This window comes from Microbacterium sp. KHB019 (genome assembly GCF_037285405.1).
Classification (GTDB): domain Bacteria; phylum Actinomycetota; class Actinomycetes; order Actinomycetales; family Microbacteriaceae; genus Microbacterium.
The window spans coordinates 165,449-219,212 of the sequence record NZ_JBBDHF010000003.1; the positions used below are offsets into that span (position 1 = coordinate 165,449).

The window sequence follows — 53,764 nt, forward strand, 5'->3', positions numbered from 1 at the left end:
GCAGGACGCTCTGAATGCTGTATTCATTCCGGTGAATGAGCCCGATGCGAAGGCATGAGCCCGATGCGAAGGCATGAGCCCAGCGTCAACACCTTTCCCCACTGTCCCTAGCGGCGTAACTACACGTCAATGCCAAATGCCCGGAGCAACGGCACCCGCGGGATCATCCGGCGCGGCCCGAGTTGCACCGTAGGGATGGTTCCGCTCTCGATGCCGAGCTTGATCGTGCGGTAGTCGACGCCGACGAGCTTGGCGGCATCCTTCATCGTCAGGGCGAGTGACGTGTCTGTCTTGTTCATGTCCTTCTCCTCTCGTGAGCAATGCATGTCACCACTTGCCCACACAGTACTCCTGTCGTGAGCAATCCGCGACACGTATTGCTCATCGCACCGGAATCGTGAAAGGCTCACGGCATGAGTGACGTGGCAGTCGAGGTGACCGACAGGGAGCGAATCGATGTCGGCGACGGCGTGAGCATCCCGAAAGCGTGGGACGTCGTCGCCACCGGAGAGCCGAACGTCGCCGGAGCCATCCGCCTGCAGGTGGTGTTCGACGAGCAGCTGCGCCGCACCGTCGCGGCATCGGTCCGCCTCGATCGCGCGGAGGAGGGCGCGGAGGTGACAGCGGCCGCGCTCCGCGACGTACGAGTCCAGTACCTCGTCGCGGTCTCCTCCATGCGCGTGGTCGAGGTGACCCGAGCACAGGGCAAGCCCGAACCTCTCCGCGACTACTTGGCCGAGGTGAGGTCGCGCACCGATCGAACCTACGAGGAGACGGTGCGCGAAGCGGTGACGCTGTATCGGATCGCGGCGACGGTGAATCTGGCGCCCCTCAAGCTCGTGTCGGAGCAGCTCGGGGTGAGCGTCAGCACCGCCACGCGCATGATGGCCCGCGCCCGTGAAGCCGGCCTCGCCGTCGACCTGATCACCCGCGAGACGCATAACAGGATCCGGGCCGTCGACGAAAAACGGACGCGCCCTCACCAGGCTCCGGGATCACCTTCCGGCCCGTCGATCGACCTGTGACAGCAACGCGACGCGTCGAACACCAAATGTGCGAGTTGCCCACCAATGGCAAGCAGACAGCGACAAACTGCTCAAAAAACGAGTCTCGGCAATTCGGTGATCTCGACCTCGAGCGCATCCCATTTCGGCATACATCTGAGCGCCCCTCCAAGACAGGGATTCGGGGCCGCGGCGTGGCCGCATTTTGGCCGCATCCTGTTTCCAACTAGCGGTTTTCGGACGTCGTTTGATGTCGCCACGACTCCCACAATCCGCGTAGTTACGCGGAATTTGTCGTTGTATACCGGTATGCGAATTGCTCGATTCGCATTCGAGTCCCTCCAGGGGCACCACCTTCACATACTGCCGACTCGGATCGGCTTGTGGACAGGATCCTGGGAGACACTCTTATCCGTCGCTTACGCAGCAGAAACGATTCTGACTGAACGCGCGGACACGCCGGGCCGTGGTCGGCTCGGCCACGGCCTTTCCGTGACCGCGCAGCGCGCGCGCGAGCTGTTGGTAGAGCACGCGGGTGTGATGTCAAGGATGTCGGGCGGGCGGCGGTTGCGAGTGCCCTATGCTGCCGCTGCCAGGGGCGGGAAGTGCGGAATCTGGATCGGGCGGCGCGAACGGCTTCTGGAGTGGAAGCGGTTCACGTCCTCGAGAACCTCGGCCGCATCCGTGTAAGAAACCCGCAACGGGAGATCGCGCACCCAGACCACACCGACCAGACACTCTTCCATCTGGTGAACACAGGCAACTGTCCTACGCGCATCGTTCGGCCCGTAACGGTGGTCAAGGATCAACCACTCCGAGTCCGTGACCTTCTTCAACTCGAACCGAGGATCAGGCATCAGCGACATCTCAACACTCCAATCAGACGGAACCAGGTGCGCTTGAAAGGAACGGAGACCCCACTTCGCTGAGTAGAGCGTCGAGCGTGACGAGCACTCATCTCGGCGACAGGGAGAACTCACCCATCAGGCGTCGAGGTCATTATAGGAAACCGCCGACCACGCTTCAACATGTCAACGCCGCAGCCGAACACATGGGAGCGGATTGAACATCCACGGGTGACTATGGTCGTCAGCCCTTGACGTCGCGCGGGTCTTTTCCGTAGCTGTTCCGCTCAGAGACCTGGCCGTCCTTGTCTTTGATGATGTGCTCCACCTCACGGCTGGCCGCAATCTGCCGGCCCTCTTCGGCTGCTCCGGCCTGTGTCCGGTAGGTCTCACCGGTGTTCCCGGCCTCGCCCGTCACGTGGTTGTGCCACGTACCGTTCTCGTGGAAGGTTTCGACGTCTCCCTTGGGCATGATGGCTCCGCTCTCTGCTGTTCGGTCGAACATAGAACGAGTGCGCGCGCCGCGGTCAGGGGCTTGCCTGTCCGACGCGGGATGCGCTATCTGTCGCATTGCAACGGGATCGACGGGCACAGCCAGATTGTCGAACGTCCGCCGGCTCATCCTCCGGATGTTTCCATGACGGCTCGACAGCCTTATCCCGGACTGCGAGGGTGGAGGTATGCGACAACGCGAGGTGAACCCGACAATGACTTGGATTGGCCTGACTTTCGGGGGCTCCTACGCCATCCTCTGTACTGTGCTGATCCTGACTGGCGTGGTGGGCGGCACCCTCTGGTTCACCGTTGTGGCGATGGTGTTGCTCGCCGTCTCGAGCTTCATCCAGATCATCAGACGCCGTCGGCAGCCATAGCTTCCGCCGAGTCGATCCTGGGGCGACTGGATGCCTTCCCGGCGCATGTACCTTCTCCTGCAGCATCCCGCAAGGCCCTCAGTGTCCGCCAATGCGCCCTTCTACCCTCTTCGTATGGACGGGGAAAGCAGGCGCACAACGACTTACGTCGAGATCGATGGCAGAGAGTACACGCTCGGGCGAGATCTCGACCTGGTCGACGTCATGTCAAAGATCCAAGCAGCCGCGCAGTCGAGGCCGACGTTCGTCGACCTCGCCGACAGCGCGCACCTCGTCTCCGTCCTCGTCTCGCCTCAGTCGAGGGTCGTGATCACCGTCCGGCCGGAGTCGTCCACGCCCGAGCATCTGCACCCGAGCGACGCGATGAGCGATTGGGATCTGTAACGGCGCGCGCCCGACGCTACTCGGCGTCATCCGTCCCTTCGCCCTCGTCACCCAGCTCGGGTTCGACCTGCGGCCGTCCGATGATGCCGATGCCGACCGCCTCATGGCTGGGTTCGGGCTCCTCGCGAGCAGGGGCCTTGGGCTCCTCACCGGGGTCCTTCTCCGCGCTCGGCTCCTGCATCTCCTCGGCGTCCGGCATCTGCTCCGGATCGGGGCGCTTCGGCTCAGCCGGGGTATTGCTTTCGGGATCGGTCGTCGAATCGCTCATGATGCGCTTCCTTTCGTCGTGGGTCAGGGGTTGAGGACGACCTTGATGCAGCCGTCCTCCTTGCGCTGGAAAGTCGAATAGAGGCCGGGAGCATCCTCGAGCGGCGCGTGATGCGTCGCGAGATCCATCACGCCGATCGGGTCCGCCGGGTCTTCGACCAACGGAAGCAGATCATCGATCCAATGCTTCACATTGCACTGGCCCATGCGCAGGCTCAGCTGCTTGTCGAACATCGTCTTCATCGGAAGGATGTCGGCGTCGCCGGCGTACACGCCGCTGAGCGAGACCGTTCCCCCGCGACGAACGAGGTCGATCGCGGCATACAGTGCGGTGAGTCTGTCGACTCCTGCCTTGTCGAGCGCCGCTCGCGCCACGGCATCCGGGAGCAACCCGATCGCCTGCTGGGCGAACTTCACGCCGGGAGCGCCGTGCGCTTCGAGCCCGACGGCGTCGACGACGGAGTCCGCGCCGCGGCCATCGGTCAGATCACGCAATTCTTCGACGACCGTGTCCGTCAGGTCATAGGTGAGGATGCCGTGACGCTCAGCCATCGCGCGTCGCTCCGGGACCGGATCCACCGCGAGTACGCGGAAGCCGCGATGCGTGCCGATGCGCGACACGAGCTGACCAACCGGGCCGAGACCGAGCACCGCGAGCGTCCCGCCCTCGGGAACGTGCGCATACTCGACCCCCTGCCACGCCGTCGGCAGGATGTCGCTGAGATACAGATACCGGTCGTCGGGGAGTTCGCTCCCCACGAGGACGTGGTTGTAGTCGGCCAACGGCACCCGAAGGTACTCTGCCTGTCCGCCCGGGATCTGACCGTAGAGCTTCGTGTACCCGAAGAGAGCGGCGCCGCTGCCGTACTCGCGCACCTGAGTCGTCTCGCACTGGGATTGCAGGCCTCGGCGGCACATGAAGCAGTGTCCACAGGCGATGTTGAACGGAATCACGACGCGATCGCCGACCTTGATCTGCGTCACATCGGCGCCGACCTCGATGACCTCTCCCATCGGCTCATGCCCGAGCACGTCACCGCGATCGAGGAAAGGACCGAGCAATTCGTACAGGTGCAAGTCGGACCCGCAGATCGCCGATGAAGTGACGCGGATGATCGCGTCGGTCGGCTCTTGAATCTGTGGATCGTCGACTTCGGTGACCTGGACGTCGCGTTTACCCTGCCAGCTGAGTGCCTTCATGCTTACACCTTCGCCGAGACCACGCGTGCACCGAACAGGGTTGACAATCAGGGTTCGCCACCACAGCGCGGGATGTCAAGGGGAGTGCTCTGTGCCGAGCAGAGGCGCAGAGTCGAGGCAACAGAGTCAGGAGCCCGTCATGACATCAGAGCACGCCGCCGAGCCCGGATCCCCGGCGAAGATCGACGGACGATCATGGCGGCTGGCGGTGCGGCGAGCTCTTCGAGCTTTCGGCGCCGACGAATGCCCCGACGTCGCTGCGAGCCTCACGTTCTACTCCGTGCTCGCCCTGGTGCCGGCTGTGATGGTCTCGTTCTCGATCGTCAGCCTGCTCGGACGCGGTGAGGAGACCGCCCGCATCGTTGTCGACGTCGTCCGTGCCCTGGCACCGGATGCCTCGGCTGCTGCGGTGCGCGACGCGATCGGCCAGATCGCCGAAGCGCGTCTTTCCGGCCTCCTGCTCCTCTTCGCGCTCGCGTTGACGCTCTGGGCCGTCGCTCGGTACGTCGCCGCTCTCGGGCGAGGCATGAACCGCATCTACGGCGTCGCAGAGGGCCGCCCGGTGTGGCGGCTGAAAGCAGGGCAGCTCCTGATCGCCCTCGTCGTCATCATCTGCACCGCGCTGATGGCGGTCATACTGTCCATCACCGACGGCGTCGCAGAGACGCTCGGGCAGGCATTCGGGCTCGGCGATGTGGCCTTGCTCGTCTGGCGCGTCCTGCGCTGGCCGCTCCTGGCCGCGATAGCCGTCTTCGTACTGGCGTTCCTGTACTACTTCGCTCCGAACGTCGAACCGGCGAGGTTCCGCTGGATGAGTCTCGGCGCTGCGGCAGCCCTCGTCGTGCTGCTCCTCGCCTCGTTCGGGTTCTGGCTGTACGTCTCCACGCTCGCCGACTACGACCGGCTCTACGGAGCTTTCGCGGGGGTGATCATCTTCGCGCTCTGGCTGTGGATCGCGAACATGGCGATCCTCGTCGGCGCGGAGTTCGATGCGGAGGTGGAGAGAGTCCGCCAACTGCAGGCGGGCATTCCGGCCGAGACGCAGGTCCAGGTGCCGCTGCGGGATGCCCGGCGGATCGCGAAGAGCGTGCGCGGTGACCGCCGTGAGGAGGCACGGGCCCGCCGGATCCGCGGCTGACCCTCGGCTCATCCGCGGCATGATTGTCAAGCCCGATGCGGGGAGAGAACGTCCGCAATAGGGTCGCGGGATGACGAACGATTCGAAGGTTCCCTCACGCTTGCGGCGCGCCATCACCGGGCCGCTGCTGTTCGCCTTCATCCTCGGCGACGTCCTCGGTGCGGGGATCTACGCGTTGATGGGTGTGCTCTCGGCCGAGGTCGGCGGGATGCTGTGGGCGCCGCTCCTGCTTGCTCTGCTGCTGGCGCTCCTGACAGCGGGCTCCTATGCGGAGCTGGTGACCAAGTACCCGCGCGCCGGCGGGGCCGCGGTCTTCGCCGAACGCGCGTTCCGCAGTCGCATCCTGTCGTTCCTGGTCGGTTTCAGCATGATGGCCGCCGGTGTCGTCAGCGCCGCGGGGCTCGCCATCGCATTCGCGGGGGAGTACCTGCAGACCTTCTTCGCCTTGCCGGTGATCCCCGTCGCGATGGTCTTCCTCGCCATCGTCGCCGCGCTCAATGCCCGCGGCATCCGCGAGTCGATGGGGGCGAACCTCGTCATGACGGCGATCGAGGTGAGCGGTCTCGTGATCGTGATCGTCGTCGTCGGCGTCTTCGTTGCCGGCGGCGGCGGAGATGTCACGAGGGTGACCCAGGCGCCCGAAGCCACGCCGGTCGGGTTCGCGGTGCTCGGGGGAGCGATCATCGCGTACTACTCCTTCGTGGGGTTCGAGACGTCCGCGAATGTCATCGAGGAGGTGAAGAGCCCGTCGAAGACCTACCCGCGTGCGTTGTTCGGAGCTCTCATCACGGCAGGAGTCGTCTACGTGCTCGTCGGACTGGCGAGTTCGGCGGCTCTTCCGCCGGAGCAGCTCGAGGGCTCCAGCGGGCCGCTGCTCGCCGTCGTCGAGGCGACCGGAGTCGGCATCCCCTCCTGGCTGTTCAGTCTGATCGCGCTCATAGCCGTCGCGAACGGTGCGCTGCTCACCATGATCATGGCCAGTCGCCTCGCCTACGGCATGGCCGAACAGGGGCTGCTCCCTGGTGCCCTCGCGCGGGTGCTGCCGAAACGCAAGACGCCGTGGGTCGCCATCCTCGCCACCACCCTGGTCGCGATCCTGCTGACACTCGTCGGGGATCTCGCCACGCTCGCAGAGACCGTCGTGCTCCTCCTGCTGTTCGTCTTCATCAGCGCGAACGTGTCGGTGCTCGTCCTGCGCCGGGACAGAGTGGAGCACGAGCACTTCCGCGTCTGGACGTTCGTGCCGGTGCTGGGCATCGCCTCATGCATCCTGCTGCTGACCCAGCAGCGTCCGCAGGTGTGGCTGTTCGGCGCGATCCTACTCGTCGTCGGCGTCGTGCTCTACCTGCTGGCGCAGTGGGGCCGGGGCCGGGAGAAGGGCGTCACCGCGCAGCATCCGCTTCGTCAGGCAGACGATCGGACGGGACGATGACGACGTCCTGAACCTTCCAGTCAAGAGCGGTGATCCGTTCGGATGCTTCATCGATGTGACGCAGCGACACCCGGCGCTTCCGAGGCACGACGAACGCCTCGACGTGGAACACCTGACCCTGGTCGCGCATGCGCACCGCCGCGTCGGCTATCCACGGCAATGATCGCAGGGTGTCGACGATGTGCGCGGCGAGCGGATGCGGCTCCTTGTCGTCGTAGGTCGTGGCGCGCTGATCCATGAGGCCGACGACGGCGGACTTGGTGTTTCGGAACCCGTCGTGGATGATCCCGAGCGAGATGAACACGGCCGCCACGCCGTCGAGCCACCACACGCCGACACCGATCCCGAGCACACCGACGACGGATGCCGCGTTCGTCTGCCAGTCGGCCTTGGCCATGTCGGCATCGGTGAACAGCAGCTTGTTGTGCAGCACGGGGGCCAGCTTCGCCTTCGCCGGACCGTAGATGAACACCGGCCCCACGACGACGAGCACCATGACGCCGACCATCAGCCAGCCGAGCCAGATCGTCTGGCCGAACAGCTGCACGGTGCCGATCGTCGCGTGCTCCGCGGCGATCAGTCCCGTCACGGCTTCGAAAGCGAGGTTGAGACCGACCGTGAGAAGCGCGACGCCGGCGACGAGGTGGCCGATCCCCATCGAACGGTGCATGCCGTAGGGGTGCTTCTTGTCGGGCCTGCGGCGGACGAATATGAGAGCGACGAGGAAGGCGACCTGCGGGATCAGCGAGAGCATGTCCTCGATCCAGGCCGTGCGCATGGCCTGTGAGTTGCCCACGACGAAGGCCACCAGCGTGATCGTGCAGGTGGTGTACGCGATCGTGAACCATTCCCAGAACACCGCCTTCTTCAGCGCGACCTGCTGCTCGGGTGGCAGATCGGTGCGGCCGAACTGGTGACTCGGGTTCATGATCCGACCTCCTGATCGAGGAAGGCTTCGAGCTTCGAGAGGAACGCGTTCTTACCGAGCGGCACGAGGAAGACCAGAGTGCGGCCGTCCGACCCTTCGATGTTCTTGTACCCACGGGTGATTCCGGCTCGATCGGCCCACGGGGTCTGATCGGTGAACCCGCCGATCGCGAGGTCGATCCTCCCGGACTCGAGATCGCCGACGAGAGTCTCCTCGGCGCCCGCACTCCATTCGATGCGCGTGTCTATCGACGCGGCGAAGCCCTCCACCAGATCGACGAGCGGCCCGCTGGGCTCGTCGCCGGTGACGACCACCAGGCCGGGGTCGGGAGTGACGCCCACGTGCATGGTCGCACCCGTCACGGATTCCAGCGTGCCGTCCGGGTCAGTCGGAACGGTCACCCCGCACGCCGCGACGGACAGGGTGATGAGGGAGAGAGCGGCGGCGGCAGACGCGCGTCTGACACGACGGCGCAAGAGGCTGCCTCGTCGCGGTGTGATGACGGTCATGAGGGCAGTCTCGTCTTGGGCACAGGGCGCGGCAAGACGCTTGACCGTGACGGACGACGCCGGTATGGCGGCCGAGGCATGAAACCTCGGATACTGTCCGAGTGAGGCCTGAATCAGAACGGAGAAGGAACGGGATGCTGTCCACACTGCGCTTCGAATCGAAGGACGTTTCGCGCGTTGAGGAGACCTGGAAGCAGTTTGTCCCGTCCGCGGCACTTCAGAACGTGGACCCCACGCGTTTCGCCTTCGACTGGTTCTCGGCAGAGACTCCGGATATGACGCTGGTGCAGTACGAGCTCGCCGCCGAAGTGCGTTCGGTTGTCGAGCCGGACGATCAGATCCTGGTCTGTCGCGTCGAAGCGCTGCGCGTCGGCCTCGGCTCGGGACACGCCGACGTCGACGCACACCTGCCCTGGATGACAGACGGCCGTCAGGTCTGGGCCCGATGGGATGCAGCAGCGAAGGTCAGTGCACTCATCTTCGACCGAACTGCAGCGCAGGATCTTGCTCGTCGAATGAGCGGGAACGACGCGTATCGTCTGCGCGTGAGGGAACTCGGACCGGTCGGACGTGATGCAGCCGCCCAATGGGAGCGCTCGTACGCCTATCTGACCGCATCGCTCGGGCAGGCATCACCCGATGACGACCTGATCCTCGCGGGGCTTCGCCGACACGCGCTGTGGGCGACGCTCACCGCCTTCGATACCGGCTTCGGGGAGGCGCTCGAAGGGGCGGCGCAACTGCGCCAAGCGCCCACGACGGTGCGTCGTGCACTCGATTTCATCGACCAGAACGCCCACCGGGACATCACGGTCGATGACATCGCCGTCGCCGTCCACATGTCCACGCGAGGACTCCAGTACGCGTTTCGTCGCGCCCTCGACACGACCCCGGCCGAGCAGCTTCGCAGAGCGCGCCTGGACGGCGCGCACCGAGAGCTGCTGCGCGGCCGCGCATCGACCGTCGGTCAGATCGCGCGACGCTGGGGGTTCGCGCATCCCTCCCGATTCGCGACCGCATACCGAGACGTCTACGGTGTCGCACCTTCGCAGGCCCTGCGCCGTGGGCGCGGTGACTGACGGCGCACTGAATGTGCGCGGAATGCACCTGCCTCGAGTCCGAGCCGGGGCGCGCGGCGTCGGACGGTTAGATTCAGAGCAGGCGCATGGCCTTCGGGTCAGCAGTTCTGCAGCGCCGTGAGGCATCAGGAGAGCAGAGACGTCATGGGGAGCCTTTACTACGGCGATTCGGCCGAGCCCATCAACATCGAGGATCGTGCGCTGGCGCATCTCAAGATCGTGATCGCGACGAAGCTGCGGCGCAACGAGAGCTTCACGCTCTCATGGCCGCACCCGGAGACCGAAGCGAATGGCCGCAGCACGATCTGGCTTCACCCGTCGATTCCTCTGCGGTTCGTCTTCGACGCGCCGGAGGCGCCCGCGATCAGCCGTCAATGGGTCGAGGATCTCGCGAACTCGGCCAGCTCCAGCGGCGGCATCACCCTGATCGACGAGCACGTGGAGAGCGTGGTCACTGAGAGCTAGGGTCGCCGGGTCCCACACCGGGGGTGTCGTTCATCTCGGATGTGTCCGGGATCTGCGACTCGTCATCCGGATCGATCCGCACCCTGTCGGCGGAACCGGAGTCGGCGCCTGCACGGCCGGCGGGAACCTGCTCGGTCTCGTCGTCCGGCCGGTCTTTCTTCGTCTCGTCGTCGGCGCCTTCGGCGGGGGCCTTCTCGACGTCCGGTGGGCGCATCCCCTGATCTCCGATGCCGCTCATAGTGCACCTTCTTCGGGTTCTGCGCCGGCGGCCAGGCGATCTGCCTCCGCGCTGTCGACCTGATCGTCGTCGATGTCGGGGTCGATCGTGCGCTCGCCGTCGTCATCGACGGTGGCCGGATCGACGCCTGGTTCCGGGACGCCCTCGGCCGCCACGCGGTCGTCGTCGGGGAATGGCAACGGAGGAATGGGGGGATTGGACATGACTTCACCTTTCGTCGATGCTCCGGATGCTACGCAGGCGCCTGTCCGACGCAGACCCGGTTGACCGGAGTCGATCGGCGGACTATAAGTGCGTTCCGCGCCACGCCCGCCTTCTAGAATGAGCGAATGAGTCCGATCGACACCCTCGCCATCGTCGGCGAGGTCGTGTCGTGGATCGGGCTGGGGATCGGCATCCCGCTCCTCGTGATCGCCGGGATGATCGCCTTGGCCGAAGGGCGCTGGGAAGGCGCCGACATCGCCGTGGTCGAGCGCGCGGACGGGACCATCCTGCGGTGGTTCGCCGGCGGCGACTTCCACGAACGGGCCCTCTCCGCCGGTGAGCACGTCGGCGACGGCTGGCACCGGGGGTTCGTCAGCGTGCGCGATCCGAGCCATGCGCGCCTCGATCCGCCCGTGCTGCGGAAGCTCTTCACCACGCTGGGGATCGTGTTCACGGCGCTCGGGGCTGTCGGATTCATCCTGTCGATGATCCCCGCGTTCATCTGAGGCCGATCGGCGTCAGCGCTCTCCGCGTCGCAGTGCGGACGGCCACCAGATCGCGCGACCGATGTCGTATGCCAGCGCCGGGACGAGCAGCGAACGGACGACGAGCGTGTCCAGCAGAACTCCGAAGGCGACGATGAACGCCAGTTGCAGGAGGAACAGGATCGGGATGACGGAGAGGGCTGCGAACGTCGCGGCCAGGACCAGCCCGGCTGATGTGATGACGCCGCCGGTCACGGACAGGCCACGGAGCACGCCCTCGCGGGTTCCGTGCTTGAGTGCCTCCTCGCGCACGCGGGTCATGAGGAAGATGTTGTAATCGATCCCCAGCGCGACGAGGAACACGAAGCCGTAGAGCGGCACTGCGGGGTCGGCGCCGGGGAAGGCGAAGATCCCGTTGAAGACAAGGGCCGACACGCCCATGGCCGTGCCGAACGACAGCACCGTGGTCAGCACCAGCAGCACAGGGGCGAGCACAGACCGCAGCAGCAGCATGAGGATGACCAGGATCACGACGAGGATCAACGGGATGATCAGATTGCGGTCGTGGATCGAGGCGTCGTTCGTATCCACCTGAGTGGCGGTCACCCCGCCTACCAGCGCATGCGAATCGGTCAGGTCGGTGCGCAATTCTCTGACTGTCGAGGCAGCCGCGTCGGAGTCGGCTGCAGCGCTCAGAGTGCCCTGCAGCAGCACGTCGCCGTCGACGATGGTCGGCTCCGGGGTCGGCGTTCCCGGAGGGCCGAACGCGGCGATGCCGTCTTCGGTCACACTCGCCGACCCGCTCGGCGAGTCCGATGCGGTGACTGCGACGGCGTCTATGCCGTCATTGGCGAGCAGCACATCAGCGGCATCCTGAAGCGACTCCTCGGCCACGACCACGTAGACGGGGCTTCCGGAACCGCCGGGGAAGTGCTCGCCGAGCGCCACCTGGCCGTCGCGGGCCTGTGAGGCGCCGAGCACGAGGTCGGACTGCGGAACCCCCGAGGCGTTCAGCTGCGTGATCCCGGCCGCGCCGGCGATGAGCACGAGCGACGTGACGATCCAGATCAGACGTGGACGACGCCCGATGGCGCCGGCGAGGCGCGCCCAGAGCCCGGTGCCGGCCATCCCGCGCTCCGCGGTGACGATGTCGGGTTCGAACTTCGGCCGCCGGGGCCAGAAGGCCGCGCGCCCGAACACGAACAGCAGGGCAGGAAGCAGGGTGAGCGCTGAGAGCATCGCGAAGACGATGCCGATGGAGGCCACAGGGCCGAGTGTGCTGTTCGACTTCAGATCGCTGAGCAGCAGGCAGAGGAGCCCGGCGATCACCGTTCCGCCGGACGCTGCGATCGGCTCGAGCGAGCCCTTCCAGGCGGATATGATCGCCGCGCCCTTGTCCTTCGTGCTGCGCAGCTCCTCCCGGAACCGGGATACGAACAACAGCGAGTAGTCCGTCGCCGCGCCGATCACGAGGATGAAGAGAATGCCTTGGGTCTGACCGCTCAGCAGCAGGATCTCCCATTTGGCCAGCCACCAGACGACCAGCAGTGCGACGCATAGCGCGAACAGGCTGGTCGAGAGGACGACGACCGGCAGGAGCAGCGACCGGTAGACCAGGATCAGGATGACGAGAACAGCCAGGAGGGCGACGGCGAGCAGCAGGCCGTCGATGCCGGAGAAGCCGGCGACCAGATCCGCGGAGAAGCCGGCCGGTCCGGTGACATACACGCTCACGCCCGTCGGCGCAGCGTCGCGCAGGTGCTGACCGAGGGCCTCCACGGTGTCGCCGAGGTCCGCATCGCTGGAGATGGGGATGAAGGCCTGCACGGCACGGCGGTCCTCGGACTGGAGGCCGGGGGAGACCTCGGCGGAGACCCCGTCGACATCCGGGGCGTTCTCGATGGCGCTGTCGATGGCGGAGAGCTGGTCGTCGTCGAGCGCGCCGTCGCCGACGAAGACGACGACGGCTGGGATGGCATCGGAGTCGTTGAACTCGCCCAGCAGGTTCTGCACCTCGGTGGCCTCAGCCGATGTCGGCAGATAGCTGGTCTGGTCGTTCGAGGAGACCTCGCTCACCTTGCCGAAGAGCGGGCCGCCCATGCCGGCCGCGACGAGCCACGCGATGATGAGAAGAGCTGGGACGAGTGCGCGCGCCCATGATCGGCGACGCACGCGGGTACGCGGAGTCGTGGATGCGGTGTTCTTCGGCATGGGACCTCATTTAGCTAGCCAGGCAAGAGGTAAGCCTAGCAGGAAACAAGTTGGAGGTAGCATCGTCACCATGTCCGAGGTTCCTCCCTTCGAATCGGGATCCGGCGTCTACGACGTGGATGTGAGCGATCCTCACGGCGAGCTGATCGATCGGAGCGCCGTGTCGGCGGCCGACGTCCGCCAGATCAGCGCGCTCATGCGCGCGCTGGGGGAGTTGCGGGAGGCCGAGCAGAAGATCTCGGAGGCGTCCTTGCGGTACATGAAACTCAACAGCACGGACATGCGGGCGCTGCATTTCCTCATCGCCTGCGAAAACAGCGGGTCTGTCGCGACGCCGGGTGCGATGGCGGCTCACCTCGGCATCTCCACGGCTTCGACGACCAAGCTGCTCGACCGCTTGGAGCGGGGAGGCCACGTCACGAGATCCCCGCACCCGTCCGACCGGCGGGCGCTCGCGATCGCGATCACAGCGGCGACGAGGCGCTCGGCGATCGAGACGGTCGGGCGTCAGCACGCCCGTCGGTTCGCAGCCGCGGCCCGACTCGCTCCGGCCGAGCGCGAGATCATCACCCGGTTCCTCGCGGATATGACGACGGAGATCGCCCTCGGCGATGAGCCGTGGGCGATCTCCGCAGAAGAATGATGCCGGTCAGTGCGCGGCGCGGTACGCCTCGATGACAGTCGCAGGGATGCGTCCGCGCTCCGAGACCTGGTGGCCGTTCTCGTTGGCCCACTCGCGGATCGCGGCGGTCTCGGGAGATGCTGCCGATCGCTTGCGAGCTGATCCTGATCGCGCGCCGGCCGCCGAGGCGCGACGGGCACCCGCGATGTACGGCTCGAGAGCCTTTCGGAATTCGTCCGCGTTCTCGGTCGTCAGGTCGATCTCGTATGCGGTGCTGTTCAGGGAGAAGTGAACGGTCTCACCTTCTCCGACCCCGAGAACGGTTCCGTCGATGTCATCAACCAGCTGGTGCACAATTCGTCGAGCCATTCACTCAGCTTACGCAGGAGGAATGCGCGGAGACAATGTTCCCGAACGCATTCTTCGGGAATTCAGCCGTCTGATATCAGGGAAGAATTCCGGCTCGTCGAGCACGTGCGACTGCGGCATGTCTTGTCGATGCGTCCAATTTCGACATCGCCGTTCCCAGATACGCCTTGACCGTTCCTTCACGAAGCCCGAGTTGTGAGGCGATCTCGGCATTCGTGCCGCCGAGCGCCACGCAGGCGAGCACATCGGTCTCGCGTGGCGAGAGCTGCACGGTCGGAATCGGGCGTGTGATCGGACCGGTCGCCGGGGTGGCGTCACCGGCGAAGGTGAGCAGCGTCTTCTCGAGTCGACTCAGCCGCGTACGCAGAGCGGAGTCGGTGACCTCGGCGGAGATGCTGCGCAGCTCGGCGAAGCTCTCCCGCAGTTCCTCTCGATCCGATGACGAGAGGATCTGCCCTTGCGGAGCGAGTGCGCGTACGCGGCGGTCGACCTCATCACGGATGCGCAACTCGGATGCGACGTCGTCGGCGACGTTCATCGCCGGAGCAGTCGTCACGCCGCCGACCGGTGCTTCCTTCCACGCGCCGGCGTAGAGGACACCACGTGAGCGGCCGCCGACGACGATCGGGACGGCGAGAAGAGTGCGCAATCCCTCCCCGAGGATGAATTCGTCGTAATCGTGGGTGATGTGCCGCGATGCGCCGTAGTCGCTGGTCATCCGCGGTCGCAGCTCTGACATCGCCCGCCCGCCGAGGCCACGGTCGGGCCGCACTCCCAGCCCCTCGATGCTCCGGGTGCGCGTACCGACGATGCTCGTCACCGACACCACGCCGTCTTCGAACAAGCCCCCGAAAGCGACGGGAAAGCGGGTGCGTCGAGCGAGCTCGCGCACGGCATGTGTCACGAGATCAGCGTCCGGATCAAGTGCGATCGTTGTGCTCCTCGGTACCGACTTTCGGGGGTGACGGCGTTGGCCCCCGTTTCGTAGCGTCGACCCTACCACTCGCGCGGGTCTCACCGCGCGAGGATCCGACATGAGGCAAGGAGGCCCCATGACTGACCGAATCCCTGATGAGTCCGGCGGTGGAATCGACTACGTCGCCGTCGAGGAATCACCCCGATTCCAAGCACTGAAGCGCACGCAGCGTTCATTCATCTTCCCTCTCGCTGCACTGTTCCTTATCTGGTATTTCGTCTATGTCCTGCTCGGCGCATACGCGACCGAATTCATGGGCCAGCGAGTGTGGGGCGATATCACCGTCGGCCTGCTGCTCGGACTCGGGCAATTCGTCACGACATTCGCCATCACGATGGCATATGTGTCGTTCGCGAATCGAAAGCTCGACCCGAAGGCTGCGGCGATCCGCGAAGACCTCGAGAATGCGCAGGCGCAGTCATGAATATCGTTCACCTGGCCGCCGCCCCGAGCGGTGAGAACAATCCGATCCTGAATATCTCGATCTTCGCGGCATTCGTCGCGGTGACGCTCTTCATCGTCATCCGTGCGAGTCGCAACAACAAGACCGCAGCCGACTACTACGCGGCCGGTCGATCCTTCACCGGTCCGCAGAACGGCTTCGCCATCGCCGGGGACTATCTCTCTGCTGCATCCTTCCTCGGTATCTGCGGAGCGATCGCCGTGAACGGTTACGACGGATTCCTCTACTCGATCGGATTCCTCGTCGCGTGGCTCGTCGCGCTGCTGCTCGTGGCCGAGCTGATGCGCAACACGGGGAAGTTCACGATGGCCGACGTGCTGTCCTTCCGGCTCAAGCAGCGCCCCGTTCGGATGGCCGCCGCGATCACCACGCTCGCGGTCTGCTTCTTCTATCTGCTGGCGCAGATGGCCGGAGCCGGCGGGCTCGTCTCGCTGCTCATGGGCATCGAGGGGCGGATCGGCCAGTCCGTCGTCATCGCCGTCGTGGGCGTTCTCATGATCATCTACGTCCTGATCGGCGGGATGAAGGGCACGACCTGGGTGCAGATCGTCAAGGCGTTCCTGCTGATCGGCGGGGCGATCGTGATGACGATCTGGGTGCTGGCGATCAACGGCTTCAACCTGAACACGCTGCTCGAGTCTGCTGTCGCAGCCTCGCCGCAGGGCGACGCGGTGCTCGCACCGGGTCTCCAGTACGGCGCGAACCCGCTGGACTTCGTGTCGCTCGGCCTCGCACTGGTGCTCGGCACGGCGGGCCTGCCGCACGTGCTGATGCGCTTCTACACGGTGCCGACGGCCAAGGAGGCCCGTCGCTCCGTGGTGTGGGCGATCTGGCTGATCGGCGGTTTCTACCTGCTGACGCTGGTGCTCGGCTACGGCGCGGGGGCGCTCGTCGGTCCAGAGGTGATCCAGGCGGCTCCCGGAGGTGTGAACTCGGCGGCGCCGCTGCTGGCGCAATACCTCGGAGGACCGCTGCTTCTCGGATTCATCTCGGCAGTCGCGTTCGCCACGATCCTCGCGGTCGTCGCCGGCCTCACGATCACGGCTGCGGCGTCGTTCGCGCACGACATCTACGCGAACGTCATCCAGAAGGGACGCAAGAATGCCGACGGCACGCCCGTCGACGCAGATCCGAACGCCGAGGTGAAGGTCGCCCGACGCACGGTGATCGTCATCGGCATCCTCGCGATCGTCGGCGGCATCGGAGCGCAGGGGCAGAACATCGCGTTCCTGGTCGCGCTCGCCTTCGCGGTCGCGGCATCCGCGAACCTGCCGACGATCCTGTACTCGCTGTTCTGGCGCCGGTTCAACACCCGCGGCGCCGTCTGGAGCATGTACGGCGGACTCGGCTCGGCGATCATCCTCATCGTGCTCTCCCCGGTGTTCTCCGGATCGGAGACGGCGATGATCCCGTCGATCGACATCGCGATCTGGCCGCTCAACAACCCAGGGATCGTGTCGATCCCGCTCGGGTTCATCCTCGGCTGGCTGGGCACCATCACCAGTCGTGCCACCGAGTCGCGGGAGCTGGCCGCCGAGATGGAGGTGCGTTCGCTGACCGGCTTCGGGGCCGAGAAGGCGGTCGATCACTGACCTCGTCTCGCTGAGCCCTGCTCACCGCGATGAGCTCGAGGCGGGAACCTCTGGCGGCCCACACGCCAGGGGCTCCCGCCTTGTCTACGCCCGCTCGAGGTCGAGCAGGTAGCGCTTGTGCTCGGGGTACGCGCCGTACTGACCAGGGCTGCCGTCCGAGCGCACCACGCGGTGGACGGGGACGATGATCGAGAACGGGGTGATCCGACACGCGGTGCCGACAGCCCGTGCCGCACCAGGGCTGCCTGCGACCACCGCCACTTCGCCGTAGCTCATCGTCTCGCCCCAGGGGATCGCGGCGATCGTCTGGAGCGCTGTCCTGTGGAACCCGTCGACGAGTCGCCAGTCGAACCGCACATGCTCGTCGAATGCGACCGGCGATCCGGCGAAGTAGTCGTCGAGAAGGTGCGCGAGCTCGTCGGCGGCGCCCGGGTCGGGAACAGGTGTGTCGTGCAACCGGGCAGAGACTGCCTCGAGCAGCCAGGGCACGGACGGATCGACCGCTTCGGACAGATCGAACCGGACGATGCCGTCGTCGGAGAACACGACGAGCGCGTCGCCGAACGGAGTGGGTGCGAAGTCGTAGCGGAATGTCATGCGCTCATCCTGAACCGTGCGTCGACCTCGCAGCGGCCGAGATCTCACGAGTGGGGGAGAAGCCGCGAAACACCCTCCGATGTGGAGGAGATGTGGGCCAATCCGGTGAAACCCGCTCAGGATACAGGGTGCGTGGGACACCGGAGCCTAGTCTGTCTATGTGTGGCGACGTGAAGACAAGGCCGCGGATGCCGCGGCAGCGGATGCCGCGATGATGATCGGCGATCAGCAGAGTGACCCGACCGCCGTCGTGGTCGCGCACATCGCCGACGCCGAACGCACTCGGCTGCGCGCCGAAGCCGCCGACCTCGGCGGACCCTCGCCGCTGATCACCTACCGGGACACGGTCGAGGGCGGCATCGACATCTCGAAGGCGCACCCGGGGAGCCTGCCGCAGTTCATCACCGGCAAGTCGACGTTGCTGTCGAATCTCTTCCGCGACGAGGTCGGACTGCGCACAGCGCGTCTGGCCGCCGAGCGCATCACCGCGAAGCACACCGAGCTGCGAATGGTCAGGGGGATCGACGCGGTCCACCTCGCCGTCGGCATCGCGAGCTGGCGCATCGGCGGCGCGGAGTTCGCGGCTCCGGTGCTGCTGCGCCCGCTGGCCATCCGCCGCCACCACACCGACTACGAGCTCAAGCTGCAGGGCGCTTTCGTGGTCAACCCCGAGCTCGTGCGCATCGCACGCGAGCACTTCGGCATCACCATCGACGCCGAGGCACTGGCGTCCCTCGCGTACGACGGCGGCATCTTCAAGCCGCAGCCCGTGATCGACCGGCTGCGCGCGGCCACCCAGTCGATCGACACGTTCGCCGTGCTGCCGCGTCTGGTCGTCTCGACGTTCGCCGACGTCGGCGCATCGCTGGCGCGCGACAGCCGCTTTCTCGACCACAGGCTGCTGAACGCGCTCGCCGGCCACGATGCCGACCGTGAACAGGTAACCGCAGCCCGCCCGCTCCCGCACATCACCGGCCCGGACGAACGCGCTCCAGCGTCCGACACCCTCCTGCTGGACGCCGACGCCGAACAGGAGTCCGTGCTCGCCCGCATCTCAGCCGGTCACTCCCTGGTCGTATCGACCCTTCCGGGAACCGGCGGCACCCAGACGGTCATCAACGCGCTCGGCGAGCTGGTTCGCGCCGGCAAGCGCGTGCTGGTCGTCTCTGCCCGCCGATCCACGTTGGACGGCGTCCGTCACCGCCTCAGCGGCATCGGCCTGGACAGCCTCACAGTCTCGCCCGCCAGCATCCGCCGCGATCTCGTGCGCGCGATCGGCCGCAACGAGAAGGCGACGACCCCGAAGGTCAGCGAGGTCGACGACGCGCTCGTTCGACTGCGCAACGTCCTGATCGACTATCGCAAGTCGCTGAGCGCGCCGATCGACGGCCTCGGCGCGACCGTCCTGGATGCGACTCGTCAGCTGACCAGACTCGCCTCGTTGCCGACGCCTCCGACGACCACCGCGCGATTGAACGCCGACACGCTGCGACGCCTCGCGGGCGATCGGAGTGCTGCCGCTGCCGCACTCGTCCAGGCGGCCAGGCTCGGCGAGTTCCGCTTCGGACCGAACGACTCGCCGTGGTACGGGGTCAACTTCCGCAGCACGCAGGACGCGCGGGCCGCGCACGAGCTCGCCGGTCGTCTTCACTCCACCAGCGTTCCCGACCTGCTCGAGCGCGGCTACGCGCTGATCTCGCAGACGCGTATGCGCCCCTTCGCGACGATCGATGAGCTGGGCGAGTACGTGCGCCTGCTCGAGGGAATCCGCGATTCGCTCGACCGCTTCAGCCCCACCGTCTTCGAGCGCCCCCTGGGCGAGCTCATCCAGGCGCACGGCTCCCGCCGCGACGCGCCGGCGATGTCCGGAGCCAACCGTCGGCGCCTGCGTCGCCTCGCCAAGGAGTACGTCCGGCCGGGCGTGCACATCGCCGAGATGCATGAGGCACTGCTGCGCATCCAGCAGCAGCGCACGCAGTGGCAGCGGTTCGTCGATGCGGGTGTGGCGCCGGAGATCCCTCTGGGCCTCGGCGAGGTCTACTCCTCGTGGCAGCGGGTGGCAGCCGAGCTTTCCGAATTGGATGCCGCACTCGGTCGCCGCGAACCCCTCGCGACGCTCCCCGTGGAGCGCCTGGTGCGCACGCTGGCGGGTCTCGCCGCGAAATCGGATGTGTTCGACAACATCGTCGAACGCGCGACGATCCGCGACGAACTGGCGACGCTGGGCCTCGAGCCCCTGCTCGCCGACCTCTCGGTGCGTCACGTCGCGGACGACCGCGTCGCCGACGAGCTCGAGTTCGCCTGGTGGCAGTCGCTGCTCGAGCGCGCTCTGCAGGAGAACCGGGCGCTGCTCGGCGCGAACACGGCAGTCGTCGATCGGCTCGAGCGCGACTTCCGTCTGGTCGACGAGGCTCATGCCGCGATGGCGGGTCCGCTGCTGGCCTGGCAGCTCGCGAACCAGTGGCGGATCGCGATCGTCGACGAGCCGACCGAGTCGCAGAACCTGCGCCGGGCACTCACCCAGGGCACGCCGACGACGGCCGAGATCGTGTCGGCCGCACCGACGCTCATGAACGTCCTGGCCCCGGCGTGGATCGCGTCGCCCTACCTCGTCCCCGAGATCCCCGACTCCGTCGAGTTCGACACGGTGCTGCTCGTGGATGCCGCTGCCATCAACCTCGCTGAGGCGGCGCCGGCGATCCGTCGCGCTCGTCAGGTCGTCGCGTTCGGCGATCCGGTCACCCAGCGGCCCACCCCGTTCGAGTCGGCAGTGGATGCCGGCGAGGAGTGGGAGGCCGAGGTGCCGTTCGATGAGACCTCGGTGTTCGAGCGTCTTGCCGAGCTGCTGCCCGTCATGACCCTGACGCGGAGCTACCGCGCGGGCGGCGAAGACCTGGCCGAGCTCATCAACGATGCGTTCTACGGGGGAGAGATCGTGTCGCTCCCGTGGGCCGGCTCATACCTCGGGCGTGGCAGTCTGACCGTCGACTACGTCGAAGGCGGAGTCGGCGCACCGGACCCGATATCCGGTGCCGTGGAGAGCCCGGATGCCGAGGTCGCGCGCGTCGTCACCCTCGTCGTCGAGCACGCCGTGCACCGTCCGTCCGAGTCGCTCATGGTGATCACCGCCAGCGCCCGACACGCCGAGCGCGTGCGTGCTGCTGTGACGACGGCGTTCGCCGGGCGCTCGGACGTCGCTGATTTCGTCGGCCGCGACACCGCAGAGCCGTTCGCCGTGCTCACCCTCGAGGAGTCGGTCGCGGAGAGCCGCGATCGCGTGATCTTCTCGCTCGGCTACGGCCTCACCAAGCACGGCCGGGTCCTCAGCGACTTCGGCGATCTGTCGACACCAGACGGCGAGCGGCTGCTGACGGTCGGCATGACGCGTGCGCGGCGATCGATGGTCATCGTGTCGTCGATCCGCCCGTCCTCGTTCGACGACGGGCGCCTCGAGCACGGAGCATCCACCCTCATGTCGATCCTCGGCGGCCTCGCCGCACGGGGCAGGGACTCCCGCTTGGAGGACCTCGCGGATCCGCTCACGCTGGCCCTCGCCCGCGAGCTGCGTCGACTGGGAGCCTCCGTCGACGTGGACTATCGCGGACTCCTGCCGCTGGTCGCTCAGCACAACGGCAAGGCCGTCGTGATCGAGTCGGATCCGGAGACGCTCGGTGAATCGCTGCGCGAGACCATTCGTCTGCGACCGCACGTACTCAGACGCCTCGGGTGGCACTATGTGCGCGTGCACGCCTTCGACCTGTACAGCGACCCCGTGACCGCCGCATCCCGGATCGCCGCCGTCCTCGGCATCGCTCCCGATGCCGTGCGGGCCGAGACGGACACGCAGCCGATCGACCTGCCGGGCGATGTCTGACCAGGATTCCCCTGTGGATGCCGCTGAGCCGCAGCGTCAGCGGATCGTCCGCGTCGCCGGCAGTCGCCGCGCCCGCCTGACGCCCGTCGCCGGCACCGACCCTGCCCCTGACGTGCCGCCGAAGTCCGAGCGGCCGGAGCGGCGGGGGGCGAAGGGCGCGAACGACGATCAGCTGTTTCGCGACGTCCCCCCGCACTACTGAGATACAAGAAAGAAAGGGCCCCCGCTGCGCGGGAGCCCTTTCGGCGTTGCAGGTTCGTACTCAGAGGCGTGGAGCGGTGCCTGCGGTGCCGGCAGCACCGCTGCGCAGAGCGTCGCGGATCTCGATTAGCAGCTCCTGCTCGGTGGGCAGGGTCTCCTCTTCGACGGCGGGGTTCCTGGCAGCCTGGCGCTCCTTGTACTTGTTCATCGGAACGACGAAGACGAAGTACACGACGAGTGCGACAGCGAGGAAGCTGATGATGGCGGTGATGAGGCTGCCGAGCGGGAAGGTGACCTGCTGGCCGTAGAGGCCGGTCAGGGTCGGGCCGAAATTGCCCGAGTCGTCCGGCTGGTAGAACAGTGCGACGAGCGGGGTGATGATGCTGTCGACGACCGCGGTGACGATGGCGGTGAACGCCGTGCCGATGACGACCGCGACCGCGAGGTCGATGACGTTGCCCTTGGTGATGAATTCCTTGAATCCCTGGAACATGGGAACCCCCGTAGGTGTGTTCTGACCTCAGGTCGAGGCCGGCGCCGCCGCGGGCGCCGGTTTGGCGCTCGTCGACGATTCCGTCTTCGATGATGCCGATGAACGGGGCTTTTCGCCACCGCCACTCCGAGAATCCGTGCGATAGAAGCCGGATCCGTTGAAGGTCACCCCGATCGATCCGTACTGCTTGCGCAGCGCTCCGCCGCACTCGGGGCAGAGCGTCAGCGCGTCGTCTGAGAAGGACTGCACAGCATCGAAGGCGTGGTCGCACGACGTGCAGGCATAGGCATAGGTGGGCATGTGTGTCTCTGTATGGCTCAGTGTCGCTGCGGCGACAGATGGAGGGTTCGCGTGGGAGTCACGACGCCCGATACCGGCTGGTCGTGCAGCTCCCGCGGAAGGGAGTCGAGTACTTCGGAATCATAAGTCACCGCATACACGGGCGGGCAGTTCTCCATGGATCCGATGGTCTTGTCGAAGTATCCCCGGCCCCAGCCGAGTCGCGTGCCCTCGGCATCCACGGCGGCGGCGGGGATGATCATGAGGTCGACGTCGTTCACGGCGATCGGACCGAGGACCTCCCCGGTCGGTTCGGGCAACCCGAACATGCCCTCGGCGATCTCATCGGAGTCGTCGGCGACGGCCCAGTCGAGCAGGCCGTCGGCGCGGGTGATCGGCAGGAGCACTCGTATGCCGCGACGCACGGCGCCGGTGATGAACTCGCGAGTGTCGGGCTCGGTCGTCGTCGACAGGAAGCATGAGATCGAGTGCGCCTCGTGCGCGGAGACCAGCGCATCGAGCTGCTCGGTGATGCCGGATGCCGCTGCCTCGCGCTGCTGATCCGAGAGCAGTTGGCGGCGCTCGCGCAGGTCGGCGCGCAGTGCGCGCTTTTCTTGTTCGACGTCGGGCGACATGCTGAGATTCTACGTGGCGGTGCTGATGCCCGCCCCCAGTAAGCTGGCCAGATGGGAAAGCAGTCGATCAAGGCAGTCATTCCGGCAGCGGGCCTCGGCACGCGCTTCCTTCCGGCGACCAAGGCGATGCCGAAGGAGATGCTGCCGGTCGTCGACAAGCCGGCCATCCAGTACGTCGTCGAAGAGGCCGCAGCTGCGGGCATCGACGACATCCTCGTCATCATCGGGCGCAACAAGAACGCGATCTCCGACCACTTCGACTCCGTGCCGGAGCTCGAGGTGCGACTCACCGAGAAGGGCGACACCGGTCGCCTCGAGCGGGTCATGAAGTCGAGCGACCTCGCAGACATCCACTTCGTCCGCCAGGGCGAGCCCAAGGGGCTCGGGCACGCGGTTCTGCGCGCCAAGACGCACGTGGGCGACAGCTCGTTCGTCGTCATGCTCGGCGACGACCTCATCGACGAGCGCGATGAGCTCATCACGACGATGATGGCCGAGCACGAGCGCACCGGTGCCACGGTCGTCGCCCTCATGGAGGTCGACCCCGAGCAGATCCACATGTACGGCGCCGCGGCCGTCGAGTCCACCGACAGGGACGACATCGTGCGGGTCACCGGGCTCGTCGAGAAGCCGGCCAAGGAGGATGCGCCCTCGAACCTCGCCGTCATCGGCCGCTACGTGCTGCCGGCGTCGGTCTTCCCGATCCTCGAGCGCACGGAGCCGGGCAAGGGCGGCGAGATCCAGCTGACCGACGCCCTGCAGGAGCTGGCCGCCGATCCGAACGGACCCGGCGTCGTCGGTGTGATCTTCCGCGGTCGCCGCTACGACACCGGCGACCGCGTCGACTACATCAAGGCGATCGTCCAGCTCGCCTCCGACCGCGACGACCTCGGCGACGACCTGCGGCCGTGGCTCAAGGAGTTCGCCGAGAGCCTCTAGGCCTTCCGGCGGGGTAGATCGATGGAATACCTGCAGGGTCATCGTCACGGTCCCGTGGAGCTGCGGCTCATCAGGACCCGCGACGCGCGCACCCTTCAGAACGAACTGCTCGCCAATCGCTCGTGGCTGCAGCGGTGGGAGGCGACGATCCCCGGCGGGACGGCGTCGTTCGACATGCGGCTGAGCATCCGGCGGCTCCTCCAGCAGTACCGCGACGGCGGCGGCTATCCGTTCGTGATGCTGCACGACGGTGAGATCGCCGGGCAGCTCAACGTCTGGGGCGTGGCCCGCGGCTCGTTGAACTCGGCGACGATCGGGTACTGGGTCAGCGAGCGATTCGCCGGGCGGGGAATCACTCCGACCGCGGTCGCGCTCGCCACTGATGCGTGCTTCACCGAGTACGGCCTGCATCGGATGGAGATCTGCATCCGACCGGAGAACGCCGCGAGCCTGCGCGTCGTGCAGAAGCTCGGTTTCCGATACGAGGGCTTCCGGCGTCGATACATCCACATCGACGGCGATTGGCGGGATCACTACGCGTTCGCGCTGACCCGTGAGGACGTGCCGGATGGAGTGCTGGCGCGCTGGCTCAGCGGCCGTGCGCCAGAGGACGCCGCCAGCATCCCACCCGCCGATCGCCTCGCCATCTGAAACCAGTCCGATCTCGCGGGCGACACGCGCCGGCGCTGAGGGGCGCGCGGGGCGCGGTCGAATACCGTTGAGGCTATGAATGGGCCGGTGCTGAGTGGGGGCGTGATCGTCCTTGTCGCAGTGCTGCTCTGGATGCTTTATCTATTGCCGTCATGGCGCGGCCGGTATCAGTACAACGCCGCCGAACGGAACGCCGTTCGCCTGAATCAGGCTCTTCGTGTTCTCGCCGAGACGAGCGAGACACCCCAAGAGGTGCGCCTGGAGCTCAACGCCCGCACCGCGCTCGCGCAGCAGAAGCTCGCCAAGCGGCTGCAGTCGGAGAAGGAAGCCGCAGAACTCGTGCAGCTTCGAGCCGAACTCGCCGCTGCCAGCGCCGATCCTGTGCTCCGCCAGGCGCGCGCACGTCGGCGGGTCCGTATCGTCGCAGCATCCGTGCTTGTGGTGGGGCTCGCACTCGCCGGACTCGGGGTCTGGCAGCAGATCGCCGTCGGGTCTGCGGTGCTGATCTGGATCGGTGGCGCTGTCGCCGTCGCCGCAGCCATCACGCTGCAGAAGATGGCGTCCGTTGCGCGCCGCGCGCTCGACCGGCCCGCAGCGACCGTCCTGGCGGACAATGCGCCGCGCGTCTCGCCGCCTCTGCACGATCAGGGGCGCGCGTCGTGGACGCCGCGTCCACTGCCGGCGCCGATGGCATCCGTCAGCGGATCGCTGGCGCAGACCGCCCAGGCCGAGATCGAAGCGAAGCGCGAGTTGGTTCGGGCTGAGCGCATGGCCGAGTTGCGCGAGCGCGCAGCGCAGATGGCTCCGGCGGAGCCGATCTCGCTGCCTGCTGCTCCCGCTCCACCCGCGGAACAGCCTGCCTCGCCGTACGCACGCATGGGCTTCGTGGACGACGACGAGATCGAGCAGCACGTCCGTCAACTGCTGCAGCGGCGCGCGGCCGGTTGAGCATCGCCTCGGCGCAACGCCCCTTTCGAGCGTGATAATCTAGCTGAGGTTCATGGGCCTATGGCGCAGTTGGTAGCGCGCCTCGTTCGCATCGAGGAGGTCAGGGGTTCGAATCCCCTTAGGTCCACAGAACGTGAAGCCCCCAGGCAGCTGCCGGGGGCTTCACTCATTCCCCCGAGAAGTCGTAGGCTCCGAGCATGAATGCGAGGGCTGTACTGGGTGCCGCGGCTGCTGTGGCCGTGCTCGTCCTCGCGTCGTGTGCTCCGCACTCGGACGTCTCACCGGACACGGATGCTGCAACACCAGGGGCGACCTCTGCAGGCGCCCCAACCGTCGTCGCCGACGGGCTCGACGTGCCGTGGTCCGTGGCGTTCTTCGACGACATCCCGCTCGTCAGCGAACGCGACACGGCACGCATCGTCGAGCTCGACGACACCGGCGCAGCGCGCGAAGTCGTCGTGGTGCCGGGGGTCCAGCCGTCCGGCGAGGGCGGCCTCCTCGGCATCGCCGTGCGCGACGACCACCTCTACGCGTACTTCACATCCGTCGACGACAACCGCATCGTGCACTTCCCGATCGAGGGGGGGTCCGGCAGCGTGAGCGTCGGGGATCCGGAGACCGTGCTCGACGGCATTCCGTCGGCCGGCAATCACAACGGCGGCCGCATCGCGTTCGGACCGGACGGGATGCTGTACGCGACAGCGGGCGACGCAGGAGACCGCCCATCCGCCCAGGACCTGGACAGCCTGGGCGGAAAGATCCTGCGCATGACCCCGGACGGCGATACCCCCGCAGACAACCCGTTCCCCGGCTCCTACGTGTACAGCTACGGGCACCGCAACCCGCAGGGCATCGCCTGGGATGCCGACGGCACGATGTACGCATCCGAGTTCGGGCAGGACACCTGGGACGAGCTCAACGTCATCGAGGCCGGCGGCGACTACGGCTGGCCCGAGGTCGAGGGGATCGCAGAGGACGAACGCTACATCGACCCCGTGCAGCAATGGCAGCCCGCCGAAGCGAGCCCGAGCGGCATCGCGGTCGCGGGCGGCTGCATCTTCATCGCGAACCTCCGAGGCGAGCGGCTGCGACAGGTGCCGCTCGACGACCTCACGGCCTCCACCGAGCTCTGGACCGGCGAGTACGGCCGGCTGCGTGACGTCGTCGTCGCGCCCGATGACGCGCTCTGGGTGCTGACCAACAACACCGACGGTCGCGGGAGTCCAGGGCTCGACGACGATCGCATCGTGCGGTTCGATCCCGCCCTCTGAGAAGATCGGAGTCGCTCAGGGAGCCAGCGACTCCGCAGGGTCAGCAGGCCGCCCGGCATCCCTGATGATGTCGGCGACGACGTCCGCGTCGAAATGGAAGACGAGCTCGTCCGGAGTCAGTCGCTCGACGAACGGCACGACGCGCACGCGATCGCCGTCGATCGTCACGACCGATCCGCCGAAGCCGTTGATCGCCGCTTCCTCCGCCGGGTCGCCGAACCCGCATGAGACGTTGGTCACGCCTGGGGCGACGGTGACGGGCACCCCCGCCACGAACTCCGTGATCGGCAAGTGGTAATGACCAGAGAGGATGACGCGAACGTCCGTGCCCGCGACGATGTCGATGAGGTCGCGTCCGTCCTGCTCATCCAGGGCGAGCGCCTGCAGCAGATCGGTCTGGGCGCCCACGGGAGGGTGGTGCACGACGACGACGGTGCCGTTCTCTGCCGGGGTGACAAGCGTCTCGCGCAGGAACTGCTTCTGCTCATCCTCGAGACCGCCGAACCCGACGCCCTGCACCGAACTGTCGAGGACGATGACGCGCCACCCCTCGTGCGTGGCGACAGATGCCACCGGGCGCTCCAGATCGATGCCCGCGAGCTCCTGCTCACCGGCATCCGGCTGTCCGCCGCCCAGAACCGCACGGAAGGCCTCGCGCCTGTCGTGATTGCCCATCGCGAAGACGAGGCGCGCTCCGCGCGCCTGCGCCCACGGCGTGAGCTGCTCGCGGACGTGCCGGTACGACTCCTCGGTGCCGTCCTCGCTCACATCGCCCGAGACGACCACGAGGTCGAACAGCAGATGCCCGACCTGCGCGAGTGCACGGCGAAGGTGCTCCGCCGTGTCGACGACTCCGTAATGGCGCCCGCCGTCTCCGGAGAAATGCGTGTCGCTGAGATGCAGGATTCGCAGACCGCTCATGCACTCACTCTGCCAGAAAGCAGTGACATCTCACCCGCGACATCTCACCCGAGGATCAGGGTCGCAGCCAGCAGCACCGGGATGCACCCGACCGTCGTGATGAACACCGTGTCCCGGGAGATGGACTCGCCGATGTCGTACCGCTGCGAGTAGTTGAACACGTTCTGCGCCGTGGGAAGCGCCGCCAGCACCACCACGATCAGCACCTCATGCGCCGACAGGCCGAACAGGAACTCCGCGACGACCCAGGCGATCACCGGCATGACCAGCAGCTTCAACGTGCTCGCGAGAAGAACGTCTCGCCGATGCCCCGAGGTGCCGAGCACCCTCTGCCCGAAAAGAGAGATGCCATAGCTGATCAGAAGCACGGGTACGCAAGCGTTCGCGATCAGGGTCGCCGGCTCCATCACGATCGGCGGCAGCTGAATGCCGAGCACCGAGACGAGTGTGCCGAGCGCCGAGCCGACGATGATCGGATTCGTCGCCGTGCGGACGAACGTGCGCCACGCAGAGGTGCGTCCGCTCGTCACCGTGTCGAGGATCGTCAGTGAGATCGGCGTGAAGACCAGCAGCTGCATGAGGATCACCGGCGCCGGGTAGGCGGCGCTGCCGAGCAGGTACAGCGACAGCGGGATGCCGATGTTGTTCGAGTTCACCTGCCCAGCGGACAGCGCGCCGATGACCGTCTCACCGATCGGTCGCTTCCAGGCCAGGCGAGCGACCAGTGCGTACGCGCCGATGACCGCGATCGCAGCGATCGCCGACACCGGCAGAAGCGAGGAGAACAGCACCCGTGCATCCGCCTGCGCGAGAACCGTGAACAGCAGGAAGGGCGACAGGACGAAGAACGTCAGCCGGCCGAGGACATGCCGTGCGCCAGGGCCGAGGAGGTCGATGCGACCGAGGATGTACCCGACGGCGATCGCGAGTCCGACGACGGCGAATCCGGTCAGAGTCTCGAGCACTTCTCGAGCCTAGTGCTCGGCCGTTCCGGCGTCTCGCCGCGAGATTCCGTTTTTTCCTTCTCACCGGGTAATTTGACTTCCCTTGGGAACCGGCTATGGTCAGTGGCACACACGCCAGCCGATACGAGAGGGGAAGCGAGTCCCAATGGCAGGAAAGACGCCGACAGTGAAGACGGGCAAGAAGACAGCGCAGCTGACGCTCAAGGAGAAGCGAGCAGCCAAGCGCGCCAAGCAGGCGCCGGAATCCTTCATCAAGCCCCGCAAGGGCGCGGCAGGCTGACCCGACGAAGGCCTGGCCCCTGGGGGAGTCGCGGACTGGTGAGCTGCGGCTCCCCTCACCACTGCCACCGTCGGTCATCTCAGGCGGCGTTGAAGTTCTGCAGCCGTCTCGATGACGGTCTTCGCCGCGTCAGCCTCGGCCGGTCCCAAGCCGCTCGACCAGGTGACGGCCACGGCCGCCACCGGCCACCCGGAAGCGTCGAGCACCGCCGCGCCGACCGATCGCGTGCCGCTCGTGACCTCACCGTCCTCTGAGGCGTATCCGGCGGCGCGGATGCTGCGCAGCAGTTCGCGCAGTTCGCCGGCCCGACCGGGGCCGAGCCCCGTCCGCGTGGAGAACGCCGACGCGTGGGGGTACAGCGCCCGCACCTGTTCGCGGGGGAGCGCGGCGAGCATCGCACGCCCCGTCGCCGTCAGATGCGCAGGCAGGCGCACGCCGACGTCGGTGACGAGCGCAGGCCGACGCGGTGCTCGCTCCTCGACGATGTAGACGACATCGGAGCCGCTCAGCACACCGAGGTGCGTGCTCTCTCCGAGTCGGTCGGCAAGGGCCGCGACGAGCGGGCGGCCGAGCCTGGCCAGTGGCTGCTGGCGGGCGAAACCGCCGGCGAGCTCGGATGCCGACGTGCCCAGCGCCCACCGCCGCGCTTCACGAAGGTGCAGCACGAATCCGTGGTCGCAGAGCGTGTTGAGCAGGTGGTGGACGGTCGAACGCGGGAGGTCGAGATCGCGAGCGATGGCGGATGCCGCGACCGGGGCAGGACGCGTCGCCAGGTGACGCAGGATCCGCAGCGTCTGGTCGGCTGCCGGGACCTGCGGGGCCGTTCGCGTATTGTCTGGGATCACAGACACAGGATGCCATGCCGCACTGTCCGCCGCCATCGGTGAGGTGTGGAATCGAGTCATGTCACAACCCATTCGCATCGGCGCAGGCGTGCTCACCCCCGCACAGGTCGTCGCCGTCGCTCGAGACGGCGCCCTGATCGAGATCGCGGACGAGGCGCGCGGACGCATCGCCGAGACGCGGAGCGTCATCGACGGACTCGCCGCCGACCCGAACCCGCACTACGGCGTCTCGACAGGATTCGGCGCGCTCGCCACCACGTTCATCGCCCCTGAGCGCCGCCGTCAGCTGCAGGCCAGCCTCATCCGCTCGCACGCCGCAGGCACCGGGGCAGAGGTGGAGACCGAGGTCGTGCGTGCACTGCAGCTTCTGCGCCTGCAGACCCTCGCCTCCGGACGCACCGGCGTGCGGCCCGTGGTCGCGGAGACCTACGTCGCGATGCTCAACGCCGGCATCACCCCGATCGTCCGCGAGTACGGGTCGCTCGGATGCTCCGGCGACCTCGCACCTCTGGCGCACATCGCGCTCGCGGCGATGGGAGAGGGCGATGTCCGGGTCGGTGACGCGCTTATCCCGGCATCCGACGCCCTCGCCGACGCAGGCATCGAGCCGCTGGTCCTCGAGGAGAAGGAGGGGCTCGCGCTCATCAACGGCACCGACGGGATGCTCGGGATGCTGCTTCTCGCCCTGCACGACCTCGAGACGCTCATCACGACTGCCGACGTGGCGGCGGCCATGTCGGTCGAGAGCCAGCTCGGAACCGATGCCGTGTTCGCCGCCGACCTCATGGCTCTGCGCCCGCAGGACGGGCAGACGGTGTCCGCCTCGCACATCCGCGCGTTCCTCGCCGGTTCGCCGATGGTCGCGAGCCACCGCGGACCCGAGGACGGCCGCGTGCAGGACGCCTACTCGCTGCGCTGCGCTCCGCAGGTGCACGGGGCAGCACGCGACACCATGACGCACGCCGCGATGATCGCCTCGCGCGAGCTCGCGAGCGTCATCGACAACCCCGTCGTCACAGTTGACGGCCGCATCGAGTCGAACGGCAACTTCCACGGGGCGCCGGTCGCGGCCGTCCTCGACTTCCTGGCGATCTCGGTCGCCGACGTCGCGTCGGTGTCGGAGCGCCGCACCGATCGTGCGCTCGACCCCGCACGCAGCCACGGTCTGCCGCCGTTCCTCGCGCACGAGGTCGGCGTGGACTCAGGGCTCATGATCGCGCAGTACGCCGCCGCGGGGATCGTCTCCGAGCTCAAGCGGCTCGCCGTTCCGGCATCCGTCGACTCGATCCCGTCCTCCGCCATGCAGGAGGACCACGTGTCGATGGGGTGGGCCGCAGCGCGCAAGCTGCGTCGAGCGATCGACGGGCTCGCCCGCGTTCTCGCGATCGAGGTCATCACGGCGGCTCGCGCGCTCGACCTCAGAGCACCGCTCGAGGCAGGACCAGCCACCGGGGCCGTTCGCGACCTCGTCCGCACCGTGGCCGCCGGCCCCGGCCCCGACCGATTCCTCTCACCCGAGATGGAAGCCGTCACCGAACTCGTCCGTTCGGGCGCCGTCGCCCGCAGCGCGCTGTCATCCATCACCGCGCTGTCATCCATCGCCGCCAAGGAGAACTCATGAAAGACATCCACGCCGCACGCGGACCGGAGCGCACCGCCAAGAGCTGGGGCGCCGAGGCCGCCAAGCGCATGCTGATGAACAACCTCGACCCCGAGGTCGCCGAGCACCCGGAGGACCTCGTCGTCTACGGCGGCACCGGACGCGCCGCGCGCAGCTGGGAGGCGTACGACGCGATCGTGCGCACCCTCGACGAGCTGGAGCCCGACGAGACCCTGCTCGTGCAGTCCGGCAAGCCGGTCGGCGTCTTCCGCACGCACGAGTGGGCGCCGCGCGTGCTGATTGCGAACTCGAACCTCGTCGGCGACTGGGCGACGTGGCCGGAGTTCCGCCGCCTCGAATCACTGGGCCTGACCATGTACGGGCAGATGACGGCAGGTTCCTGGATCTACATCGGCACCCAGGGCATCCTGCAGGGCACATACGAGACGTTCGCGGCCGTCGCGCGCTCGCTCGGCTCTTCAACAAGCTCCGGCCGCGACTCACTCGCGGGGACACTCACCCTCACCGGAGGCGCTGGCGGAATGGGCGGCGCGCAGCCGCTTGCCGTGACGATGAACGGGGGAGCGGTGCTGATCGTCGACGTCGACGAGACCCGCCTCGCACGTCGCGTCGAGCACGGGTACCTCGACCGCTATACGGCCGATCTCGATCAGGCCGTCGCCGACGTCCTCGCCGCCAAGGATGCCGGCACGGCGCTGTCCGTCGGGGTCGTCGGCAACGCCGCCGATGTCTTCCCCGAGTTGCTGCGCCGCGGCATCCCGATCGACATCGTCACCGATCAGACCAGCGCGCACGATCCGCTCGCGTATCTGCCGCAGGGAGTCGCTGTCGCGGATTGGAAGGCCGAGGCCGAGCGCGACCCTTCCGGATTCACCGATCGTGCACGCGCGTCGATGGCGGAGCACGTCGCCGCGATGGTCGGATTCCAGGATGCCGGTGCCGCCGTCTTCGACTACGGCAACTCCATACGTCGTGAGGCCGAGCTCGGCGGCTTCGAGCGGGCGTTCGCGTTCCCCGGGTTCGTGCCGGCATACATCCGGCCGTTGTTCGCCGAGGGCAAGGGGCCGTTCCGCTGGGTCGCGCTCTCCGGTGACCCGGCCGACATCGCCGCGACCGACCGCGCCGTGAAGGAGCTCTTTCCCGAGGACGCGGCCCTGCACCGCTGGCTCGACCAGGCAGCCGAGAAGGTGCATTTCGAGGGGCTGCCCGCCCGCATCTGCTGGCTCGGATACAAGGAGCGCCACCTCGCCGGCCTGAAGTTCAACGAGATGGTCGCCTCGGGCGAGCTGAAGGCGCCGATCGTGATCGGCCGCGATCATCTGGATGCCGGATCCGTCGCCTCTCCGTACCGCGAGACCGAGGCCATGGCCGACGGCTCGGATGCGATCGCGGACTGGCCGCTGCTGAACGCGCTGCTGAACACGGCATCCGGAGCATCGTGGGTGTCGCTGCACCACGGCGGAGGGGTCGGGATCGGCCGCAGCATCCACGCCGGACAGGTGACTGTCGCCGACGGCACGGCGCTCGCCGCGGAGAAACTCGAGCGGGTGCTCACGAATGATCCTGGTACCGGCGTCATGCGTCATGTGGATGCCGGGTACGAGCGTGCCCGTGAGGTCGCGCGCGAGCGCGGCCTGAACGTGCCGATGCTGTGAGGATGTCACCATGCGCACGCTGATCACGAACATCGGTGAGTTGAGCACCTGCACGGTGCAGCTTGACGGCAGTGCCGGGATCATCCGCGACGCCGCGATCCTCGTCGAGCACGACCGGATCGCGTGGGTCGGCCCGGTGGACGATGCTCCCACGGAACCAGGCGGGTACGTCGAGGTGGATGCCGAGAGCCGTGCCGTCGTTCCCGGGTTCGTGGACAGTCACAGTCACATCGTGTTCGGCGGTGATCGTGCCGCGGAATTCGAAGCGCGGATGGCGGGAGAGAGGTATGCCGCCGGCGGCATCCGTTCGACCGTCGCCGCGACCAGGGGTGCGAGCGACGACGATCTGCGTGCACGGCTGCGCGGCTTCATCGCCGAGATGCATGCGCAGGGCACCACGACCGTCGAGATCAAGAGCGGGTACGGCCTGGACGTCGAGACAGAGCTGCGCCTCGTCCGGCTCGCTGCCGAGGTCACACCCGAGGTCACGTTCCTCGGCGCGCATGTGGTGCCTGCGGAGTACGTCGAAGACGCGGACGGCTATGTCGACCTCGTCACCGGCCCGATGCTGGAGGCTTGCGCCCCGCACGCCCGCTGGATCGACGTGTTCTGCGAGACCGGGGCGTTCACGGTGGAGCAGTCGCGCCGTGTGCTCGAAGCCGGCATCGCCCGTGGACTCGCGCCGCGCGTGCACGCCGGCCAGCTCGGGCCCAGCGACGGCGTGCGGATGGCGATCGAGCTCGGCGCGGCATCCGTCGACCACGGCACGTACCTGACCGACTCCGACATCGAGGCGCTCGCAGCATCCGACACCGTTCTCACGCTGCTGCCCGGCGTCGAGTTCTCCACGCGACAGCCGTACCCCGACGCGCGCCGACTCATCGACGCCGGCGTCACCGTCGCGCTCGCATGCGACACGAATCCCGGGTCGAGTTTCACCTCGTCCATGCCGTTCTGCATCGCCGTCGCCGTCCGCGACATGGGCATGACTCCGGCCGAAGCGCTGTGGGCGGCGACCGCCGGGGGAGCGGCGGCGCTGCGGCGGGACGACATCGGCATGATCGCGCCCGGTTTCCGCGCCGATCTTGTGCTGCTGGACGCGCCCAGCCACGTGCACCTGTCGTACCGGCCAGGGGTTCCGCTGGTCAGGCAGGTATGGAAGGACGGCGTCCCCGTCGCGTAGCCGGTCGCGAAGCAGGAAACAGCAGCGCGAGATCAACCCAGTGCCTGGGCGCACACCACGGCGGCTGCCGCTGACCACGCCTGAGGCCGGCACGCGGCGGGGTACGGCACCGGGATGCCACCGGGAATCCTGGAATCACCGGACTGCAGCTCCGGGACGCGGTAGTCGAAGCCTTCGGCGGAGTCGACCAATTCGCGAGCGATAACGGCGGCCTCGGCGGTGAGCCCGGCGCGCAGCATCCCGTGCACGGCGATGGCCGTGTCGTGCGCCCAGACGCTGCCGCCGTGATAACTGAGCGGCCAGTACCCGGCGGCCCCGGTGGACAGCGTGCGGATGCCATATCCACTCGACATCGTCGGCGAGATGAGCACCTCCGCGCACGCGCGCTCTTCGTCGGGATCCAGGATGCCGGTGCCGATCAGATGGCCGATGTTGCTCGAGAGCGAATCGACCGCGGCTCCATGCGCATCGAGGGCGATCGCCGGGTACCGGCCCTCCGAGGTCTCCACCCAGAACGCTGCACGGAACCTCCGGCGCAGGTCGGCCGCCCACTGTCTCAGATCGTCGCCGCCCTGCTCGTCCAGTGCATCGAGCAGCTCCGCCCCGCGCATCGCGGCCTCGTAGGCGTAGCCCTGCACCTCGCTCAGCGCGATCGGGCCCTCGGCCAGGTGCCCGTCCTGCCACTGGATCGAGTCTCCTGAGTCCTTCCAGCCCTGGTTCGCGAGGCCGTGCCCCGTCTGGTCGACGTAGTCGATGAACCCGCTGCCCGAGGCGTCGCCGTGCACGATCATCCAGTCCAGTGCTGCGCGCAGGTTGGGCAGCAGATCGCGCAGATCCGCGTCCGAGAGTCCGGCATCCCGAGCATCGGCCAGCAGGCACACCCAGAGCGGCGTCGCATCCACGGTGCCGTAGTACAGCGGCGGCAGATGCACGCCCTCGTTCGGCAGCGACAGCGCGGCGCTGCGCAGCTCGTGGGGGATCTTGCCCGGCGCCTCAGCGGTTGCGGCATCCGTCTTCGTGCCCTGAAGGCGGCCGAGCACGCGCAGGGTGGAGGCTGCGATCTCGGGGTCGAGTGCGAGCGCGAGTCGCGCCGCCCAGATCGAATCGCGACCGAACAGGGTGAAGAACCAGGGCGCTCCGGCCGCGTAGAAGGCGTCGTCCGGATGCTCCGGAGCAGACAGCCGCAGCGCCGCGAGGTCACCGGCGGCTCGGTCGAGCCAGCGTCGCACGCGGGAGTCGCTCGTCGCGACGTGGACTGCGTCGGCAACCGACGTCGGCGCACCCACCACGAGCGTCGCGTCCTCGAACGCGAGAGCCCAGTCGAGTTCGACGCGTCCACGTGGCGGCACATCGACCTGCCAGCGAAGCCGGATGCCGGCACCCGGCGCCGACTCCGCATCCTCGATCGAGATCGCAGCATCCGCGGCCTCGACGGTGAACGACGCCGTGGCTGACCGGACTCGTGTCCCGTCCCAGGTCCATTCGTCTGCGCCGGCAATCCCGGCCTTCACCTGCTGGAGCGGCGCGAAGTCCGGCGCGATGGTCACGGTCAGTCTCACCGAGAGCGAGACGTCGCGGGCGGATGACACCACGATCCGCTCGTGGAACGACCCAGCGGCGACGAGGCGCTCGCGATCCATGCGCACCTTGGGGTCGGCCTGATCGTCATCGATGCCGCGCAGCACATCGGTGAACACCGCGGTCTGCGCCGTGGGGGTCGCGCACGCGATCGATTCCAGCTCCGTGCCGTCCACACCGGTCGCGACCGACCGGACGTGGCGGACATCGCCGTGATAGATGCCGTGGATGGGCGACGCACCCATCCTCCCTGCGGCATCCGACCAGACCTGGGTCGGGGCCTGGAGGATGATGGTCGCGTCGTTCAGGAGCGGCTGGAGAGGCGTGATCGTCATCCCTTCACCGCTCCTTCGCTGGTGTTCATGATGCGCTTCTGGAAGATGAAGAACATCACCGCAACCGGGATGGTCATGATGAGCGCCGCTGCGAGCTTGAGCGGATACTGCTTGCCCTGACTCAGCTGTCCGTTCGCGAGCTGCGCGACGCCTCTGGTCAGTGTTGTGAGATCCGGCGACTGCGTCGAGATGATGAAGTGCGCCAGCTCGTTCCACGACCCCTGGAACGACAGGATGATGATCGTGATGAGCGCCGGACGCGCCATCGGCAGCACCACAGACCAGAACACCCGGAACGTTCCGGCCCCGTCTATGCGGGCCTGCTCCTCGACGGAGGCGGGAATGGACTCGAAGAAGTTCTTCATGATGAACACGCCTGCCGCGTCCACGAGGAGCGGCAGGATCATGCCGGCGTACGAGTCGTAGATGCCGAGCTGCTTGATCACGAGGAACTTCGGAATCAGCAGAACGACCGCCGGAACGCTCATGACAGCGACGAGTCCGGCGAACACGACCCCGCGGCCGCGGAATTGCAGCCTGGCGAGGGCATAGCCGGCGAGCGAGACGAAGAACACGCGTCCGAGGGTCACGACGACCGTGACGACGACCGAGTTGCGGAACCACGTCGGGTAGTCGCTGCGCAGGAACAGCTGCGCGTACGCCTCTGTCGTGAAGGTCTGCGGCACGAGGGAGAGCGGGTTGGCCGCCGCATCCGGATCGGTCTTGAAGCTCGTGGCGACCTGGATGAGGAACGGGTAGATGTACACAAGAGCGAGCACGACCAGGACGGCGTAGAGGATCGACGTCGTGAGAATCCGTTTCGTTCCGCTGCTCATGCCGGCGCGGCGCGCCGGGGCCGCCGACGGAGCAGCAGCGGTATCGGTGGCGGGATCGATCGCGGTCATGATCTGGCCTCCTCAGCGGCGGATGCCGCGGCCGCCGACTCGCGGGCGGTCGCCGCTGCGACAGCGGCCTGATACGGACGTGCACGCCGGCGCGAGACCGGACGCTCACGGAGAACCCAGCGCTGCAGCAGCGTGAGCAGGATGATGATGACGAACAGGATGAACGCGATCGCGGCACCCTGCCCCCAGTCCTGATTGATGAACGAGGCCTGGTAGGACTGGTACGCGGGCGTCAGCGTGGTCTTGCCCGGTTGTCCGCGGCTGCCGGTGTAGATCTGGTCGAACACCTGCCAGGTGCCGATCAGTCCGAGCGTCAGAACCGTGAACAGCGTCGGACGCAGCTGCGGCAGCGTCACCTGCCAGAAGCGCTGCCACCCGTTCGCGCCGTCGGTCATGGCAGCCTCCTGCACCTCGCCCGAGATGTTCTGAAGGGCCGCGAGGAACAGCAGCATGAACGTGCCGCTCGTGGTGAACACGGCCATGATGATGTACACGCACATCGCCACGCTCGGGCCGCCGATCCAGTCCCAGAGCGAGACGCCCAGCACGTCGTTGCCTGTCAGGGCGGCAGGGCCCGAGGTCGCTCCGAAGTGGAAGATCCCGGAGGGGTCGTTGAGCCAGTTCGGGCCGTTGATGCCGAGCCAGCCGAGCGCCGCGTTGATCGCACCCGTCGTCGAGAACAGGAACAGGAACAGGACGGTGATGGCGACCGAGCTGGTGACGGACGGGAAGTAGAAGGCGGTGCGGAAGAAGCCTCGGCCCTTGAGGATCTGCCGGTTCACCAGGACGGCGAGGAAGAGACTGAGCGCGGTCTGGCACGGCACGACGAGCAGCGCGTACCAGGCGTTGTTCTTCAGGCTCATGCCGAAGTCCTGCTCGTCCAGTCCTCCGCCGACCAGCAGTGTGCCGTAGTTGCGGAGCCCGACGAACGACACCGAACCGGCGAACGGTGAACCGCGCCCTCCCCAGTCGCTGACGCTCACCCACAGCGCCATGAGAACGGGAACGACGAGGAAGACTCCCAGCAGGATGAGCATCGGGGCGGTGAACAGCCACCCCGATGCGGTCTCGCCGCGGCGGAGGCCGCGGTGGGACCGCACATCGGAGGCGGCCATGATCACTTCAGAAGTGCTTCGAGGTTCTTCTGCGCCGAGTCGAGGATCGCCTGCGGGTCGGCCGTCGCGAGTGCGCCGATCTTGCTGTTGAAGTCGGTGACGACGTCAGCCGCGCCCTTGATGGTGGGCATGCTCATCGCGTAGTCGGCGCCGGCGAGGAAGGGCGCCAGAGTCGGGTTGTCGCTCTTCCACTGATCGGCTGCGGACTGGATCGACGGCATCACGCCGAACGCCTTCGAGAATGCGAGCTGCTGATCGGTCGACGTCAGGTACTCGACGAGGTCGAGCGCCGCCTCCTGATTCGGGCTGTCGGCTGCGATGCCCCAGCAGTTCGTGAACTGGAGAGTTCCCATGTCGCCATCAGGGCCGGCCGGCAGCTCTGCGACCTTGTACTTCACGTCGGGGTAGTCGTTCGTCATGGCGCCGGTGATCCAGTTGCCCTCGACGACCATGGCGGCCTTCTGCGTGCCGAACGCCTCGCCGCCCCATCCGGTGCCGAGGTCCGCGGCGAACTTCATCTCACCGTCGTTCAGCATGCCCTTGAGGTAATCGAGCGCCGCGACGTTGCCGTCGGCGGTCGCGGTGGCCTCCGTGGAGTCGGCGTTCATCAGGCCGCCTCCAGCGGCGACCATGAAGGCGCCGACGCGGGCGTACTCGCCGCCCATGCTGAGGCCGACGTGCCCGTCTGCGGTGAGCTTCTTCGCCACGGAGGTCAGCTGATCCCAATCGGTGGGGATGTCGGAGTCGGTGAGGCCAGCAGCATCCCACATGTCGGTGTTGATGATGAGCTGCAGCGTCGAAAAGTCCTTCGGAGCGCAGTAGAGCTTGTCGTCGTAGGTGAAGGAGGTCTGCAGGCTCGGGTAGAAGTCGTCCTTGTTCTTCAGCTGATCGCCGTAGGCGAGCAGCGACCCGTTCGACGCGTATCCGGCGAGAGCGTCGGTCGACAGGTAGAACACGTCGGCGGGGGAGCCGGCGGCGAATCCCTGCGACAGCTGCTGGTTGAGGTCGCTGGCGGCGGTGACGGTCGCCTTGACCCCTGAGTCCTTCGACCACGCTGCGACGGCCGCGTCGACCGCGTCGGTCTCGGCGTCACCGGATGACCCGATGAGGATGCTGAGCGGCTTGTCAGACGACGTGAGCGAGTCGGGTTCGGCTGAGCTTCCGGTGTCGTCCGAGAATCCGGAGCCGCAGGCGGTGAGCGCGAGAGCTGCGGTGCTGAGCAGGGCGAGGGTGCCGAGCACCGAACGGGTGGTGTGCCGTGACATTGCATTCTCCCTTGAAGAAAGTCCGGTGAATTTGAACGATCAAATTCGGTATGCAATACGCTAGATCCGGTGCAGGGGGCTGTCAAGGGCACCTGCGGGACGGGAGGCCCCGATGGCGAAGGCGCCGACGGTACAGGACGTCGCGGAGCGTGCCGGTGTGTCGCGGCAGACGGTCTCCAACGTCCTGAACACGCCGGACGTCGTGCGCCCGGGCACCAGGGACCGCGTCCTGTCCGCGATCGACGAGCTGGGCTATCGACGGCACGGCCCCGCGCGCAGGCTGAGGCTGCGCCGCAGCTCGACCATCGGCATCCGGCTCGACCCGTATGTCGGCGGCATCTCCGGCGTCGTGCTGGACCGATTCGTGCACGCCGTCACCGAGCGCGCGAGCGCGCGCGGCATGCGCATGCTCGTTTACTCGGCACGGTCGGCTGAGGAGGAGTACACGCGCCTGTCGGAGCTGTGGGACAGCTCGGAGATCGATGCGGCGATCCTGACCGGCACCGTGCGCGATGACCCACGGGTTCCTCTTCTGGACGAACGCGCGCTGCCGTTCGTGTCGTTCGGTCGGCCGTGGGGGAAGGACGACATCGCTGACCCCCGCCACCTGTGGGTCGACGTCGACGGGGCCGGCGGCACGCGAGCGGCGACGAAGCATGCCCTGGCCTACGGCAGCCGTGTGGCGTTCCTCGGATGGCCGTCGGGCTCAGGAACCGGGGATGATCGCGAGCGCGGCTGGCTCGAGGCGATGCGCGCGGGTGGAGTCGGGGGCACGCGTCTCACCGCCACCGAGGACGTCGCCGCGGCGCGCGGTGCGGTCGCGCAGAGTCTGGATGACGGGTTCGATGCGGACGCGATCGTCTGCGTCAGCGACACGCTCGCCGTCGGCGCGCTGCTCGCCCTGAACGCGGCAGGACGACGGATGCCGGTCATCGGCTTCGACAACACACCGACCGCTGACGCCCTCGGTTTCTCCAGCGTGGAGCAGCGGCCGGAGGACGTGGCAGACGGAGTGCTCACCTTGCTAATGGGCCGCACCGGCGATGTGGTCGTGCCGCGCCGGCCGCAGGCCGGGACCGCGCACGTGCTGATCGAGCCGGAGCTCGTCGTTCGCTGAGCGCGTCGTTCGCTGAGCGCAGCGGTCAGATCCGCCCGGCGACCCCGGCGAGCAGCTCCAGCACGCACAGGGCGGCCAGGCGCACGGTGCGGCCGTCCTCGGTGTCGGCGGTGGCATCCACTTCGGCGATGTCCGCGCTGACCACCCGAGCGTCGGAGGCAACCGCCCTGGTGAGCGCGCGCAGCTCCCAGGCTGCGAGCCCGCCTGGCACGCTCGCAGGGCACCCCGGCGCGACAGAGCGATCGCACACGTCCACATCGATGTCGAGATGGACGGGGCCGTCGCCCGCACCGGCGACCTCGACGGCTTCGGCGACCACATCGTCGATGCCGCGCCGACGCAGCTCGTCGAGCGTGATCACGCGGATGCCCCAGTCGGCCGCGCGTCGAGCGTATGCGGCCGAGTTCGCGAAGTCGGCGATCCCGATCTGCACGATCCGACGCGGATCGATGCGCTCGGTCGGCACGGTGGCGGCCGCCGGCACGTCCTCGACGAGCCGCCGCACCGGGGTGCCGTTCGAGACGCCGTCGCGCAGGTCGAAGTGGGCGTCGAAGGTGATGAGACCGGATGCCGCGGAGCCCAGCGCGACGGGATAGGTCAGCGAGTTGTCCCCGCCAAGGGCGATCACGAACGCCGGCGCGAGTTCGCGCACCCGTGCGATGGTCGCGGCCTCACCCTCGTCGCCATCCGGCTCGTCGACGTCGCCGGCATCCTGGATCGTCAGGGCATCGGCGAGATCGAGGATCGGCGGACCCATGAGCGTCGTGCCGTACCGCTGCAGCGCCTCGCGGATCGCTCCTGGCGTCGCGTGCGCCCCGGTGGGCGACAGCGAGGTCTGCCACGTCGGCACGCCGAGCAGCACGGCATCCGCCTCGCCGTCGAAGGCCGGCCAGGAACCGGCACGAGGCCACAGCGGGTCTTGCGAGAGAGCCATGTTCACACTCCGTGTTCTTCAGACGCCGGGGATCACGGCGTGCGCGATGGAGAAGATGGCAAGCCCTGCCAGCGCCCCGACGACGGTGCCGTTGAGGCGGATGTACTGCAGGTCGCGACCGACCATGAGCTCGATCTTCTCGGTCGTCTCGGCCGGATCCCAGCGCTCGACGGTGTCGGTGATGATCGACGCGATGTCGTGCCGGTAGCGGTCGACGAGGAAGACGGCGGCCTCCGACACCCAGGAATCCACGCGGCGCTGCAGCGCGGCATCCTTCGTCAGGCGTTCGCCGACCTCTTCGAGCGCCTGCACCGCCCGCAGGCGGAGGCTGCTCTGCGGATCGGCGAGCGATCGGATCAGCCCGTTCTTGGCGGTGTTCCAGGCCTCGGCCGCCAGGGCCCCGACGCGTGGACTGTCGAACAGCGACGCCTTCGCGTTCTCGAGCTTTCGGCGGGTGACCGGATCGTTCTGCAGGTTCTCGGCCAGCCGGGCGAGATACCCGTCGATCGCCAGCCGCGCCGGATGCTGCGGGTCGGCGCGCACGGCATCCACGAACTTGACCGCCTCGTGGTACACCGTGTCATCCACGAACCGGTGCGCGAGCTTCGGCACCCAGCCGGGGAGGCGTCGGGAGACGAGTCCGTGGAACGCGTCCTCGTTCGCGATGAGCCACGTGCTGATGCTGTCGGCGGCGAGATCGATGGCGCCGCGGTGCGCGTCGGATTCGACGATCTTCTCGAGCCAGGCGCCGGCCGGCGGCCCCCACTCCGGCTGGACGAGGTGCTCGCGGGCGAGGTCGGTGATGAGGTCGCGGACGTCGTCGTCGCTCAGGGCGTTCAGAACACCCGTGGCGATCGCAGAACCTTCGGCGGCCACCCGTTCGGCGTGCGCGGGCTGCTGCAGCCACTCGCCGGCGCGCAGTGCGATCGCCGTCGAAGCGAGTTTCGTGCGCACCACGTCGGCGGCCAGGAAGTTCGTCTCGACGAACTCGCCGAGCGTCCGGCCGATCTCGTCCTTGCGGTTCGGGATGATCGCCGTGTGCGGGATCGGCAGCCCGAGTGGGCGCCGGAACAGGGCGGTGACGGCGAACCAGTCCGCGAGTGCGCCGACCATGCCGCCCTCGGCGGCGGCCCGGACGTACGAGAGCCATGGATGCCGCTCCTGAAGCCAGAACGCGATGACGAACGCGATCGCCATGAAGATGAGCGCGCCCAGTGCGATCGCCTTCATCACCCGCAGGGCGCGCAGGCGTTCCTGATCGGGAGGGGAGAGCAGAGCCATCGGAGTGCGCGGCATGCTGTCATCCTCGCACGCGGGGTAGCCTCGTCTCGTGATCGAAGACATCAAGAAGCGCGCGCTGCACCGCACCAGCATCCTGGAGGGTCAGCTGCGCGGCGTCGCCCGCATGATCGAGGGCGAGGAGTACTGCATGGACATCATCACGCAGTCCCGCGCCATCCAGAAGTCCCTGGAGTCACTGAACCGCCTGCTGCTGGAGAACCACCTGCGCACGCACGTCACGCACATGTTCGAATCCGGCGGCGACGAGCGCGAGCAAGCCGTCGACGAATTGCTGAAGGCGTTCGACTTCGAGCGGAAGTAGTAGTCAGTCGAGCGGACCGAGCAGCGCGCTCGCCGCGGTCGAGTGCGCCGACTCCGGGTCCGACGGATGGAACATGCCCGCCAGCACGTCGCGGTAGAGCCGGGAGAGCTCGTTCGACGAGAAGTAGGATCCGCCGCCCGCGGTGAGGATCGCCTGATCGACGACGTGCTTGGCCATCACGACCGCGCGGTGCTTCGTGCCCGACAGCAGAGTGAACCAGCGGGCGCCGTTGTCCGCCTGCTGATCGACGTCGCGCGCGAGCGCTGCGATCTGCGGAGGCAGCGCCTCGTACGCGAGGCTCATGTCGGCGATCCGCCAGCGGATGTCGGGATCCTGGCTGTATGCCAGACCGGTCTTCTTCGATGTGCGCTTCTGCACGGTCTGCACCGCCAGCTCCAGAGCGCGGCGGGCGATGCCGGTGTAGACCGAGGCGAGCAACAGTTCGAAGACGCTGAAGATCCCGAAGACGATCGGATCGGGTGAAGGCCCCGGGTCGATGCGGCGCACGATCTGCGATGCCGGCGCGACGGCTCCGTCGAGGCGGGTGGTGCGGCTCTGGGTCGCTCGCATGCCGAGCGTGTCCCAGTCGTCGCTGGTGACGACGGCATCCGTTCGATCGACGAACGCGAACACGAGTTTCGGGGCATCCTCGCTCGTCGTGTCGAGCCCGTGCAGGCCGAGCTTCGTCCACACCGGGGCGAGCGAGGTGAATATCTTCGTTCCGGTGAAGACGTACGAGCCGTCCGGCTGCGGTGCGGCATCCGTGTCGCTTCCGAACAGCACGAGGTCGTTGCCGCCCTCGCTGATCCCGAAGGCGAACACGTCGCCACGGGCGGCGCCATCCTGCACGAACTCGAGCCCCGGCACGCCGCGGTCGCCGAACACCTTCGCGACGCCGGTCCAGACCAGGTGCATGTTGATGCACAGCGCCGTGGCAGGGGATGCCGTCGCCAGCCGCTGCTGCAGGATCGCCGCCTGCTCGAGCCCGAGCCCCGCGCCGCCGCGTTCGGTCGGAACGAGGATCTTGAGGTACCCGGCATCCCGGAGGTCGTCCAGATCCTGCTGGGGGAACGTGTTCTCGCGGTCGTGGATCGGCGCGCGCTCGCGGATGCGCTCGAGCAGCTCGTCGGGGAGGTGGACAGTGGGGTCGAAACTCATGACAGTGCCTCCAGGAGGTGGCGGATGGTGTCTTCCGGCTTGTCGCGATGCGGCGAGTGTCCGGCGCCGGTGACGACGGACATCGAGATGTTCGCGTTCGCGGCGAGCAGTTCGGCTGCGACCCCGCCGGTGAACAGGCTGTACACCTCGGGGTCCGCTCCGATGATGTGTGTTCGGATCGTCAGCCGCGCAGCATCCGCCCTGACGTCCCAGGGCTTGTTCTGCGCGCTCGTCTGCTCGACGGCCCAGCGGCTGCCCCGGGTGACCGCGTCGATCTTGAGCTCGTGGTCCTGAGGGTGCCAGTGCGGGTGCTCCGACTGCACGACCTCGATCCGGTTGTCGGAGAACGCCCGCTCCTGGCTGCGACGGACGATCGACGCATCGCGCCCGTCGACGAAGATGGCCGGGTCGATCAGGACGAGGCGCCTCGTCCAGGACGGGTCGGATGCCGCGGCGACGGTGCTGGATGCTCCGCCGAGCGAGTGTCCGATGACGGCATCCCATTGATCGGCGCCCGCCGGGCGGGTCGCAGTCAGATCGGCGGCGTAGGCGGCGACCGTGTAGTCGAGCGCGCGCGGCGCGTCGCCATGGCCGCGCAGGTCGATCGCGACCGCGTGCCATCCGGCGTTCCCCAGCGCGTCGCCCAGACGCCACATCAGCGCTCCGGACGAGCCGAGCCCATGCACGAGCAGTGCGGTCTTCTCGGACGCGGGATCGCCCCACGACAATCGGGGCAGTGTCACAACGCTCACGGGATCAGCCTAGGAGGGTGCGCGGTGCCGTGCTCGGAAAACCCGGACGATCTGGCGTGTCGACGGCGCGCCAGGCGATGACACGCCGACGCGCGTCGTGTCGCTCTCCGTTTCGACGTCGGAGCGGGCAGCGGCGCGATCAGTCGATGGGCGGCATGTCGGCCGCGATGCGCAGGACTCTGGCAGCCGCGTCGTGGCCGGCCTGAAGGCGATCGGCGAGTGGCCGATCCTCGAGGGTGGCGGCGAGGAACCCGGCAGCGAAGGCGTCGCCTGCGCCCACTGGCTCGACGACCTCGACCGTCGGCGCGGGGACGAACACCGAGTCGGAATCGCCACTGAAGGCCGTCGCCCCGACATCGCCGTCCTTGACGATGAGAAGAGCGCAGCCGGGCAGGAACGCGCGGATCTCGGATGCCGTCGCCGTGCCCCAGACGCGTTCGGCCTCATCGCGGCCGACGAACGCGATGTCGGCCGCGTTCGCGAGACGTGCAAGGGTGTCTGCGGCATCCTCCAGCGACCACAGCGGCCGCCGGTCGTTCACGTCGAAGGACACCAGCGCGCCCGCCGCGCGGGCGTCGGTGAAGAGCTGGTCGACCATCGCGCGGCAGCTCGGAGAGAGAGCGGGCGTGATGCCGGTGGTGTGCACGATCCGGATGCCTTCGAGCCGGTCTGCTCCGAGGAAGCCGGATGTCATTCGGGATGCCGCGGACCCGCGGCGGTAGTAGTAGACGGAAGAGCCATCTGCGCCCGGGTCCTTGAACATGACACCGGTCGGAGCATCCTCGTCGTTCTCGGTCCACAGCTGGATGCCTCGTCGCGCGAGCTCCGAGGAGACGCGAGCGCCGAGCGCGTCCGCTCCGAGACGGGACGCCCACGCTGCACGATGGCCGGCGGCGACGATGCCGGCGGCCACGTTCGACTCGGCGCCGGCGAGGCCGATGCTCGCTTCGCGGGACTGGGAGAGCGCTGCGTCCGTCGGAGTGACGAGAGCCATGGTCTCTCCGATGCAGACGACCTCGGGCACGGGGAATTCGGGTGAGGTGGATTCGGGTGAGACGGAAGTTTTCATGTGGATGTGATCGTCGTGACGGGTTCGGTGTCGGGGTACGGGCTGGGATCCCGATCGCGCAGGTCCGGCAGGTAGCGGACGAAGGCGGCGGAGACGATGACACCGACGACGGCGAACAGGACGGCGGCGAGATAAGCGCCCTGGGCTCCTCCTGTGCCGTCCACGAGGAACCCGGCGATGGCGGAGCCGGCAGCTGCGCCCATGAGCTGCCCGGTGCCCGCCCAGCCGAAGGCCTCGGCGGTCTCGCTGAACTTCACGCTCGCCGTGGTGATCGCGAACAGCACGGCGAGGGCCGGGGCGATGCCGAGTCCGGCGATGAACAGCGCTCCGCCGAGCCAGAAGATGTTGAGCATGACCATGGTGAGCGCCAGTCCGACGGTCAGCAGGATCAGTCTGCGCGCCATCGCCCACGGTCCGATCGGGATGTGACCGAACGACAGCCCGCCGACGAGACTGCCGACCGAGAACACGGCCAGGACGAGACCGGCATCCAGGCTCCCGTGCTCGAACGTGGCGACGACGCCCACCTCGACCGCGGCGCACGCGCCGATGAGGAGGAAGCCGATCACGGTCGCCAGCAGCACCGGCGGCTTCAGCAGAACCTTGCCGAGGCTGCGGCGACTGCGCGGGATGCGGACGCGGCCGAGTTCCGGGGAGGCGATGAACCAGCCGCAGCCGAGGACCAGGATGATCGCCACGAGCAGCAGACCCTCTGTGGTGCCGACCTGGGTGGAGACCAGCGTGATGACGACGGGCGCCAGGATCCAGATGATCTCCTGCAGTGATGCGTCGAGGGAGAACAGCGGGGTCAGCTGAGAGGAGTTGACCAGCTTCGGGTAGATCGTGCGCACGGCCGATTGGATCGGCGGCGTCGAGAGGCCTGCGAGCAGGCCGAACGCCATGTAGCCGGGAACGTTCAGGGGAAGCAGGGCCAGTGCGAGTACGGCGAGAATGCAGACGATCGTGGTGAGGGAGATGACGCGGCGCATTCCCCACATGCCCATCCAGCGGCTCGTCACCGGCCCGGCGACGGCCTGCCCGATCGAGGTCGCGGCGAGCACGAGACCGGCGGCTCCGTACGAACCGGTCTGCTGCTCGACGTGCAGCAGCACCGCCAGTGAAGTCATGCCGCTGGGGAAGCGCGCCGTCAACTGAGCGGCGATCATGCGCCCGACGCCTGGGGTGCGAAGAAGGTCCCGATATCCCGCCACGAGACAACGCTAGTGGGCGTCGATCGTCGTGCGCACGCGCGTCCGTCGCGCGTCTCCCGCGCGACACGCCCGCGACACGCCGAGCAGCAGTTTCCACAGGAATTCGGATGTCCGAGCCCCGGCGTAGCGTCCGATCTGTGGATGGATTTCTGAACGGCTCCTGAGAACCGCGAGATCACGCGCTTCTCGAGGCTCGAAACCGACCTCGGGACTGTGGATGAAATGGTGGACAACCTGTGTTGTAACCAGTGGAGAACGGTGGAAAACTACACGGATGTAACTACTATCCCTTGTGGTCACTCCTAATGTCCGTACCCATATGTAGTATTGAGATCCCGACGGGGGGTCTGTCGGAAACTTGGATCTGAGGGGAATGAATATGTCGATCACGGTCTACACCAAGCCTTCGTGCGTGCAGTGCAATGCGACCTATCGCGCGCTCGATGCGAAGGGCATCGAATACGAGATCCACGACCTCTCTGAGGACGCCGCGGCGCTCGAGCAGGTCAAGGCGCTCGGCTACATGCAGGCGCCCGTCGTCGTCACCGACGAGGGCCACTGGTCGGGCTTCCGTCCCGACAAGATCGACGAGCTCGCAGCCCGTCTGGCCTGAGACGTCACGATGAGCGCCGTCGCGACTGCTGCGCCGCTCCTGGTCTACTTCTCCAGCACCTCGGGCAACACAGCCAGATTCATCGAGAAGCTCGGCCTGCCGGCTCGCCGCATCCCGCTCTATCGCGGGGAGGAGCCGCTGGTCATCGATGAGCCTTTCGTCCTCGTCACCCCTACCTATGGCGGTGGCCAGGGCAGGGGAGAGGAGAAGGGGGCCGTTCCCAAGCAGGTGATCCGGTTCCTCAACGACGAGCGCAACCGGCGTCACATCAGGGGAGTGATCTCCGCAGGAAACACCAACTTCGGCGACGCGTTCTGCGTCGCCGGCGACATCATCAGCCGCAAGTGTCATGTGCCGCACTTGTACCGGCTCGAACTATTCGGCACGCAAGACGATGTTGATCGCGTGAGCGACGGATTGGAACGATGGTGGACATTGCAGTTGAAGAGCAGGCAGTGACCGAGCAGGTGGCGTTCAAGGTCAACCCCGCGTACGAGGGGCTCGACTATCACGCGCTCAACGCGATGCTCAACCTGTACGACGCGAACGGCAAGATCCAGTTCGACGCCGACAAGCGCGCCGCACGGGAGTACTTCCTGCAGCACGTCAACCAGAACACCGTGTTCTTCCACTCCCTCAAGGAGCGCCTCGACTACCTGGTCGAGAAGGAGTACTACGAGGGCGAGCTCATCGAGAAGTACTCGCTCGAGTTCATCCAGAAGCTCAACGACCTCGCCTACTCGAAGAAGTTCCGCTTCGAGACGTTCCTCGGCGCGTTCAAGTACTACACCAGCTACACGCTGAAGACCTTCGACGGCAAGCGCTACCTCGAGCGCTTCGAAGACCGCGTCGTCATGACCGCTCTCGGCCTCGCCGACGGTGACGAGCAGGTCGCCATCGACCTCGTGGAAGAGATCATCTCGGGCCGCTTCCAGCCGGCGACGCCGACGTTCCTCAACGCCGGCAAGGCGCAGCGCGGTGAGCTCGTCAGCTGCTTCCTGCTGCGCATCGAAGACAACATGGAGTCGATCTCGCGCGGCATCAACTCGTCGCTGCAGCTGTCGAAGCGCGGCGGCGGCGTGGCACTGCTGCTGTCGAACATCCGTGAGTCGGGTGCGCCGATCAAGCAGATCGAGAACCAGTCCAGCGGAATCATCCCCGTCATGAAGCTGCTCGAAGACAGCTTCAGCTACGCGAACCAGCTGGGTGCGCGTCAGGGCGCCGGCGCGGTCTACCTCAACGCGCACCACCCCGACATCATGCGCTTCCTCGACACGAAGCGCGAGAACGCCGACGAGAAGATCCGCATCAAGACCCTGTCGCTCGGCGTCGTCGTCCCCGACATCACCTTCGAGCTCGCCAAGAACGGCGAGGACATGTACCTCTTCTCGCCCTACGACGTCGAGAAGGTCTACGGCGTGCCGTTCGGTGACATCTCCGTCACCGAGAAGTACCGCGAGATGGTCGACGACCCGCGGATCAAGAAGACCAAGATCAACGCGCGCGAGTTCTTCCAGACGATCGCCGAGATCCAGTTCGAGTCCGGCTACCCGTACATCATGTTCGAGGACACGGTGAACAAGGCCAACCCGATCAAGGGCCGGATCAACATGTCCAACCTCTGCAGCGAGATCCTGCAGGTGAATACGCCGACCACGTACAACGAGGACCTCTCGTACGACACGATCGGCAAGGACATCTCCTGCAACCTCGGCTCCATGAACATCGCACTCGCGATGGACGGCGGAGACCTCGGTGCCACGGTCGAGACCGCGATCCGCGGCCTGACCGCCGTCAGCAACCAGAGCCACATCTCATCGGTGCGCTCGATCGAGGACGGCAACGACCGATCCCACGCGATCGGCCTCGGCCAGATGAACCTGCACGGCTACCTGGCGCGCGAGCACGTGCACTACGGCTCTGAAGAGGGCATCGACTTCACGAACATCTACTTCTACACGGTTCTGTTCCACGCGCTGCGCGCGTCGAACAAGCTGTCGATCGAGCGCGGCGTCGCCTTCGACGCGTTCGAGGACTCGACGTACGCGTCCGGAGAGTTCTTCGACAAGTACATCGACCGTGCCTGGGTGCCCGAGACCGAGAAGGTCAAGGGACTCTTCGCCGGTCACCACATCCCCACGCAGGACGACTGGGCCGAGCTGAAGGACAGCATCCAGAAGCACGGCATCTACAACCAGAACCTGCAGGCCGTCCCGCCGACCGGATCGATCTCGTACATCAACAACTCGACGTCGTCGATCCACCCGATCGCATCGAAGGTCGAGATCCGCAAGGAAGGCAAGCTCGGCCGCGTGTACTACCCGGCGCCGTTCATGACGAACGACAACCTGGAGTACTACCAGGACGCGTACGAGATCGGCTACGAGAAGGTCATCGACACGTACGCCGCGGCGACGCAGCACGTCGACCAGGGCCTGTCGCTGACGCTGTTCTTCAAGGACACCGCCACCACGCGCGACATCAACAAGGCGCAGATCTACGCATGGCGCAAGGGAATCAAGACGATCTACTACATCCGTCTGCGCCAGCTCGCCCTTGAGGGCACGTCGATGGATGAGTGCGTCAGCTGCATGCTCTGATGCGCTGAACAGAACTCTTTGAGAACAGGAACGAAATGACCCCGCACTCGCTCAAGCTGGTCGACCACGTGCAGGCGATCAACTGGAATCGCATCGAAGACGAGAAGGACCTCGAGGTCTGGAACCGTCTGGTGAACAACTTCTGGCTGCCCGAGAAGGTGCCGCTGTCGAACGACGTGCAGTCGTGGAACACGCTGACACCCGAAGAGCAGCTGCTCACCATGCGCGTCTTCACCGGCCTGACCCTGCTCGACACGATCCAGGGCACGGTCGGCGCGGTCTCGCTGATCCCGGACGCGATCACCCCGCACGAGGAGGCGGTGTACACGAACATCGCCTTCATGGAGTCGGTGCACGCCAAGAGCTACTCGTCGATCTTCTCGACCCTGGCGTCGACGAGGGAGATCGACGAGGCGTTCCGCTGGTCCACGGAGAACGCGAACCTTCAGAAGAAGGCGCAGATCATCATGGACTACTACCAGGGTGATGACCCGCTCAAGCGCAAGGTCGCCTCGACGCTGCTGGAGTCGTTCCTGTTCTACTCGGGTTTCTACCTGCCGATCTACTGGTCGTCCAAGGCGAAGCTGACGAACACGGCCGACCTCATCCGCCTCATCATCCGCGACGAGGCCGTGCACGGCTACTACATCGGCTACAAGTTCCAGAAGGGTCTCGAGAAGGAGACCCAGGAGCGCCGAGACGAGCTGAAGGACTACACCTTCAATCTCATGTTCGAGCTGTACGAGAACGAGGTGCAGTACACGCAGGACCTCTACGACGGCGTCGGTCTCACCGAGGATGTCAAGAAGTTCCTGCACTACAACGCGAACAAGGCGCTGATGAACCTCGGCTACGAGGCCATGTTCCCCTCTGATGTGACGAACGTGAACCCCGCGATCCTCTCGGCGCTCTCACCGAACGCCGACGAGAACCATGACTTCTTCTCGGGCTCCGGGTCCTCGTACGTCATCGGCAAGGCGGAGGCCACCGAGGACGACGACTGGGACTTCTGAGTCACGAAGACGACATCGGCGGCAGTGTCCTCGTCGGCCCGGCGCAGGTCAACCCCCTCATGTCGCCTCTGAGCTTCACGTACGTTCGACAGAACGACAAGAGGAGATGTGATGAGCGATCCGCAGAACACGCACGGTACCCCCGGTCCCGACGAGCAGGCAGACACAGCGTCCGGTGGTGCGCCCGACGATACGGATCAGATCCTCGAGGACGAGACCACCGACGACGAGGGCAAGCCGCTGGAGAATCCGTCCGGCGGCTGAGCAGTCGTCCGAACCTCGTCGTCGACGGCGCCGGTGAACGGGGGAGCGGAGCGCCGACTATCCTGGAATGAGCATTCACAACAGGAGGCAGCCGTGATTCTCAGCTTCATCGTTTTCTTGGTCATGTTCATCGGCGGGATTTGGGTGATGGGCATCGCGCACGGTCTGCCCATGGACTTCCAGGCGATCACGTTCTGCGTCGGTCTCGCGCTCGTATGCCTGTCGCTGGCCTGGATGATGCGCGAGGGTCGCAGCGGCGCCACCCGCCGCTCGAACAACTGGGACGGCGGCCCCGCGGCCAACTGATGAAGTCCGTACCGTTCGGCTCAGCCGCCGCGCCCGCGATCATCGCGGGGATGATGCGCATCAACGACAAGGACGATGCGCAGATCCGCGATCTCTACCGCACTGCTCGTGATGCCGGGATCGACTTCTTCGATCACGCCGATATCTACGGCGGCAGCATGCACTTCTGCGAGCAGCGCTTCGGAGACGCGCTGCGCCTGAGCGCCGCCGAGCGCGCCGAGATCACGCTGCAGACCAAATGCGGGATCGTACCGGACGCGGGGATGTTCGACTTCTCGTACGAGCACATCGTCAGGCAGGTCGACGGGTCGTTGCGGGCGCTCGGCACCGACTACATCGACGTGCTTCTGCTCCACCGACCCGACGCTCTGGTCGAGCCCGATGAGGTCGCACGCGCGTTCGACGAGCTCGCCGAATCAGGCAAGGTTCGCGCGTTCGGCGTCTCCAACCACACGCCGCGGCAGATCGACCTGCTGCGCACCGCTGTGCAGCAGCCGCTCGTCGCCAACCAGGTCCAGCTGTCGATCACCCACGCGCCGATCATCACCCAGCCCATCGCCATGAACATGCTGGGCGAAGAGCAGAGCGTCGTCCGCGACGGCGGAGGGATCGTGGAGTACTGCCGGATGAACGGCATCACGATCCAGGCCTGGTCGCCGTTCCAGGCCGGATTCTTCAGCGGGGTGTTCCTCGGCAATCCCGACTACCCCGAACTCAACGCCGTCATCGATCGGCTCGCGGCCGAGTACGACGTGACACCGATCGGCATCGCGACCGCCTGGATCACGCGGCACCCGGCGAACATGCAGGTCGTGCTCGGCACCACCACGCCGCAGCGCGTGAGCGATGCGGCCGCCGGCGCCGACATCACCCTCACCCGCCCGGAGTGGTACGAACTCTTCCGGGCGGCCGGGCACTTGCTGCCCTGACCCGCCTGGCCTGGGCGAGCGAGCGGCCGGCGATCAGCGGCGCTTGGCGAGCCGAGCCTCCAGGTTCGCCTTCACCGCCGGCCACTCCGGCTCGATCACGGAGTACTCGACGCTGTCGCGGAGTGCTCCGTTCCGGTAGCGCGAGATCGCCCGCATGACACCGTCCTGCTTGGCACCGAGCCGCTCGATCGCCGCGCGCGACTGGAAGTTCACCCACTGCGTCGTGAGTCCCACCCGGTAGACGCCGAGCGTCTCGAACGCGTGCTGCATGAGCAGCAGCTTCGATTCCGCGTTGGTGCCGGTGCCGTGCGCGGATGGACGATTCCACGTGTACCCGATGTGCAGCCGGGGAACGG

The 53,764-nt window shown here is 67.0% G+C and carries 60 protein-coding genes and 1 tRNA gene (2 of these 61 cut by a window edge); 31 read left to right on the forward strand and 30 right to left on the reverse strand.

Going from position 1 to position 53,764, the window contains the following annotated elements; translation table 11 throughout:
- A protein-coding gene (locus tag KHB019_RS12035; RefSeq protein ID WP_337459069.1) for a DUF5677 domain-containing protein crosses the window boundary here: on the forward strand, window positions 1-58 show its 3' portion. 1,064 nt of this gene lie to the left of the window's left edge; 58 of the gene's 1,122 nt are visible here — the last part of the coding sequence; the start codon falls outside the window, past its left edge; it ends in the stop codon at window positions 56-58.
- A gap of 61 nt (window positions 59-119) precedes the next feature.
- On the opposite strand, the gene KHB019_RS12040 is transcribed toward KHB019_RS12035, so the two are convergent.
- Window positions 120-299: a helix-turn-helix domain-containing protein gene (locus tag KHB019_RS12040; RefSeq protein WP_337459070.1), complete on the reverse strand. Its 180-nt coding sequence runs from the start codon at window positions 297-299 to the stop codon at window positions 120-122.
- Window positions 300-413: 114 nt separating this feature from the next.
- On the opposite strand from KHB019_RS12040, the gene KHB019_RS12045 reads away from it, so the two are divergent.
- Window positions 414-1,025 (forward strand): hypothetical protein, encoded by a 612-nt coding sequence (locus KHB019_RS12045; protein ID WP_337459071.1) that lies wholly within the window; start codon window positions 414-416, stop codon window positions 1,023-1,025.
- A gap of 557 nt (window positions 1,026-1,582) precedes the next feature.
- On the opposite strand, the gene KHB019_RS12050 is transcribed toward KHB019_RS12045, so the two are convergent.
- Window positions 1,583-1,870, reverse strand: coding sequence for a hypothetical protein (locus KHB019_RS12050; RefSeq protein WP_337459072.1), 288 nt, complete (start codon window positions 1,868-1,870; stop codon window positions 1,583-1,585).
- A 223-nt stretch (window positions 1,871-2,093) separates the two neighbouring features.
- Window positions 2,094-2,321, reverse strand: coding sequence for a DUF2188 domain-containing protein (locus tag KHB019_RS12055; protein WP_230103547.1), 228 nt, complete (start codon window positions 2,319-2,321; stop codon window positions 2,094-2,096).
- 514 nt (window positions 2,322-2,835) lie between these two features.
- On the opposite strand from KHB019_RS12055, the gene KHB019_RS12060 reads away from it, so the two are divergent.
- Window positions 2,836-3,105, forward strand: a complete 270-nt coding sequence (locus tag KHB019_RS12060; RefSeq protein WP_325471885.1) for a hypothetical protein — start codon at window positions 2,836-2,838, stop codon at window positions 3,103-3,105.
- A 16-nt stretch (window positions 3,106-3,121) separates the two neighbouring features.
- On the opposite strand, the gene KHB019_RS12065 is transcribed toward KHB019_RS12060, so the two are convergent.
- Together KHB019_RS12065 and KHB019_RS12070 are read right to left on the reverse strand one after the other, a co-directional pair.
- The gene (locus tag KHB019_RS12065; protein ID WP_230103545.1) at window positions 3,122-3,373 is read right to left on the reverse strand and encodes a hypothetical protein; all 252 of its coding nucleotides are present in this window, start codon (window positions 3,371-3,373) and stop codon (window positions 3,122-3,124) included.
- 23 nt (window positions 3,374-3,396) lie between these two features.
- Window positions 3,397-4,572 carry a zinc-dependent alcohol dehydrogenase gene (locus KHB019_RS12070; RefSeq protein ID WP_337459073.1) on the reverse strand — a complete coding sequence of 392 codons (1,176 nt, stop codon included), beginning with the start codon at window positions 4,570-4,572 and terminating at the stop codon, window positions 3,397-3,399.
- A 139-nt stretch (window positions 4,573-4,711) separates the two neighbouring features.
- On the opposite strand from KHB019_RS12070, the gene KHB019_RS12075 reads away from it, so the two are divergent.
- Window positions 4,712-5,710, forward strand: coding sequence for a YihY/virulence factor BrkB family protein (locus tag KHB019_RS12075; protein ID WP_337459074.1), 999 nt, complete (start codon window positions 4,712-4,714; stop codon window positions 5,708-5,710).
- A 70-nt stretch (window positions 5,711-5,780) separates the two neighbouring features.
- Entirely contained in the window at window positions 5,781-7,142 is a 1,362-nt protein-coding gene (locus KHB019_RS12080; RefSeq protein WP_337459075.1) for an APC family permease, read from the forward strand.
- Here KHB019_RS12080 and KHB019_RS12085 read toward each other — a convergent pair.
- Complete coding sequence (locus KHB019_RS12085) at window positions 7,093-8,070, reverse strand: cation transporter (RefSeq protein ID WP_337459076.1); 978 nt, start codon at window positions 8,068-8,070, stop codon at window positions 7,093-7,095. The two genes, KHB019_RS12080 and KHB019_RS12085, sit on opposite strands and share 50 nt — an antisense overlap.
- Entirely contained in the window at window positions 8,067-8,579 is a 513-nt protein-coding gene (locus KHB019_RS12090; RefSeq protein WP_337459077.1) for a hypothetical protein, read from the reverse strand. The genes KHB019_RS12085 and KHB019_RS12090 overlap by 4 nt, the downstream gene beginning before the upstream one ends.
- 224 nt (window positions 8,580-8,803) lie before the next feature.
- Between KHB019_RS12090 and KHB019_RS12095 the strand changes: the two genes are divergently transcribed.
- Window positions 8,804-9,658, forward strand: a complete 855-nt coding sequence (locus KHB019_RS12095; protein WP_337459078.1) for a helix-turn-helix transcriptional regulator — start codon at window positions 8,804-8,806, stop codon at window positions 9,656-9,658.
- A gap of 144 nt (window positions 9,659-9,802) precedes the next feature.
- Window positions 9,803-10,123 (forward strand): DUF7882 family protein, encoded by a 321-nt coding sequence (locus tag KHB019_RS12100; RefSeq protein WP_230103538.1) that lies wholly within the window; start codon window positions 9,803-9,805, stop codon window positions 10,121-10,123.
- Here KHB019_RS12100 and KHB019_RS12105 read toward each other — a convergent pair.
- Window positions 10,110-10,361, reverse strand: coding sequence for a hypothetical protein (locus KHB019_RS12105; protein WP_230103537.1), 252 nt, complete (start codon window positions 10,359-10,361; stop codon window positions 10,110-10,112). The genes KHB019_RS12100 and KHB019_RS12105 overlap by 14 nt on opposite strands.
- On the reverse strand, window positions 10,358-10,564 hold the full coding sequence (locus KHB019_RS12110; protein WP_230103536.1) for a hypothetical protein: 207 nt from the start codon (window positions 10,562-10,564) through the stop codon (window positions 10,358-10,360). Before KHB019_RS12110 ends, KHB019_RS12105 begins: the two co-directional genes overlap by 4 nt.
- 126 nt (window positions 10,565-10,690) lie before the next feature.
- Here KHB019_RS12110 and KHB019_RS12115 point away from each other — a divergent pair, with 126 nt between their 5' ends.
- Window positions 10,691-11,071, forward strand: coding sequence for a hypothetical protein (locus KHB019_RS12115; RefSeq protein WP_230103535.1), 381 nt, complete (start codon window positions 10,691-10,693; stop codon window positions 11,069-11,071).
- Between the two features lie 12 nt (window positions 11,072-11,083).
- Here the strand turns inward: KHB019_RS12115 and KHB019_RS12120 are convergent, their stop codons facing one another.
- Window positions 11,084-13,261: an MMPL family transporter gene (locus KHB019_RS12120; protein ID WP_230103534.1), complete on the reverse strand. Its 2,178-nt coding sequence runs from the start codon at window positions 13,259-13,261 to the stop codon at window positions 11,084-11,086.
- Window positions 13,262-13,331: 70 nt separating this feature from the next.
- On the opposite strand from KHB019_RS12120, the gene KHB019_RS12125 reads away from it, so the two are divergent.
- Complete coding sequence (locus tag KHB019_RS12125) at window positions 13,332-13,904, forward strand: MarR family winged helix-turn-helix transcriptional regulator (protein WP_230103533.1); 573 nt, start codon at window positions 13,332-13,334, stop codon at window positions 13,902-13,904.
- Between the two features lie 6 nt (window positions 13,905-13,910).
- On the opposite strand, the gene KHB019_RS12130 is transcribed toward KHB019_RS12125, so the two are convergent.
- The gene (locus KHB019_RS12130) at window positions 13,911-14,252 is read right to left on the reverse strand and encodes a histone-like nucleoid-structuring protein Lsr2 (protein WP_230103532.1); all 342 of its coding nucleotides are present in this window, start codon (window positions 14,250-14,252) and stop codon (window positions 13,911-13,913) included.
- Window positions 14,253-14,328: 76 nt separating this feature from the next.
- Window positions 14,329-15,156: a LuxR C-terminal-related transcriptional regulator gene (locus KHB019_RS12135; protein WP_230103531.1), complete on the reverse strand. Its 828-nt coding sequence runs from the start codon at window positions 15,154-15,156 to the stop codon at window positions 14,329-14,331.
- 148 nt (window positions 15,157-15,304) lie between these two features.
- Here KHB019_RS12135 and KHB019_RS12140 point away from each other — a divergent pair, with 148 nt between their 5' ends.
- Together KHB019_RS12140 and KHB019_RS12145 are read left to right on the forward strand one after the other, a co-directional pair.
- On the forward strand, window positions 15,305-15,652 hold the full coding sequence (locus KHB019_RS12140) for a DUF485 domain-containing protein (protein ID WP_325471879.1): 348 nt from the start codon (window positions 15,305-15,307) through the stop codon (window positions 15,650-15,652).
- On the forward strand, window positions 15,649-17,283 hold the full coding sequence (locus KHB019_RS12145; protein ID WP_325471878.1) for a solute symporter family protein: 1,635 nt from the start codon (window positions 15,649-15,651) through the stop codon (window positions 17,281-17,283). The genes KHB019_RS12140 and KHB019_RS12145 overlap by 4 nt, the downstream gene beginning before the upstream one ends.
- An 84-nt stretch (window positions 17,284-17,367) precedes the next feature.
- Here the strand turns inward: KHB019_RS12145 and KHB019_RS12150 are convergent, their stop codons facing one another.
- Window positions 17,368-17,880 (reverse strand): methylated-DNA--[protein]-cysteine S-methyltransferase, encoded by a 513-nt coding sequence (locus tag KHB019_RS12150; protein ID WP_337459079.1) that lies wholly within the window; start codon window positions 17,878-17,880, stop codon window positions 17,368-17,370.
- A 211-nt stretch (window positions 17,881-18,091) separates the two neighbouring features.
- Here KHB019_RS12150 and KHB019_RS12155 point away from each other — a divergent pair, with 211 nt between their 5' ends.
- A complete protein-coding gene (locus tag KHB019_RS12155; RefSeq protein WP_337459160.1) occupies window positions 18,092-21,754 on the forward strand; it encodes an AAA family ATPase in 3,663 nt (1,220 codons plus the stop codon).
- Window positions 21,747-21,956, forward strand: a complete 210-nt coding sequence (locus tag KHB019_RS12160; RefSeq protein ID WP_230103527.1) for a hypothetical protein — start codon at window positions 21,747-21,749, stop codon at window positions 21,954-21,956. Before KHB019_RS12155 ends, KHB019_RS12160 begins: the two co-directional genes overlap by 8 nt.
- A gap of 60 nt (window positions 21,957-22,016) precedes the next feature.
- Here KHB019_RS12160 and mscL read toward each other — a convergent pair whose 3' ends face one another.
- From mscL to KHB019_RS12175, 3 genes are read right to left on the reverse strand one after another with little or no spacing between them, the layout of a single operon-like run.
- A complete protein-coding gene (mscL, locus tag KHB019_RS12165) occupies window positions 22,017-22,448 on the reverse strand; it encodes a large conductance mechanosensitive channel protein MscL (protein ID WP_230103526.1) in 432 nt (143 codons plus the stop codon).
- Between the two features lie 27 nt (window positions 22,449-22,475).
- The gene (locus tag KHB019_RS12170) at window positions 22,476-22,748 is read right to left on the reverse strand and encodes an FmdB family zinc ribbon protein (RefSeq protein ID WP_230103525.1); all 273 of its coding nucleotides are present in this window, start codon (window positions 22,746-22,748) and stop codon (window positions 22,476-22,478) included.
- Window positions 22,749-22,765: 17 nt separating this feature from the next.
- Complete coding sequence (locus KHB019_RS12175) at window positions 22,766-23,362, reverse strand: 5-formyltetrahydrofolate cyclo-ligase (protein WP_230103524.1); 597 nt, start codon at window positions 23,360-23,362, stop codon at window positions 22,766-22,768.
- 51 nt (window positions 23,363-23,413) lie between these two features.
- On the opposite strand from KHB019_RS12175, the gene galU reads away from it, so the two are divergent.
- The 5 genes from galU (at window position 23,414) to KHB019_RS12200 (ending at window position 27,171) form a co-directional block, all read left to right on the forward strand.
- Window positions 23,414-24,301 (forward strand): UTP--glucose-1-phosphate uridylyltransferase GalU, encoded by an 888-nt coding sequence (galU, locus tag KHB019_RS12180; RefSeq protein WP_230103523.1) that lies wholly within the window; start codon window positions 23,414-23,416, stop codon window positions 24,299-24,301.
- A gap of 21 nt (window positions 24,302-24,322) precedes the next feature.
- Window positions 24,323-24,952, forward strand: a complete 630-nt coding sequence (locus KHB019_RS12185; protein ID WP_337459080.1) for a GNAT family N-acetyltransferase — start codon at window positions 24,323-24,325, stop codon at window positions 24,950-24,952.
- 102 nt (window positions 24,953-25,054) lie between these two features.
- The gene (locus KHB019_RS12190) at window positions 25,055-25,900 is read left to right on the forward strand and encodes a hypothetical protein (RefSeq protein WP_337459081.1); all 846 of its coding nucleotides are present in this window, start codon (window positions 25,055-25,057) and stop codon (window positions 25,898-25,900) included.
- Window positions 25,901-25,954: 54 nt separating this feature from the next.
- Window positions 25,955-26,027 (forward strand) — tRNA-Ala (locus KHB019_RS12195).
- A gap of 70 nt (window positions 26,028-26,097) precedes the next feature.
- Window positions 26,098-27,171 carry a PQQ-dependent sugar dehydrogenase gene (locus tag KHB019_RS12200; RefSeq protein WP_337459082.1) on the forward strand — a complete coding sequence of 358 codons (1,074 nt, stop codon included), beginning with the start codon at window positions 26,098-26,100 and terminating at the stop codon, window positions 27,169-27,171.
- A 15-nt stretch (window positions 27,172-27,186) separates the two neighbouring features.
- On the opposite strand, the gene KHB019_RS12205 is transcribed toward KHB019_RS12200, so the two are convergent.
- Together KHB019_RS12205 and KHB019_RS12210 are read right to left on the reverse strand one after the other, a co-directional pair.
- Window positions 27,187-28,092, reverse strand: a complete 906-nt coding sequence (locus tag KHB019_RS12205) for a metallophosphoesterase (protein WP_230103519.1) — start codon at window positions 28,090-28,092, stop codon at window positions 27,187-27,189.
- Window positions 28,093-28,136: 44 nt separating this feature from the next.
- A complete protein-coding gene (locus tag KHB019_RS12210; RefSeq protein ID WP_230103518.1) occupies window positions 28,137-29,057 on the reverse strand; it encodes an AEC family transporter in 921 nt (306 codons plus the stop codon).
- A gap of 145 nt (window positions 29,058-29,202) precedes the next feature.
- Here KHB019_RS12210 and KHB019_RS12215 point away from each other — a divergent pair, with 145 nt between their 5' ends.
- A complete protein-coding gene (locus KHB019_RS12215; protein WP_337459083.1) occupies window positions 29,203-29,337 on the forward strand; it encodes a hypothetical protein in 135 nt (44 codons plus the stop codon).
- Between the two features lie 74 nt (window positions 29,338-29,411).
- On the opposite strand, the gene KHB019_RS12220 is transcribed toward KHB019_RS12215, so the two are convergent.
- Window positions 29,412-30,188 carry an IclR family transcriptional regulator gene (locus tag KHB019_RS12220; protein WP_443193213.1) on the reverse strand — a complete coding sequence of 259 codons (777 nt, stop codon included), beginning with the start codon at window positions 30,186-30,188 and terminating at the stop codon, window positions 29,412-29,414.
- A 52-nt stretch (window positions 30,189-30,240) separates the two neighbouring features.
- Here KHB019_RS12220 and hutH point away from each other — a divergent pair, with 52 nt between their 5' ends.
- Genes hutH through hutI form a run of 3 tightly spaced genes read left to right on the forward strand, consistent with a single transcriptional unit; the run spans window position 30,241 to window position 34,641 of the window.
- Window positions 30,241-31,803: a histidine ammonia-lyase gene (gene hutH / locus KHB019_RS12225; RefSeq protein ID WP_337459084.1), complete on the forward strand. Its 1,563-nt coding sequence runs from the start codon at window positions 30,241-30,243 to the stop codon at window positions 31,801-31,803.
- A complete protein-coding gene (gene hutU / locus KHB019_RS12230) occupies window positions 31,800-33,458 on the forward strand; it encodes a urocanate hydratase (protein ID WP_337459085.1) in 1,659 nt (552 codons plus the stop codon). The genes hutH and hutU overlap by 4 nt, the downstream gene beginning before the upstream one ends.
- 10 nt (window positions 33,459-33,468) lie before the next feature.
- The gene (gene hutI, locus KHB019_RS12235) at window positions 33,469-34,641 is read left to right on the forward strand and encodes an imidazolonepropionase (RefSeq protein WP_230103515.1); all 1,173 of its coding nucleotides are present in this window, start codon (window positions 33,469-33,471) and stop codon (window positions 34,639-34,641) included.
- 32 nt (window positions 34,642-34,673) lie between these two features.
- On the opposite strand, the gene KHB019_RS12240 is transcribed toward hutI, so the two are convergent.
- The 4 genes from KHB019_RS12240 to KHB019_RS12255 form a co-directional block, all read right to left on the reverse strand.
- Window positions 34,674-36,554, reverse strand: coding sequence for a glycogen debranching N-terminal domain-containing protein (locus tag KHB019_RS12240; protein WP_337459086.1), 1,881 nt, complete (start codon window positions 36,552-36,554; stop codon window positions 34,674-34,676).
- Window positions 36,551-37,390 (reverse strand): carbohydrate ABC transporter permease, encoded by an 840-nt coding sequence (locus KHB019_RS12245; RefSeq protein WP_230103673.1) that lies wholly within the window; start codon window positions 37,388-37,390, stop codon window positions 36,551-36,553. The genes KHB019_RS12240 and KHB019_RS12245 overlap by 4 nt, the downstream gene beginning before the upstream one ends.
- 65 nt (window positions 37,391-37,455) lie before the next feature.
- Window positions 37,456-38,574: a carbohydrate ABC transporter permease gene (locus tag KHB019_RS12250; RefSeq protein WP_230103513.1), complete on the reverse strand. Its 1,119-nt coding sequence runs from the start codon at window positions 38,572-38,574 to the stop codon at window positions 37,456-37,458.
- Window positions 38,575-38,576: 2 nt separating this feature from the next.
- A complete protein-coding gene (locus KHB019_RS12255; protein WP_337459087.1) occupies window positions 38,577-39,839 on the reverse strand; it encodes a sugar ABC transporter substrate-binding protein in 1,263 nt (420 codons plus the stop codon).
- A gap of 112 nt (window positions 39,840-39,951) precedes the next feature.
- On the opposite strand from KHB019_RS12255, the gene KHB019_RS12260 reads away from it, so the two are divergent.
- Window positions 39,952-40,956, forward strand: coding sequence for a LacI family DNA-binding transcriptional regulator (locus KHB019_RS12260; protein ID WP_230103511.1), 1,005 nt, complete (start codon window positions 39,952-39,954; stop codon window positions 40,954-40,956).
- A 25-nt stretch (window positions 40,957-40,981) separates the two neighbouring features.
- On the opposite strand, the gene KHB019_RS12265 is transcribed toward KHB019_RS12260, so the two are convergent.
- Both KHB019_RS12265 and KHB019_RS12270 read right to left on the reverse strand, forming a co-directional pair.
- Complete coding sequence (locus KHB019_RS12265; RefSeq protein WP_337459088.1) at window positions 40,982-41,890, reverse strand: agmatinase family protein; 909 nt, start codon at window positions 41,888-41,890, stop codon at window positions 40,982-40,984.
- Between the two features lie 18 nt (window positions 41,891-41,908).
- Window positions 41,909-43,186: a DUF445 domain-containing protein gene (locus KHB019_RS12270; protein WP_337459089.1), complete on the reverse strand. Its 1,278-nt coding sequence runs from the start codon at window positions 43,184-43,186 to the stop codon at window positions 41,909-41,911.
- 34 nt (window positions 43,187-43,220) lie between these two features.
- Between KHB019_RS12270 and KHB019_RS12275 the strand changes: the two genes are divergently transcribed.
- Window positions 43,221-43,493 (forward strand): metal-sensitive transcriptional regulator, encoded by a 273-nt coding sequence (locus KHB019_RS12275; protein ID WP_230103508.1) that lies wholly within the window; start codon window positions 43,221-43,223, stop codon window positions 43,491-43,493.
- A gap of 3 nt (window positions 43,494-43,496) precedes the next feature.
- Here KHB019_RS12275 and KHB019_RS12280 read toward each other — a convergent pair whose 3' ends face one another.
- From KHB019_RS12280 to KHB019_RS12295, 4 genes are all read right to left on the reverse strand, one after another.
- Entirely contained in the window at window positions 43,497-44,651 is a 1,155-nt protein-coding gene (locus KHB019_RS12280; RefSeq protein WP_337459090.1) for an acyl-CoA dehydrogenase family protein, read from the reverse strand.
- Entirely contained in the window at window positions 44,648-45,403 is a 756-nt protein-coding gene (locus KHB019_RS12285; protein ID WP_337459091.1) for an alpha/beta fold hydrolase, read from the reverse strand. Before KHB019_RS12285 ends, KHB019_RS12280 begins: the two co-directional genes overlap by 4 nt.
- Before the next feature lie 139 nt (window positions 45,404-45,542).
- Window positions 45,543-46,472: a sugar kinase gene (locus KHB019_RS12290; RefSeq protein ID WP_337459092.1), complete on the reverse strand. Its 930-nt coding sequence runs from the start codon at window positions 46,470-46,472 to the stop codon at window positions 45,543-45,545.
- Complete coding sequence (locus KHB019_RS12295) at window positions 46,469-47,683, reverse strand: MFS transporter (protein ID WP_337459093.1); 1,215 nt, start codon at window positions 47,681-47,683, stop codon at window positions 46,469-46,471. Before KHB019_RS12295 ends, KHB019_RS12290 begins: the two co-directional genes overlap by 4 nt.
- A gap of 379 nt (window positions 47,684-48,062) precedes the next feature.
- On the opposite strand from KHB019_RS12295, the gene nrdH reads away from it, so the two are divergent.
- The 7 genes from nrdH (at window position 48,063) to KHB019_RS12330 (ending at window position 53,408) form a co-directional block, all read left to right on the forward strand.
- Entirely contained in the window at window positions 48,063-48,296 is a 234-nt protein-coding gene (gene nrdH / locus KHB019_RS12300) for a glutaredoxin-like protein NrdH (protein ID WP_120228032.1), read from the forward strand.
- Window positions 48,297-48,305: 9 nt separating this feature from the next.
- A complete protein-coding gene (gene nrdI / locus KHB019_RS12305; protein ID WP_337459094.1) occupies window positions 48,306-48,755 on the forward strand; it encodes a class Ib ribonucleoside-diphosphate reductase assembly flavoprotein NrdI in 450 nt (149 codons plus the stop codon).
- On the forward strand, window positions 48,722-50,896 hold the full coding sequence (gene nrdE, locus KHB019_RS12310) for a class 1b ribonucleoside-diphosphate reductase subunit alpha (protein WP_337459095.1): 2,175 nt from the start codon (window positions 48,722-48,724) through the stop codon (window positions 50,894-50,896). The genes nrdI and nrdE overlap by 34 nt, the downstream gene beginning before the upstream one ends.
- A 35-nt stretch (window positions 50,897-50,931) precedes the next feature.
- The gene (gene nrdF / locus KHB019_RS12315) at window positions 50,932-51,909 is read left to right on the forward strand and encodes a class 1b ribonucleoside-diphosphate reductase subunit beta (protein WP_230103502.1); all 978 of its coding nucleotides are present in this window, start codon (window positions 50,932-50,934) and stop codon (window positions 51,907-51,909) included.
- A 111-nt stretch (window positions 51,910-52,020) separates the two neighbouring features.
- Window positions 52,021-52,173 carry a hypothetical protein gene (locus tag KHB019_RS12320; RefSeq protein ID WP_230103501.1) on the forward strand — a complete coding sequence of 51 codons (153 nt, stop codon included), beginning with the start codon at window positions 52,021-52,023 and terminating at the stop codon, window positions 52,171-52,173.
- 93 nt (window positions 52,174-52,266) lie between these two features.
- The gene (locus KHB019_RS12325) at window positions 52,267-52,479 is read left to right on the forward strand and encodes a hypothetical protein (protein WP_230103500.1); all 213 of its coding nucleotides are present in this window, start codon (window positions 52,267-52,269) and stop codon (window positions 52,477-52,479) included.
- The gene (locus tag KHB019_RS12330; RefSeq protein ID WP_337459096.1) at window positions 52,479-53,408 is read left to right on the forward strand and encodes an aldo/keto reductase; all 930 of its coding nucleotides are present in this window, start codon (window positions 52,479-52,481) and stop codon (window positions 53,406-53,408) included. Before KHB019_RS12325 ends, KHB019_RS12330 begins: the two co-directional genes overlap by 1 nt.
- 33 nt (window positions 53,409-53,441) lie before the next feature.
- Here KHB019_RS12330 and KHB019_RS12335 read toward each other — a convergent pair whose 3' ends face one another.
- Window positions 53,442-53,764 carry the 3' portion of a GNAT family N-acetyltransferase gene (locus KHB019_RS12335; RefSeq protein ID WP_337459097.1) on the reverse strand. 280 nt of this gene lie beyond the right edge of the window, so the window shows 323 of its 603 coding nt (coding positions 281-603); its start codon lies off the right edge, out of view — the gene reads right to left on this strand; its stop codon occupies window positions 53,442-53,444.

What these genes read in the sequence shown, in the direction of transcription:
- KHB019_RS12040 (WP_337459070.1), bottom strand. Translation starts at nt 299, where the DNA reads ATGAACAAGACAGACACGTCACTCGCCCTGACGATGAAGGATGCCGCC.
- KHB019_RS12045 (WP_337459071.1), top strand. Translation starts at nt 414, where the DNA reads ATGAGTGACGTGGCAGTCGAGGTGACCGACAGGGAGCGAATCGATGTC.
- KHB019_RS12050 (WP_337459072.1), bottom strand. Translation starts at nt 1,870, where the DNA reads ATGTCGCTGATGCCTGATCCTCGGTTCGAGTTGAAGAAGGTCACGGAC.
- KHB019_RS12055 (WP_230103547.1), bottom strand. Translation starts at nt 2,321, where the DNA reads ATGCCCAAGGGAGACGTCGAAACCTTCCACGAGAACGGTACGTGGCAC.
- KHB019_RS12060 (WP_325471885.1), top strand. Translation starts at nt 2,836, where the DNA reads ATGGACGGGGAAAGCAGGCGCACAACGACTTACGTCGAGATCGATGGC.
- KHB019_RS12065 (WP_230103545.1), bottom strand. Translation starts at nt 3,373, where the DNA reads ATGAGCGATTCGACGACCGATCCCGAAAGCAATACCCCGGCTGAGCCG.
- KHB019_RS12070 (WP_337459073.1), bottom strand. Translation starts at nt 4,572, where the DNA reads ATGAAGGCACTCAGCTGGCAGGGTAAACGCGACGTCCAGGTCACCGAA.
- KHB019_RS12075 (WP_337459074.1), top strand. Translation starts at nt 4,712, where the DNA reads ATGACATCAGAGCACGCCGCCGAGCCCGGATCCCCGGCGAAGATCGAC.
- KHB019_RS12080 (WP_337459075.1), top strand. Translation starts at nt 5,781, where the DNA reads ATGACGAACGATTCGAAGGTTCCCTCACGCTTGCGGCGCGCCATCACC.
- KHB019_RS12085 (WP_337459076.1), bottom strand. Translation starts at nt 8,070, where the DNA reads ATGAACCCGAGTCACCAGTTCGGCCGCACCGATCTGCCACCCGAGCAG.
- KHB019_RS12090 (WP_337459077.1), bottom strand. Translation starts at nt 8,579, where the DNA reads ATGACCGTCATCACACCGCGACGAGGCAGCCTCTTGCGCCGTCGTGTC.
- KHB019_RS12100 (WP_230103538.1), top strand. Translation starts at nt 9,803, where the DNA reads ATGGGGAGCCTTTACTACGGCGATTCGGCCGAGCCCATCAACATCGAG.
- KHB019_RS12105 (WP_230103537.1), bottom strand. Translation starts at nt 10,361, where the DNA reads ATGAGCGGCATCGGAGATCAGGGGATGCGCCCACCGGACGTCGAGAAG.
- KHB019_RS12110 (WP_230103536.1), bottom strand. Translation starts at nt 10,564, where the DNA reads ATGTCCAATCCCCCCATTCCTCCGTTGCCATTCCCCGACGACGACCGC.
- KHB019_RS12115 (WP_230103535.1), top strand. Translation starts at nt 10,691, where the DNA reads ATGAGTCCGATCGACACCCTCGCCATCGTCGGCGAGGTCGTGTCGTGG.
- KHB019_RS12120 (WP_230103534.1), bottom strand. Translation starts at nt 13,261, where the DNA reads ATGCCGAAGAACACCGCATCCACGACTCCGCGTACCCGCGTGCGTCGC.
- KHB019_RS12125 (WP_230103533.1), top strand. Translation starts at nt 13,332, where the DNA reads ATGTCCGAGGTTCCTCCCTTCGAATCGGGATCCGGCGTCTACGACGTG.
- KHB019_RS12130 (WP_230103532.1), bottom strand. Translation starts at nt 14,252, where the DNA reads ATGGCTCGACGAATTGTGCACCAGCTGGTTGATGACATCGACGGAACC.
- KHB019_RS12140 (WP_325471879.1), top strand. Translation starts at nt 15,305, where the DNA reads ATGACTGACCGAATCCCTGATGAGTCCGGCGGTGGAATCGACTACGTC.
- KHB019_RS12145 (WP_325471878.1), top strand. Translation starts at nt 15,649, where the DNA reads ATGAATATCGTTCACCTGGCCGCCGCCCCGAGCGGTGAGAACAATCCG.
- KHB019_RS12150 (WP_337459079.1), bottom strand. Translation starts at nt 17,880, where the DNA reads ATGACATTCCGCTACGACTTCGCACCCACTCCGTTCGGCGACGCGCTC.
- KHB019_RS12155 (WP_337459160.1), top strand. Translation starts at nt 18,092, where the DNA reads ATGATGATCGGCGATCAGCAGAGTGACCCGACCGCCGTCGTGGTCGCG.
- KHB019_RS12160 (WP_230103527.1), top strand. Translation starts at nt 21,747, where the DNA reads ATGTCTGACCAGGATTCCCCTGTGGATGCCGCTGAGCCGCAGCGTCAG.
- mscL (WP_230103526.1), bottom strand. Translation starts at nt 22,448, where the DNA reads ATGTTCCAGGGATTCAAGGAATTCATCACCAAGGGCAACGTCATCGAC.
- KHB019_RS12170 (WP_230103525.1), bottom strand. Translation starts at nt 22,748, where the DNA reads ATGCCCACCTATGCCTATGCCTGCACGTCGTGCGACCACGCCTTCGAT.
- KHB019_RS12175 (WP_230103524.1), bottom strand. Translation starts at nt 23,362, where the DNA reads ATGTCGCCCGACGTCGAACAAGAAAAGCGCGCACTGCGCGCCGACCTG.
- galU (WP_230103523.1), top strand. Translation starts at nt 23,414, where the DNA reads ATGGGAAAGCAGTCGATCAAGGCAGTCATTCCGGCAGCGGGCCTCGGC.
- KHB019_RS12185 (WP_337459080.1), top strand. Translation starts at nt 24,323, where the DNA reads ATGGAATACCTGCAGGGTCATCGTCACGGTCCCGTGGAGCTGCGGCTC.
- KHB019_RS12200 (WP_337459082.1), top strand. Translation starts at nt 26,098, where the DNA reads ATGAATGCGAGGGCTGTACTGGGTGCCGCGGCTGCTGTGGCCGTGCTC.
- KHB019_RS12205 (WP_230103519.1), bottom strand. Translation starts at nt 28,092, where the DNA reads ATGAGCGGTCTGCGAATCCTGCATCTCAGCGACACGCATTTCTCCGGA.
- KHB019_RS12215 (WP_337459083.1), top strand. Translation starts at nt 29,203, where the DNA reads ATGGCAGGAAAGACGCCGACAGTGAAGACGGGCAAGAAGACAGCGCAG.
- hutH (WP_337459084.1), top strand. Translation starts at nt 30,241, where the DNA reads ATGTCACAACCCATTCGCATCGGCGCAGGCGTGCTCACCCCCGCACAG.
- hutU (WP_337459085.1), top strand. Translation starts at nt 31,800, where the DNA reads ATGAAAGACATCCACGCCGCACGCGGACCGGAGCGCACCGCCAAGAGC.
- hutI (WP_230103515.1), top strand. Translation starts at nt 33,469, where the DNA reads ATGCGCACGCTGATCACGAACATCGGTGAGTTGAGCACCTGCACGGTG.
- KHB019_RS12240 (WP_337459086.1), bottom strand. Translation starts at nt 36,554, where the DNA reads ATGACGATCACGCCTCTCCAGCCGCTCCTGAACGACGCGACCATCATC.
- KHB019_RS12245 (WP_230103673.1), bottom strand. Translation starts at nt 37,390, where the DNA reads ATGAGCAGCGGAACGAAACGGATTCTCACGACGTCGATCCTCTACGCC.
- KHB019_RS12250 (WP_230103513.1), bottom strand. Translation starts at nt 38,574, where the DNA reads ATGGCCGCCTCCGATGTGCGGTCCCACCGCGGCCTCCGCCGCGGCGAG.
- KHB019_RS12255 (WP_337459087.1), bottom strand. Translation starts at nt 39,839, where the DNA reads ATGTCACGGCACACCACCCGTTCGGTGCTCGGCACCCTCGCCCTGCTC.
- KHB019_RS12260 (WP_230103511.1), top strand. Translation starts at nt 39,952, where the DNA reads ATGGCGAAGGCGCCGACGGTACAGGACGTCGCGGAGCGTGCCGGTGTG.
- KHB019_RS12265 (WP_337459088.1), bottom strand. Translation starts at nt 41,890, where the DNA reads ATGGCTCTCTCGCAAGACCCGCTGTGGCCTCGTGCCGGTTCCTGGCCG.
- KHB019_RS12270 (WP_337459089.1), bottom strand. Translation starts at nt 43,186, where the DNA reads ATGCCGCGCACTCCGATGGCTCTGCTCTCCCCTCCCGATCAGGAACGC.
- KHB019_RS12280 (WP_337459090.1), bottom strand. Translation starts at nt 44,651, where the DNA reads ATGAGTTTCGACCCCACTGTCCACCTCCCCGACGAGCTGCTCGAGCGC.
- KHB019_RS12290 (WP_337459092.1), bottom strand. Translation starts at nt 46,472, where the DNA reads ATGAAAACTTCCGTCTCACCCGAATCCACCTCACCCGAATTCCCCGTG.
- nrdH (WP_120228032.1), top strand. Translation starts at nt 48,063, where the DNA reads ATGTCGATCACGGTCTACACCAAGCCTTCGTGCGTGCAGTGCAATGCG.
- nrdI (WP_337459094.1), top strand. Translation starts at nt 48,306, where the DNA reads ATGAGCGCCGTCGCGACTGCTGCGCCGCTCCTGGTCTACTTCTCCAGC.
- nrdE (WP_337459095.1), top strand. Translation starts at nt 48,722, where the DNA reads ATGGTGGACATTGCAGTTGAAGAGCAGGCAGTGACCGAGCAGGTGGCG.
- nrdF (WP_230103502.1), top strand. Translation starts at nt 50,932, where the DNA reads ATGACCCCGCACTCGCTCAAGCTGGTCGACCACGTGCAGGCGATCAAC.
- KHB019_RS12320 (WP_230103501.1), top strand. Translation starts at nt 52,021, where the DNA reads ATGAGCGATCCGCAGAACACGCACGGTACCCCCGGTCCCGACGAGCAG.
- KHB019_RS12330 (WP_337459096.1), top strand. Translation starts at nt 52,479, where the DNA reads ATGAAGTCCGTACCGTTCGGCTCAGCCGCCGCGCCCGCGATCATCGCG.